The organism is Rhizobacter koreensis (assembly GCF_013366375.1).
GTDB lineage: Bacteria > Pseudomonadota > Gammaproteobacteria > Burkholderiales > Burkholderiaceae_C > Schlegelella_A > Schlegelella_A koreensis.
The window spans coordinates 1-56,836 of the sequence record NZ_JABWMJ010000017.1; the positions used below are offsets into that span (position 1 = coordinate 1).

Consider the following 56,836-nt stretch of genomic DNA (forward strand, 5'->3'; position numbering starts at 1 on the left):
CGCCGAGTGGTTGCGCCGTGGTCTTCTGCTCATGTTCTCTGCTCCTGAATCTCGGGCTCTATCCTCGCCCATCGGAGCAGCCAGTCCACTTTACGCCGTGTTCAGATTTGCGCGGCCGGCTCTTCCGTAGGCGTCGACTCCAGCGTCTTGGCAATGAGTGCGTCCACGCGCGCGTCGTCGATGCTGCGTGGCGCTCCCACACGTGGGGCGTCCAGAAGACCGTCGAGTCGCTGATCGACGAAGCGAGCTCGCCACTTGGACACCGTCTGCTTGGTCACCCGCTGCCGCGCGGCGACATCCTGGTTGTCTGCCCCATCGGCACAAGCCAGCACGATGCGCGCTCGCAGCGCCAATGCTTGCGCCGTCTTGCGGCGCAGCGTCAGCGCCACAAGCTGCTCTCGCTCGACTTCACTCAACACCAGTTGTGCCTTCGGTCTTCCTGCCATCGCCGCCTCGTCGCGTCTGAACACTACACGACTGACTTCGACGGGCATCCATAGTTCAATGAACTTCTAACTCACGACACTAGAGTTGTGTCAGCGGCACGACCCGTAGCTCTATCGGCGTGCATGCGGTGTCCGTTCGAGCTGCTGCGATTGCTGCAACGGAACGTTGAATGCCAAGAATGGGCGGCAATTCGACAGGCACTGCTGCATCGCTTCGCGCAGTGGCCAAGCCGCCCGGTCGGTCTCAGTCCAATGCCGGGCGGCGGCGGACCAGGAGCTTCCAGGTCCCTTCGACGACCACTTCGTCGCGCTGGTTGATGACCTGGCGGTGGAAGGCCACCACCCCGCGGTCGGGCCTGGATGTCCCGCTCTTCGTGGCCACCTCCGCCCGCACGCGCAGCGTGTCGCCGATGAACGTAGGCCGAGGAAAGCGGCACTGGATGTCCAACAACCCCAGCAGGCTGGGTTCGAGGTGCTGATTGAGCTGCATGCGCGTGACGAGCCCCGACATCACCGCCAGCACCAGCAGCCCGTGCGCGATGCGCTGGCCGTGGGGCGTGCCCTTGGCGTACTCGGCATCGACGTGCAGGCGATTGAAGTCGGCCGACAGGCAGGCGAAGTTGACGACATCGGCCTCGGTCACGGTTCGCGTCGGGCTGTCGAATGCTGTGCCGATCTCCAGGTCCTCGAAGTAGCAAGGCTCGGGGCTCAGGGTCGAAAGCTGCATGCTCCTACTCCGGACGTGGCTCGGGCAAGGCCAGTACCTGCTCGACGAGCTGCGTTTTCAGCACACGCCCGGTCAGGTTCTTCGGAACCTCGCTCATCAGAACGACGCGGCGCGGCTTCTTGTAGGCCGCCAGCCGGGCAGCGGCGAAGGCGGACAACTCGTCGGGCGACGGCGACGCGTCCGCATGCGGCACGATCACGGCACAGATCAGTTCGGTCAGGCGCTCGTCCGGCAGGCCGATGCAGTGCGCCTCGGCCACGGCCGGGTGCTGCTGCAGCACCTGCTCGATCTCCGACGCATAGACGTTGATGCCGCCGCTCTTGATGATGTCGCGCTTGCGGCCGACGAAATGCAGCAGCCCGTCGTCATCGACGCGGCCCAGGTCGCCGACGGTGAGGAAGTCGCCGCGGCGCGTGCTTTCGGTGAGCTCGTCGTCCTCGAAGTAGCCGTCGTATTGCGAATTGCTTCGGCAGCAGATTTCGCCCACCTCGCCGGTTGCCACCTCGTGCCCTTCGTCGTCCAGCAGTTTCAGCTCGACGCCGAAGAAGGGCCTGCCGACGCAGTTGCCGTCCAGGTGCCGGGCGACCTCTGCGCCATCCAGGTTGGCATACGGCCCGACCTCGGTAGAGGCGGCATAGATGTTGAGGACGCCTTCCCCCAGGCGATCGAGCAGTCTGCGCTTGAGCGCACCCGACAGCGTGCCGGCCCCCGACTGCACGACGCGCAGGCTCGACAGATCGGCACCGCTCCAGCGGGGATGATCGACCATCGCTTGGAGCATTGCCGGCAGCAGCATCGTGGAAGTGATGTGCGCACATTCGATCGTCTCGATGGCCGTGCCGGCGTCGAAGTGATCGAGCAGCGTGACGCTGGCGCCCAGGTACAGCGGCAGCAGCGTATAGACACAGCCGGCGCTCAGGCACAGGGGCAAGGCGGCCAGGGTGCGGTCATCCATGCCGAAGCGCTGCGCGATGGCGCGCTCCTCGAAGCCGAAGCGCGATCGCAGCGCGCCCTTCGGGCGGCCGGTGGTGCCCGAGGTGTGCAGCATGATCGTGCTGCCCTCGCGGCCGAGGGGCGGTGCGCGATGCGGGTCGGACTGCAGCAACTCGTCCCAGTGCAGGGCACCCTTGGGCGCGTCGTGCGCGGCGTCGGCGAACACGATAGGGCGCCATGCAGGATCGGCCATCGCCGCGGCGCGCCCGCCGAAACCCGAACCAAAGAGGACGAAGCGCGCATGCGCGGCCGAGATCCCATGGTGCAGATCGCTGTCGGTCAGGCGGTAGTTCAGGGGCGCCGGCACGGCCCCGATGCCGGTAAGGGCGAAATAGGCCACCAGCATGTCGGGATGGTTGATCGAGAGCATCGGCACCTTCTCGCCCGGCGCGATGCCCAGCGCCGCCAGCGCCGCCGCGGCGCTCTCGGCACGCGAGAGCAGCTCAACATAGCTCCATGTCTGATCCCGGAAGCGAAGCGCTGGCCGGTGTGGCAGGCGCCGCGCATTCAGGCGCAGTGCAGACAGCAGTGGCATGCCCATCGTTGTCGACTCCTCAGTGGAACGCCGAGACGCCGAGCACCTCGCGCCCGATGATGAGCGTCTGGATCTCGGTGGTGCCCTCGGGAATGAGGCCGCCGCGGGTGTCGCGGAAGATGCGCTCGATCGGCAGCTCCTCGCTGTAGCCGCAACCACCGTGCACCTGCAGCGCCATGCTCGCGACCTCGTGCGCCGCTTCGGCGGCGTAGAGCTTGGCGATCGAGCACTCGGTGCGCGCGCTGCCGCCCTGGTCGAGCGTCCAGGCGGCCCGATAGCCGAGTGCACGCGCGGCCTCGCAGCGCACCATCATGTCGACGATGAGCTTTTGCACGAGCTGGAAGCCGGCGATCGACCGCCCGAACTGCTTGCGCTGCCGCGCGTAGTCGATCGACAGGTCCAGCGCCGCGCGCGCCGCGCCAACCGCCCCCATCGCCACATTGAGGCGCCCGAAGTTCAGCCCCGTGAGGATGGCCTTGAGGCCCTCGCCCTCCTGGCCCAACAGATTGGCCTTGGGCACGATCGCGTCGCGAAAGGCGAGCTGCGAGGTGCCGGTGGCGCGGATGAACATCACGTCGGCCCGCTGCGCCTCGTAAGCGGTCTCCTCGCGGTCGACGATGAACAGGCTGATGCCGCCATCGCAGCGCGCGCTGTAGGTGCGCGCGACCACGACGCCGAAGTTGCCGTGCACGCCGTTGGTGATCCACAGCTTGTTGCCGTTGACGAGCCAGTGGTCCCCCTTGTCCTCGGCCCGGGTCTCGATGCCGGCGACATTGGAGCCGTGGTTCGGCTCGGTGATGGCCATCCAGTGCCGGAGTTGGCCCGCGAGCAGCGGCTGCAGCCAGCGGCCCTTCTGTTCGACCGTACCGTGGCGGTGCAGCAGCTGGGCCAGGATGTTCAGCGAGTTCATCATCACCCGCAGTGACAGCCAACCATAGCCGGCTTCCTCCATCAGGATGGCCCAGGCGACGTGGCTCATGCCGAAGCCGCCGGCCTCTTCGGGCAGCAGCCCGCCCAGGTAGCCGAAGGGTTGGAGCTGGGGCAGAAGGTCCCAGGCGAACTCGCGCTCGCGCTCGCACACGGCAATGCGTGGTGCGACCCGCTCGCGCATGAAGCGCCGGACGCTCGCGCGCAGCGTGTCCTGATCGGGAGTGAAGCCGAAGTCCATGGCTGCTGGCCGCTCAGGTCGCGTAGCGCCCACCGGTGACGTGCAGCGTGGCGCCGGTGATGTAGCCCGCGGCCTCGCTGGCGAGGAAGCACACCGCGCTGGCGATGTCTCGGGGAACGCCGAGGCGCCCGATGGGCGTACGCGCCAGCGCGTTGTCGCGGATCTTCTGGTAGTGCGGCAGTTTGCGCACGCCGTCGGTTTCGATGAACCCCGGCGCGATGGTGTTGACGGTGATGCCATCGCGGCCTAGTTCGAGCGCCAGTGCGGCCGAGAAACCCAGGATGCCGGCCTTGGCAGCCGAGTAGTTGGCCTGGCCCGGATTACCCAGGTGCGCGCGCGAGGAGATGTTGACGACCCGTCCCCACTTGGCGGCGGCCATCAGCGGCGCCACGGCCTGGGTGCAGAGGAACGCGCCTTTGAGCACGGTGTCGACAACCGCATCCCAATCCGCTTCGCTGAGTCGGGTGATGCGGGCATCGCGCGCGAAGCCGGCGTTGTTGACCAGCACGTGCACGCCGCCGAAGGCGTCGACCGCGGCCTGCGCCAGGCGCTCGACATCGGCCCTGCGTGTCACGTCGGCGGGCACGGCGATGGCTCGATGGCCCGCGCCCTGCAGCGCCGCGCAGTGCGCCGCGGCGGTGTCGCCGTCGATGTCAGTGACGACGATGCGGGCGCCTTCCTCTGCCAGCGCGAGCGCCGTCTCGGCGCCGATGCCGCGGGCCGAGCCGGTGACTATCGCGACCCTGTCCTTCAGCCCCAGTTGCATGGCCACCTCCGCTGTCGCCTCGTACGGCGATTCAGCCCAGCAGTTCGTCGTCGTGTTCGCCGATGTAAGGTGCCGGCTTCGGCCGCGCCGCCGGGGTGCGGCTGAAGCGCGGCGCAGGCGAGGGCTGCACGACGCCCTCGCTTTCGAAGAACGTGGCTCGCGCCACGTTGTGCGGGTGCGCGGCGGCTTCGGCGGTGGCGAGCACCGGGGCAAAGCACACGTCGGTATTCTCCAGCAGCGCACACCAGTGCGCGGCGGGTTGGGCGCGGAAGATGGCGGCAATCCGCGCCTTCAGCGCCGGCCAGGCCTTGGGATCGCGCTGGCGCGCGAACTCGCGATCGTTGTCCAGGCCGAGCTTCTCGAGCAGCAGCGCGTAGAACTGCGGCTCCAGAGAACCGATGGAGATCCACTGGCCATCGGCACACTCGTAGGTGTCGTAGAAGTGCGAGCCACCGTCCAGCAGATTGCCCTGGCGTTGGTCTCGCCACAGCCCCAGTGCGCGCAGTTCGCAAACGATCGACGTAAGGAGCGCTGCGCCGTCGAGCACGGCTGCGTCGACCACTTGGCCCCTGCCCGAGACACGGGCCTCGAGCACGGCGCAGACGATGCCGAACGCGAGCATCATGCCGCCGCCGCCCAGATCGCCAACCATCGCCGGCGGTGCGGCCGGCCCGCCCTCCTTGCGGCCGATGGCCGCCAATGCCCCGGACAGTGCGATGTAGTTGATGTCGTGGCCGGCCGCTTGCGCGAGCGGGCCATCCTGCCCCCAACCCGTCATTCGCCCGATCACCAGCCGCGGATTGCGGGCGAGCAGCACATCGGGCCCGAGCCCGAGCCGCTCCAGCACGCCGGGGCGGTAGCCCTCGATCACCGCGTCGGCGCCGTCGATCATTGCCAGCACCTTGTCGCGGTGGGCAGGGTCCTTCAGGTCCACCGCCACCGAGCGGCGGCCGCGATGCAACACGCTGTGTCGACCGGAGACAAGGAAGCCGGGCGAGCCGCGGTCCTTGCCCTTGTCGGCCTTGCGGTCGAGGCGGATCACGTCGGCTCCCATGTCCGAGAGCATCATCGCGCAGAAGGGCCCGGGGCCGATGCCGCCGAACTCGATGACCTTCAAGCCCTGCAGTGGACCCGGCATGCCTTGCCTTTCATGGTGTTTCGTTTCAACCCAGCCAGCGCTTGCGCCGTCGGTAGTGCTTGACCTCGCGGAAGCTCTTGCGTCCGCCTTCGCGGTCGAGGCCGAGGTAGAACTCGCGCACGTCCTCGTTGGCGCGCAACTCGTCGGCACGGCCTTCGAGCACAATGCGCCCGCTTTCCATCACGTAGCCGTAGTCGGCGATCTCGAGGGCCACGCGTGTGTTTTGCTCGACGATCAGCAGTGCCAGGCCCTGGGCCCGCAACCGATGCAGTACGGCAAAGACCTCTTCGGTCATGCGCGGCGCTAGACCCAGCGACGGTTCGTCGATCAGCATCAGCTTGGGCTCGGCCATGATGGCGCGGCCGATCACCAGCATCTGCTGCTCCCCGCCGGAGAGATAGCCGGCCGTGCGTGTGCGCAGATCGGCCAGGCGAGGAATGGCCTGGTACACGCCGTCGAGCGCGAGTCGCATCTGCGCGGTGCTGCCGAACATGTGGCCACCGATGATCAGGTTCTGCTCCACCGTCATGTGCGGCAGCACGCGCCGGCCCTCCATCACATGCACGAGACCGCTGCGCACGATGCTGGCGGTGTCGTGGCCGCGGATCGCGCGGCCCCCAAAGGCGATGCTGCCGCCCGAGACGCGACCGTCGTCGGAATCGATGACCCCGGAGATGGCCTTGAGCGTGGTGCTCTTGCCCGCGCCGTTGGCGCCGAGCAGCGCCACGCAACCGCCTGGCGCGACCTGCATCGACACGCCCTTGAGGGCCAGGATCACGTCGGCATAAAGCACCTCGACATTGAGCAGCGACAGCAGCGTGGCGTCGCTCCCATCCACCTTGGCAGGGCCCGACAGGGGTTCCCGGCGCCGCGTTTCGGACACGGCGGACTCGCTCACGGCGACCACGTTTTCACCACTTCGGGATCGCCGGCACCGGGGCGTCGGCCGCCACGCGCACGACCTTGCCGTCCTTCATCGTGGCGATGTTCACCTTGGCCGTGCCGGTCGGGAACGGATTCTCGGGGTTGAAGTCGACACCCGGCAGCAGGCCCATGAGCTGTGCCGACGTGAAGTTGGCCGACAGCAGAGCCGCGTGGACGTTTTCGCCGGTCGCACCAGCAGCGCCCTTGGCCTTGACGGCTTCCTCGACGGCCCGGGCCCCGACGACGGCCTGCCCCAGGCCGAGCATCGTCATCGCGTTCCAGCCGGACTTGAGGCCGTACTTGGTTTGCAGCATCGTGTAGAACTTGCGTGCCGGCGTGTCGTCTTCGCTGGCATCGGCGATAGCGCCGACTTCGTAGTCGCCGGCAAAGCCGTTGGGGTTGCCCAGCGCCTTGGACGAGCCCAGCACGCCGTTGTGCAGCGACAGCATGATCGGGATGTTCTTGCCCAGCGCCTGCAGCGCGCGCTTGGTGGCTACGGCCTGCGCGGTGTTGGTCTGGATCACGATCACGTCCGTGCCTGCGTTGGCCAGGCGGCGCACCTGCAGCGTCAGGTCGGCGGGCTGCACCTCGGTCCAGATGGCTTCGACGAAAGTGGCCTTGTCGGGATGGGCCTTGGCATAGGCCTGCAGGCCCTTTGCCATGTCGGCATAGGCGGGCGACGCTTCCGAGGTGATGATCGCAACCTTCACCGCCCGCTTGCCTTCCAGCTTGGTCGCGCGGAACCACTCGAGGAAGCCGGCGGCCTCGTGCGTATAGGTCGGGCGCACGTTCAACGCCCACTGCCCGGGCTTCCAGCCGAAGCCGTAGGCGGCGGTGCCGAGCAGCATCGGCACCTTGTCTTCGGGCAGGCGCTGCTGCAGCGCCGCAGCGTCGGGGCCGCCCAGGCCGAACACCATCGCCGGCTTCAGCTCGGCCTTGATGCCGGGCCACAGACTCGCGGTCTGGGCCACGTCGTAGCGCGTATCGTAGGTCTTTACGTTGATGCGCACATTGAGCTTCTCGCCGACTTCCTTGTTCCACCAGTCGATGACCGCCAGACGCCCACCCTGCATGTCGTTCATGACGTTGGCGTAGGGGCCGGCGAAATCCGCCATGGCGGCAATGTTGACCGACGTCTGCGCCGAGACCTGAGCGCCGAGCGTGAGGCCGGCGGCCAGGAACAGTCCGCGTGAGACGAGATGGCGTCGATGCATGAAGATCTCCTCGTGGGAAGAGCGCCGGGATCGGCGCGATGGTGTGGACGGATTCAGTGAGGGAAGGGCCACAGGCGATACGTGGCCTTGAAGATGTTCCAGCGGTGCATGAGGCCCTTGGGTTCGAGCAGCAGGAAGCCCGTGATGACCAGACCCAGAAACACGTTCATGCTCGCGAAGACGACATCGCTGCCCAGCGCGGGGAAGCGCTCGATCAGGTCCGGGCCGACGCTGGTGATCGTTTCCTGGACGGCTCGGATCACGACGGTGCCGATCAATGCGCCGACGATCGAGCCGATCCCGCCAACGATCATCATGGCGATGAACCAGATCGAGTTGAACAGCGTGAACTGGTCGACCGAGACGAAGCGGATCTGGTAGGCCCACAAGCCGCCGCCGATGCCGGCGTAGAAGGCACCCAGCACGAAGGCGCGTGCCTTGGTACCGGCGACGTCGATGCCCATCATGCCGGCAGCGACGTCATCGTCCCGCACTGCCTCGAAGGCGCGTCCGTGCCGGCTTCGCAAGATGCCGAAGGCGCCCGCGACCATCACCGCCGCTGCGACCAGAAAAAGTAAGTACAGCGCGCGGTCGGTGTCGAACACGATGCCGCCCATTCTTGCCGGCTGCAGGCTGAAGCCGTTGACCCCCCCGAGCCATGAAGACGGTAGGTTGAGCACCACGAACACGAACAGGAATTGGGCCGCGATGGTCGTGAGTGCAAGGTAGAAGCCTTTGATGCGCGAAGCCGTCAACCCGAAAGCCCAGCCCACCGAGGCCGCTATCAGCCCGCCCATGGGCACCGCCACCCAAAACGGCAGACCGAACTTGACCTCCATCACGCTGGTGCCGTAGGCGCCCACGCCCATGAAGGCCGCCTGGCCAAGGTTGATCTGCCCGGCGTAGCCTGTGGTGATCTGCAGTCCGACGACGACGATGGCCGTGATGAACATCAGGTTGGCCACCGCCACCAGGCGCGGCGAGGCGAACCAGGGGAAAGCGATCAGCGCGGCGGCGAACGCCGCCAGCGCCAACCATTGGGCGCGCGTGCGCACGATCGCGCTGTCCTGCTCGTAGCGTGTGAAGAAGATGCCGGAAGGATCCATCGAGGTCGAACTCTCAGACGCGCTCGATGCGCTTCCAGCCGAACATCCCGTTGGGACGCACCGCCAGCACGACGAGCATGAAGATGTAGGGAACCACCGAGGCTGCGTTGCCGCCGATCAGGGGATCGATGTAGGCCGATGTCAGCCCCTGCACGACGCCGACGATCAGCCCGGCCAGCAGCAGGCCCCGGATCGACTCCAGTCCGGCAAGCAGTGCGACCGGAAGCGCCGCGAAGCCGATCTCCGACGACAGGAAGGTCAGCGACTTGCCGCTGAGGTAGACGATGGAGGAGATCACTGACAGGATGCCGCCCAGCGCCCAAGCGAAAGCGATGGACCGTCGGACGCTGATCCCCATCGACAGCGCGATCTGGTGGTCTTCGGCCACCGCCGACATCGCCAGCCCCGTGCGGCTGCGGTTGAAAAACCAGTGCAGACCGAGCGCGAACACGACCGCCACCGCGCCGGCCACGGCGAGGGAACGGGGCACGATCATCTCGCCGATGATGAGTGGTTCGAGCGGGATCAGCGCCGGGAAGGCCCGTTCCTGCGGTCCCCAGATCACCAGAACCAGGCCCCGGGTGAGGATCAGGAGGCCAATCGTGACCATGATCATCGAGAACACCGACTCGCCGATCAAGCGGCGGAAGAACAGGCGCTCGATCGCCAGCCCCACCAGCACCGCGATGGCCAGCGCCGCGGCGATGCCGACAGCCGGATGCATGCCGCGTGAGGCCACCGCCCACCAAACGAGAAAGGCGCCGAGCACCAGCATCTCGCCGGTGGCCATGTTGAACACCTTGCTGGCGCGGTAGATGACGACGAAACCCATGGCCACCAGCGCGTAGAGCAGGCCGAGCAGCGCGCCATTGAGTGTGTAATTGAAGAACTCGAGGATCATCGCGAACTCGCGGAGTTGACGTCGGTGCCGACGACCTTGGCGCGCAGAACGCCCTGGCGGCCGTCCTGGTAGGTCACGGCGATCTGGCAGTCGATGTCGGTTTCACCAGCGTAAAGGCCGTCGATGAGAACGCGGTAGCGCTGTTCCAGGAACTCCCGGCGCAGCTTGCGCGTGCGCGTAAGTTCGCCTTCGTCGGCATCCAGTTCCTTGGGGAAGTTGGCGAATCGCACGACGCGCGAACCTTCGGGCAGGAAGGCGTTGATGCGCGCGATCTCGTCGCGCACCAGCGCGCGGATCTCCGGGCGCTGCGAGAGGTCGGTGAAGGTCGAGAACGCGATGCGTCGTTCCTCGGCCCAGCGCGAGGCCACGCCCATGTCGATGTTGACCAACGCGGCCACCCAAGGCCGCGTCGCGTCGCCGAGCACCATCACGTCCTTGATGAAGGGCGAGAAGCGCAGTCGCGTCTCGATGAACTGCGGCGGATACGCGTGTCCGCTGGACAGCTTGACGAGGTGCTCCACGCGGTCGAGGAAGACGATTTCGCCGCGTTCGCTGAAGCGCACCGCGTCGCCGCTGGCAAACCAGCCATCGCGGTCGAGCGCGGCGGTCTTCTCGGGCTTGTTCCAGTAGCCGAGGAAGCCAGTGCCGCCCCGCAGCAGCAACTCTCCGCTGTCGTCGACCTTGGACTCCAGCGGTGCTCCGAACTCCGGTGCCACCGTCAGCAGCGGCCCCACGGTCTCCAGGTCGTAGCGCTCGCCGCGGTGGCCGGCGATGAGGCCGAATTCCGAGCAGCCGTAGATGTTGCGCAAGGGCACGCCCAAGGCGTGGAAGAGGCGGAACACGTCGGGCGCCATCGCGGTGCCGCCGGAGACGGCGATGCGCGAACGCAGGAAGCCGAACTGGTCGCGCACCGCGTGCAAGGTCAACAGCTCGGCCAGGGGCAGCAGCAACCGTGCCGTCAGCGGCGCCTCACGGCCTTCGAGCCGCGCCACGCGCACCGCGTGGCCGATGCGCACGCTCCAGCGGTACAGCGCGCGTGGCAGCCGTCCGGCGTGCAGCATGCGCGCCTCGATCGTCGCGGCGATGCTCTCCCACTGGCGCGGCCCGAACAGCACCAGGTGCGGCGACAGTTCGCGGATGTTGGGCAGCACCTGGTCGGGGCCTTCGGGGAAGTTGACCACCAGCGGGAGCATCAGCCCGAGCGTGACACCCAGCAGTTGCTCGGTGATCCAGGCCAACGGGGTGTACGACAGGTACTCCATCCCGGGTTCGAGCGGCAGCGCGCTTAGCATGCGGCTGGCGTTGTCCACGAGCCATTGGTGGCTGACCATCACGCCCTTGGGCTTGCTGGTGGTGCCCGAGGTGTAGGTCAGCAGCGCCAGGTCGTCGGCGCGGCCGGCCTCGACGATCTCCGCGAAGCGGGCGGGGTGCCGCTCATGTTCCTTGCGACCCGCGGCACACAGCGGCTCGAAGGCATGCAGCAGATCGTGCCGGTACGACCACATGCCCGAATCGTCCCAGTAGGCGATGCCGCACAGCCCGGGGAGTCTGTCGGCAATGGCCAGAGCCTTGTCGACCTGCTCCTGGTCCTGCGCGAAGATGAACCGTGCCTGAGAGTCTTCGCACAGGTAGAGCAACTCGTCCGTGGTCGCATCGGGATACACGGAGACGGTCTTCGCGCCCAGTGACTGGGCGGCGAACATCGACCAGAAATGCTCGGGCTCGTTCTCGCCGATGACCACCGCCGTGTCGCCGCGCTGCAGGCCGAGCGCTGCCGCGCCGAGCGCGAGCGGGCGCACCGTTTCGAGCACGTCGGCCCAGGTGTGACAGCGCCAGACGCCTTTGCGCTTGACTCGCTGGGCGAGCTGCTGAGGCCGGCTGCTGGCATGGCCCAGCAGCATCTGCGGCAGCGTCTGTGTCCGGGCGATGGCCGGGGTGGATGCACCTTTGTAAGGCTTGGCCTTCAGCGGCGTTGCCTGCGGCGCTTGTTTCAGGATGGCTTGCGGCTTGTTCACGCGGCGGCCCCGAGATAGGCCTGGATCACTGCCGGGTCCGCCTGCACCTGCGCGGGAGTGCCATCGGCGATCTTGCGCCCGAAATCGAGTACGGCCACGCGGTCGGCCAGGTCCATCACCACCCCCATGTCGTGCTCGACCAGCACCACGGGGATGCGGCGCGCCTCGCGCACGTCGATGACGAAGCGGGCCAGGTCTTCCTTCTCCTCGGTGTTCATGCCGGCCATCGGCTCGTCCATCAGCAGCACTTTCGGCTCCATGGCCAGCGCACGACCGAGGTCCACACGCTTGCGCAGGCCGTAGCCGAGCGAACCCACCGGCTGGTGGCGGATGTTCTCGATCTCGAGGAATTCGACGATGTCCTCGGCCACTTCGCGGTGCCGCGCCTCTTCGCGCTGCGTCCAGGGAAAGTAGACGAAGGCCTGCGCGAGGCTGGATCGCATGCGCGAGTGCCGTCCGATCAGGATGTTGTCGAGCACGGTCATGTGCGGAAACAGGTGCGTGCCCTGGAACGTGCGTACGACACCGTCGCGGGCGATCGCGTGCACCGCGCAGCCGAGGATGTCGCGGCCTTCATAGGTGAGTTGCCCCTGCTGCGGACGGTAGAAGCCGCTGAGCACGTTCAGCAGCGAGCTCTTGCCGGCCCCGTTCGGGCCAATCACGGCGAGCATCTCGTCGGCACGCACTTCGATGCTCACGTCCGACAGCGCCGTGACACCGCCGAAGCGCAAGGTCACACTGTCGGCTTTCAGCACCACGGAAGCGGTGGTCGTGGGCGCTTGGACTGGAGACGTCACGTCAGGAGAACGCGTTGAGACCGGTCAGCGCCCGGCCGATGATCAGCTTCTGGATCTCGGTCGTGCCGTCGGGGATGGTCATCATGCGCGCATTGCGGAACAGCAGTTCGACGCCGAAGTCCTTGGTGATGCCGTTGCCGCCGTGGATCTGCACGGCCTTGGAGGCCACGTCCACCGCGATCTCGGTGGCATAACACTTGGCCATTGCGCTCTCGACTTCGCTGCGCACGCCATGGTCGATCAAATTGAAGGCGCGGTAGATCAGCAGCCGCGCCGCGTCGAGCTGGATGGCCGCGTCGGCGAGCATGCCCTGGATGAGCTGGTGCTGGCCGATCGGCTTGCCGTGCTGGCGGCGCTCCTTTGCGTAGGCGACGGCCTTGTTCAGGGCCGCCTGCGCGATGCCCACCGAGGTCAGGCCGACCATCGGCCGCGCCTTCTCGAACAGCACGAGCGTGTTCTTCAGTCCGGTGCCGGCCTGGATCATCATGTTGCCGGCCGGCACGCGCACGTTGTCGAAGAACAACTGCGCGGTGGAGGTGCTGTTCAAGCCCAGCTTGTCGATGTTGCGGCTTTCGTAGCCGTGCTCTTGCCGGTCGACCAGGATCATCGACAGGCCGCGTGCGCCGTCGTCCGAGGTCCGCACGATGACCATGCAGAAGTCGGAGTAGTGACCGTTGGAGATCCAGGTCTTCTCTCCGTTGACGATGTAGTGATCGCCGTCGGCCTTGGCGCGGCAAGTGACCTCGGCCACGTTGGAGCCCACGCCCGGCTCGCTGATGCCGCTGCAGGCGATGATCTCGGCGCGCACCATGCGCGGCAGGTACTTCTGCCGCATCGCGTCGTTGGTGCAGACCTCCAGCGAGTAGGCACCGAGCTGCTGGATCAGCAACGAGATCGCCACGTCACCCGATACGCGGGCGAGGTTGTCGTACATCATCGCGTAGGTCAGCCAGGGCATGCCCATGCCGCCGTGGGCCTCCGAGATCAGGCCGTTGCCACCCATGCCGTAGGGCAGCATCATCTGGAAGATCTCCAGCATGCGCTCTTTCTCGATCAGCTTGTCCGGCTGGTAGCGGCGCACGATGGGCTCGAGCTTGGTCTCGAGAAAGCGGTTGAAGCCCTCGACAGCGAGGCGTTGTTCGTCGGTCGGCAGGAAGTTCATCGTTGGCTCGGTATGTCGGTGCGTTTGGCTCGGGGGCGCTCAGCGCGCGCTCATGCGTGCGCCGGCATCGATGTGCAGGCAGGTGGCGTTGATGTAGGCGTTCTCGACCACGCTGCGAACCAGCAGCGCCAACTCTGCGGGACTGCCCATGCGGCGAGGAAACAGGATCATGCGGTCGACGATCGCCTGGGCGACCTTCTGGGGCAGACCGGCGACCATCGGCGTGTCGAACAGCCCAGGCGCCACGGCCACGCAGCGAATGCCGTGGTCGGCCAGGTCGCGCGCCACGGGCAAGGTCAGGCCGATGACGCCAGCCTTGCTGGCGGCATACGCCGCCTGCCCCATCTGCCCGTCCTGCGCGGCGCCCGATGAGAGGTTGACGATCACGCCGCGCTCCCCGTCCTCGGGTTCGTTGCGCGTCATCGCCACTGCGGCCAGGCGCAGCACGTTGAAGGTGCCTGTCAAGTTGACGGCGATGACCTTGTCCCAGATCGCCAACGGGAAGGGCTTGCCATCGCTCACGGTCTTGGCGGCGTCCGGCACGCCGGCGCAGTTCACGCAGACGTGGACGGCGCGGAACCGGCCGAGTGCCTGGTCAATGCCGGCCTGGACCTGGGCCTCGCTGGTTACATCCACCGGGACGAACAACGCAGCGTCGCCGGCGCCAGCGGCCACCTCGGTGCCGCGCTCGGCATCGCGGTCGAAGAGCACCACGCGGGCGCCGGCAGCCAGAAGTGTCTCGGCGACGGCGCGGCCGAGTCCGGAGGCGGCTCCGGTGACGACAGCGACCTTGCCCGACGGATTCATGCCCGGCGCTCCGTCAGCGGCCGAGGATGGTGATCGCGCAGACGGCCTCCTCGATGCCGTACAGGCCGCCGCCGTTCTCGGCCATGGCCAGCCGGGCGCCCTGCACCTGGCGAGCGCCGGCCTCGCCGCGCAGCTGCGTCACCAGCTCGTGCAACTGGCCGATGCCGGTGGCGCCGATCGGGTGGCCCTTGGATTCCAACCCGCCGGAGGTGTTGATCGGGATGCGTCCGCCAATCGTGGTGGCACCACTCTCGGCCAGCGCGCCGCCGGCGCCGAATTCGCAGAAGCCCAGGTTCTCCGACTGCACGATCTCCCCGATGGCGGTGGCGTCGTGCACCTCGGCCACAGAGATCTCCTGCGGCCCCACGCCGGCGCGCTCGTAGGCCAGTTTGGACGCCTTGACGGTGATGTGCTGGCCGACATCCTCCGGTTTGCGCGTGGTGCCGGTGGCCACCACCGAGGCGAGCACGCGGACCGCGCGGCGCCGGTCGGCCAGGCGGGCCAGCGCTGCCTCCGAGCAGACGACGGCGGCCGCGGCCCCGTCGCTGATCGGCGCGCACATCGGCAGCGTCAGCGGGTAGGTGATCGGTGGCGCGTCGAGCACCTGCTCGATCGTGTAGGTGTTGCGGTACTGTGCCAGCGGGTTGTGCGCCGAGTGGCCGTGGTTCTTGGCCGCCACCGCGGCGAACTGTCGCTGCGTGGTGCCGAACTCGCGCATGTGGAAGCGCCCGAACGCGGCATAGATGTCCATGAACAGGCTGTACGGCGCCTTCGAGGTGCTCCCCTCGGGCGGCTCGATGCCGCTGCCCATGGCCAGGAGTGTCGTCTTGTTGCCCTCGATGTTCTGCAGATCCCAGGCGCCATCGAAGACGCTGAACATCTTGGCCTTGTCAGCGCAGAACATCTTCTCGGCGCCGATCGCGAGGGCCACCTCCACTTCGCCCGAGCGCACGGCCTGCACCGCCAGGTTGAAGGCAGAGCTGGCGCTGGCACAGGCGTTCTCGAGGTTGTAGACCGGAATGCCCTCGATGCCCAACGGGCGCAGCGCGATCTGCCCGCGCACCATGGTCTGGCCCTCCAGCACACCCTGGGTGGCGTTGGAGAAGTAGGCGGCCTGGATGTCGGCGGTCGCGAGCCCGGCGTCGGCGAGCGCGGCGTTCACCGCATCGGCCGTAAGCTGCTTGATGCTGCGGTCAAGGAACTTGCCGGTCGGGGTCATGCCGACGCCGGCGACGTAGACGGAAGGAAGGACGACGGTGCTCATCGGACGCTCCATGGCGTGTGTCAGTAGCCCTTGAACTCGGGCTTGCGCTTGCCGACGAAGGCGGCGAGCCCTTCGCGGATGTCGTGCGAGTGGCGGTGGGCGTCGAGCACCAGCCGTTCCAGCCGCAGGGCGGTGGCCTGGGGCTGCTCCAACCCATCAGCCACGGCCTGCTTCATGCGGCGCAGTACGAGCGGGCTCTTGGCGGCGATGCCGGCGGCCAGCCTGTCGACCTCGGTCGTGAGCTCGGTGTCGGGCACGACCCGGTTCACGAGCCCGAGAGGCACCAACTCGGCCGCGGGCATCGTGTCGCCGGTGAACAGCAGGTACTTGGCCGCCGTCGGCCCGATGCGCCGCGGCAGCACGGCGGCACCGCCGGCTCCCGGGAAGACACCGAAGTTGGCGTGGGCGTCGCCGATGCGTGCGCTCCCGGCGGCGACGATCAGGTCGCAGGCCATCGCGAGTTCGAGGCCACCGGCCATCGTCAGACCGTTGAGCGCGGCGATCGTCGGTTTGGGCAAGGCGCGCAGTCGATCGATCATGCCTGCGACGCGATCGAGGAAAGCGTTCAGCGGATCCTCGGCTTCCGGCGTGGCGGTGCCGCCCTCGAACACACCTTTGAGGTCTGCACCGGCGCAGAAGGCCTTGCCCGCGCCGGTGAGCACGACGACCCGCACGCCGCGATCACGCTCGATGCGACCGACCGCGTCGGCGAGTTCGTCGCACAGCACGTCCGACAGCGCGTTCATCGCCTCGGGCCGGTTCAGCGTGAGCCAAACCGTCTGCGCGCGCTGTTCGTAACGCAGTGCGGAATATGGATCCAAGACTGTCTCCGTGCTGGATTCTTATGGGTGGCTCCCGAGGGCGGGAGCGCGGATCACATCGGAAAGGATAAAGGGGCATTGTGAAACTGTCAAGCGTTAGGTAGACTTCTGGCTCCGACCAAGCGCCGGCGTGGCCAGCGCAAGTCGGTCATCCGAAACCAAGAGATGCGAAGTGAGGCATTGCCCCTGACCGTGGCCGATCTGTTGCGCAAGCAGGTGGCCGTGCGGCCCGATGCGCCCGCGCTGCAGGACTCACAGGGCGCGTTGAACTACGCAGGGCTCGACCGGTGGGTCAGCCGTATCGCGCAGGCCCTGCTCGCCAGCGGTGTCCGGGCCGGCGAACGCATCGCCGTGCTCGCGGAGAACCGGCGCGAATACATCGGGCTGCAGCTGGCAGTCGCCAAGATCGGCGCGATCGTCGCCTGCCTGAACTGGCGGCTGGCCGACGCCGAAGCCTCGCACTGCCTGAGGCTCGTGTCCCCGCACCTGGTGTTCGTGTCGCGGCGTCATGCCGACGTGCTCGTGCGCATCGGCTGGACGGAGTGCCCGGTGGTCGGGCTCGACGCCGAGTTCGACGGTTTCGTGGCCGCCGGCATCGAGACCGACCCCTTGATCGAGGTCGACGCCGAACAGGGCTTGGTGATCCTCTACACCAGCGGGACCACCGGCCTGCCCAAGGGGGCCGTGATCAGCCAGCGCGCGATGGTGGCGCGCGCGATGTGCTTCGCTGCCGAGTACGGCATCACCGCCGAACACGCCTATGTGGCCTGGAGTCCGCTGTTCCACATGGCCGCGACCGACTTCAGCCTGGCCACGCTGATGCTTGGGGGCAAGGTCATCGTGCAGGACGGCCTGGACGTCGATCGCCTCTGCGCGACGATCGAGGGCGAGACGATCGGCTGGTTGGTCGCGATGCCCGGCATGATCGCCCCCCTCATTGATGGCCTACGGCGCAATCGCACGCGGCCACGCGGCGTGCGGCTGGTGGGCGCGATGGCCGATCTGGTGCCGCTGCAGCAAATCGCCGAGTTGACCGGGCTGCTCGGCGCGCCCTACATCAACAGCTTCGGCGCCACCGAGACCGGCCTCGCGCCGGCCTCTGGTGCGCTGCTGGCGCCGGGCGTGGTGCCCGCGACCCTGGCCAAGCGCGAGTCGGGCTTCTGCCGCCTGCGCCTGGTGGACGCCGAGGAGCGCGACGTGCCGGTGGGAACGCCCGGCGAGGCGGCGCTGCGCGGTCCGACGCTGTTTTCCGGCTACTGGAATGCGCCGGAAGCGAACACGCACGACTTCCGCGGCGGCTGGTTCCACATGGGCGACCTGTTCGTGCGCCGTGCCGACGGTTTGCTGGACTTTGTCGACCGCGCCAAATACCTGATCAAGTCCGGCGGCGAGAACATCTATCCCGCCGAGGTGGAGCGCGTGCTGCTGGCCCAGCCCGGCGTGGCGGACGCCGTGGTGGTGCGCCGGCGCGACGAGCGATGGGGCGAGGTGCCGGTGGCCTTCGTTGCCCTGCAGCCGGACGCGAGCGTCGACCGCGAGGCCTTGCTCTCGGGCTGCCGCGGGCAACTCGCCGGGTTCAAGGTCCCCAAGGAGATCCGTTTCGTCGAGCCGGCGTCGTTCCCGCGCAGCAGCACCGGCAAGATCCAGCGCCACGAGGTGGAGCGCCAATGGCTCGCCGCCTGAAATCCGCCGAGGCTGCGCGCCGTCCCGGCGGGCCCCTTCCGTATCCGCACAACCGTCACGGCATTACCGCCTTGTCCAACCCCAGGAGCCCCATATGAGCCACACAGTCATCGTTGCCGGCGTCGGCATGATTCCCTTTGCCAAACCCGGCGCCAGCGAACCCTACAACGTGATGGGCGAGAAGGCGGCGCGCCTGGCGCTGCGGGATGCTGGCGTGGACTACAAGGCCATCGAGCAGGCCTTCGTCGGCTATGTCTACGGCGACTCCACCTGCGGCCAGCGTGCGCTGTACCCGCTGGGCATGACCGGCATCCCGGTGCTGAACGTCAACAACAACTGCTCCACCGGCTCGTCGGCGCTGTTCCTGGCGCGTCAGGCGGTGCAGTCGGGCGCGGCCGAGTGCGTGCTGGCGCTCGGCTTCGAGCAGATGCAGCCCGGAGCGATCAAGGCCGCTTTCGCCGATCGCCCGACACCCTTCGAGCAGTTCGACAGCGTCACCGACGAGTTGGTCGGGCATCCGGAGATCCCGCTGGCGCTGCGCTACTTCGGCGGCGCCGGCAAGGCGCACATGGACAAGTACGGCACCCGGCTTGAGACCTTCGCCGCCATTCGCGCCAAGGCCAGCCGCCATGCGGTGAACAACCCGCTGGCACTGTTCCGCAAGGAGGTATCGGTCGACGACGTGATGGCCGCACCGATGGTCTGGGAAGGCGTGATGACGCGCCTGATGGCCTGCCCGCCCACCTGCGGCGCCGCCGCGGCGGTGATCTGCTCCGAGGCCTACGCCAAGAAGCACGGCCTGAACCGCCAGGTGCGCATTGCCGCGCAGGCGATGACCACCGACTTCCCCAGCACCTTCGAGTCGCACGACATGATGCGCGTCGTCGGCTACGACATGGCGCGCGAGGCCAGCCGCAAGGTCTACGAATCGGCCGGCATCGGTCCGAAGGACGTCGATGTCGTCGAGCTGCACGACTGCTTCGCGCAGAACGAGCTCATCACCTACGAGGGCCTGGGCCTGTGCCCCGAGGGCGGTGCCGAGAAGTTCGTGCGCGACGGCGACAACACCTACGGCGGCAAGGTCGTCACCAACCCTTCCGGCGGCCTGCTCTCCAAGGGTCACCCACTGGGCGCCACCGGTCTGGCGCAGTGCTACGAGCTGACGCACCAGCTGCGCGGCACCGCCGAGCAGCGGCAGGTCAAGGGCGCGCGCACCGCGCTGCAGCACAACCTGGGTCTCGGTGGCGCCTGCGTCGTGACCCTGTACCAAGCGGCTTGAGAAAGGGCCCACCCATGATCGACAAGAAGCACATCGGCTACGCGCCACCGCCCACGGTGTGGACGGTGGAGAAGGGGCGCATCGCCTTCTTCGCCAAGGTGATCGGCCTGACCGACCCGATCCACACCAAGGAGGCGGCGGCCAAGGCCGCGGGCTATCGCGGCATCGTCGCGCCGCCCACCTTCTTCTTCGGCGCCGAGAGCGATGCCGGCGTGTCGATGAAGATGATCCAGGAGTTCGACATCGACCTGGGCAAGGTGCTGCACGGCGAGCAGCGATTCGAGTACCACGCCCCCGTGTGCGCCGGCGACACCCTGCGCATCGACACCAAGGTCACCGACATCTACGACAAGAAGGGCGGCCTGCTCGAGTTCGTGGTGCGTGAGTCCAAGGTCACCAACCAGCTCGGCGAGCACGTGGCGGACATGCGCGGCGTCATCGTCGTGCGCCACGGCTGAGACGCCAGAGGAGACGCACGATGAATTTCGATCCCAAGACCGTGAAGGTGGGCGATGCCATGCCCGCGCTCGAGCTGCCGCCGATCACGCGCACGACGCTGGCCCTGTTCGCCGGCGCGTCGGGTGACCACAACCCGATCCACATCGACCTCGACTTTGCGCGCAAGGCCGGCATGAAGGACGTGTTTGCGCACGGCATGCTGTCGATGGCCTACCTGGCGCGCGCGCTCACGCAGTGGGTGCCGCAAAGCCGCCTGCTGAGCTACGGCGTGCGATTCGCCGCCATCACCCAGGTCGCCGATCGCGTGCAGTGCAGCGGCAAGGTGGTCGAGAAGCTCGAGTACCGCGGGCGCCCCTGCGCGCGCATCGAACTGACGGCCTCGCGCAACGGCGAGCAGGTCACGCTCAGCGGCGACGCCATCGTTGCGCTGGACTGATTTCGTACCCACACCGAACCATACTCATTCTCTTGGAGAGACCCATGAAGAAGCTCGAAGGCAAAGTAGCCATCGTTTCCGGCTCCGGCCGCGGCATCGGCCGCGCCATCGCGATGAAGCTGGCCAGTGAAGGCGCCAAGGTCGTCGTCAACGACCTCGACGCCGGCCCGGCCGAGGAGACCGTGGCCGCCATCAAGGCCGCGGGTGGGCAGGCCCTGGCCTGCGCCGGCAGCGTCACCGCCGACGGCTTTGCCGAGAAGTTCGTCAAGACCGCCATCGACGGCTTCGGCGGCCTGGACATTATCGTCAACAACGCCGGCTACACCTGGGACAACGTGGTCCAGAAGATGACCGACGAACAGTGGCACGCGATCCTCGACGTGCACCTGACGGCGCCGTTCAAGATCCTGCGCGCGGCGGCGGACTTCATCCGCCACCAGTCCAAGGTCGAGGCCGATGCCGGCAAGGAGGTGTTCCGCAAGGTGGTCAACATCTCGTCGGTGGCCGGCACCGGCGGCAACGCCGGCCAGGCCAACTACTCGGCCGGCAAGGCCGGCATCATCGGCCTGACCAAGGCGCTGTCGAAGGAATGGGGCCGCTACAAGGTCAACGTCAACGCGGTGGCCTTCGGCCTGATCAAGACCAGGCTCACCGAGGCCACCGCCGGCGGCAACGCGTCGATCGACGTCGAAGGCCGGCAGATCAAGGTGGGCGTCAACCCGGACCTGATGGCGATGATGGAGCGCGGCATCCCGCTGGGCCGTGGCGGCACGCCCGAGGAGGCCGCGGGCTCGGTGTACCTGCTGTGCACGCCGGAGTCCAACTACATCAGCGGGCAGGTGCTGATCTGCGGCGGCGGGGTCTCGATCTGATCGACCCCCCGGCCGGCTCCGCCGGTCCGTTCCAGCCCGACCGGCGCATGAAAGGTTGTTCAGTTCATGAATCTGACGTTCAGTGACGAGGACCGCGTCTTCCAGCGCGGCGTGCGCGACTGGTTCGCGGCCAACACGCCGGAGGTCTTGCGGCGCAAGGTCGAAAGCGGCCAGATGCTGACCCGCGACGAGATCGTGCATTGGCAGCGCCGCCTGGACGAGCAGGGCTTTCTCGTCGTCGGCTGGCCGAAGGAACACGGCGGCCCGGGTTGGACGCCGACCCAGCGCTACCTGTACGACCTGGAACGCGCCGCCGCCAACGCGCCGGTGGGCCTGTCGATGGGCGTGATCATGCTGGGGCCGGTGCTGATGGCCTTCGGCAGCGACGCGCAGAAGGCGCGCTACCTGCCGCGCATCCGTCGCTGCGAGGACTGGTGGTGCCAGGGCTATTCCGAGCCCGGCGCGGGATCGGACCTGGCCAGCCTGGCGACGACCGCCGTGTCGGACGGCGACGACTACGTGATCAATGGCTCCAAGATCTGGACCACCTATGCGCACTGGGCCACCCACATGTTCTGCCTGGTGCGCACCGCCAACACCGGCAAGAAGCAGGAGGGCATCTCGTTCCTGCTGATCGAAATGGACCGTCCGGGCATCGAGGTGCGCCCGATCGTCTCGATCGATGGCGAGCACCATCTGAACCAGGTCTTCTTCACCGACCTGCGCGTGCCGCGCAGCAACCTGGTCGGCCAAGAAGGGCAGGGCTGGGAGATCGCCAAGTACCTGCTCACGCACGAACGCACCAGCATCGCCGGCGTGGCCGAGTCGAAGGCGGCGATGGCCAACCTGCTGCGTTCGGCCGCCGAGCGCCGCTGGGCCGGCACTCGCCTGATCGACCAGCCGGGGATGGCGGCACGGCTGGCGCGCGCCGAGATCGACCTGACGGCACTCGAGTACACCAACCTGCGTGTGCTGTCGTCCACCGCGGCGGGCAAGGCGCCGGGCCCGGAGTCGTCGCTGCTCAAGCTGATGGGCACGGCCGTGCAGCAGACGCTGTCCGAGCTGGCGCTCGACATCGGCGCCGAGCAGGCCTGGCCCTGGCATCCCGAAGGCGCCTTGGCCGAGGCCGCGCATGTCCACTCGATGGAGCGTTATGCCTTCTTGCGCGCCTGCACCATCTACGGCGGCAGCGACGAGGTGCAGAAGACGGTGCTGGCCAAGTCCATGCTGGCCGGCGCCGCACGCTGAACGGAGTACATGCGCATGGACCTGAACCCCACCCCCGAACAGAAGATGCTGCGCGAGGCGGCGCACAAATACTTTCGTGCCGAGTGTGGCTTCGACGCGCGCGCGCGGTCGCTGGCGTCCGACGGCGGCTGGGGCGCGGCGCACTGGGCGCGCTTCGCCGAGTTCGGCTGGCTCGGCCTGGCCCTGCCGGAAGCCGTGGGCGGCTTCGGCGGCATGCCCGAGCTGATCCAGGTGTGCGAAGCGATGGGCGCGGCGCTGTGCGTCGAGCCCTACCTCGCATCCACCGTGCTGGCGGCGCAGGCGGTGGCCGCTGCGGCCGACGGCGCGCAACAGCGGGCGCTGCTGGTGCCGCTGGTGGAAGGCCGCAGCAAGCTGGCGCTGGCGTACACCGAGGCCGAGTCCGGCCCCGCGCTCGAATGGGTCGAGACACGTGCAAGGCGACAGGGCAGCGGCTGGGTGCTCGACGGCCGCAAGACCGGCGTCGTCGGGCTGCCTTGGGCCGGCACGGTGATCGTCAGCGCCCGCATCGACGGCCAGCCGGGGGATCGCGACGGCATCGCGCTGTTCGCCGTGCCGGCCACGACCGGGGGTGTGGAGATCGTGGCCTATGCGCGCTACGACGGCCTGCGCAGCGGCGAGTTGCGGTTGACCGGGGCGCAGCTCGACGCGGGCGCGCTGCTGGGCGAGCCGGCGCGCGCCCTCGACGCGCTGGAGCGCGCGGTCGATCTCGCGACCATCGCCGCCTGTGCCGATGCGCTGGGCGCGATGTCGGCGGTGCTGCACAAGACCGGCGCCTACCTGGCCACGCGCAAGCAGTTCGGTGCGCCTTTGGCGAGCTTCCAGGTGCTGCAGCACCGCATGGTGGACATGTTCGCGGCGCTCGAGGCGTCGCGCTCGATGGTCGTGATGGCGGCGCTGCATGCCGATGCGGCACCCGACGAGCGTGCCCGCGCGGCGTCGGCGGCGAAGGTGGCCGTGGGCGAGCGCGCGCGCTTCGTCGCCCAGCAGGGCGTGCAGCTGCACGGAGGCGTGGGCATGACCGAGGAGCTGGACATCGGCCATTACTTCCGCCGCCTGACGCTGCTCGAGAAGGCCGATGGCGGCATCGACCACCACCTGCAGCGGTTCGGACGACTGCAGCGCAGGAACTTCGGGCCGTCGGCATGACGGTGATGCCTTCCTCCATATCGACGACCGACGAGGCCTTCGCGCGCAACCGCGACGCCTACCTCGCACGGATTGCCGATCTGCACGCCCGCCGCGCGCGGGCGCTGGTCGGCGGGCCGGAGAAGGCGCGCCGCCTGCACAAGCAGCGCGGTCAGCTGCTGCCGCGCGAGCGGCTGGCGGCGGTGCTGGACCCCGGCTCGCCCTTCCTCGAATTCGGCCAGCTCGCCGGCGACGGCCTTTACGAGGGCGTGCCGCCCGGCGGCAGCATCATCACCGGCGTGGGCCTGGTCAGCGACCGGCCCTGCATGCTGATGATCCACGACGCCACCGTGAAGGGCGCCACCTACTACGGCATCACCGCCAAGAAGCACGTGCGGGCGCAGATGTTCGCCTGGCAGCACCGTCTGCCGTGCATCACGATGGTCCAGTCCGGCGGCGCCAACCTGCCCGAGCAGGCGCACATCTTCCCGGATGACGGCCAGTTCGGCTCGATCTTCTACAACCAGATCCGCATGTCGGCCGAGGGCATCACGCAGATCGCCACCGTGCATGGGCCTTCGACCGCGGGCGGCGCCTACCTGCCGGCGCTGTGCGACATGGCGGTGATCGTGCGCAAGCAAGGCGCGATGTTCCTCGGCGGGCCTGAGCTGGTGTACGCGGCCACCAAGGAAGAGGTCGACGCCGAGACGCTAGGCGGTGGCGAGATGCACAGCCGTGTCAGCGGCGTCACCGACCACCTGGCCGAGAACGACGGCCACGCCATCGCGATCGTGCGCGACCTCGTCGCCCACCTCGGCACGCCGCCCAGGCAGCGCTGGGACGTGGCCCCGGCGCGGCCGCCGCTGCACGACCCGCGCGAGATCTACGGCATCGTCAGCGCCGACACGCGCCACCCCACCGACAACCGCGAGGTCATCGCCCGCCTGATCGACGGCAGCGAACTGCAGGAGTTCAAGCCGCTGTACGGCGACACGCTGATTTGCGGCTTCGCGCGCATCAAGGGCTTCCAGGTGGGCATCCTGGCCAACAACGGTGTCATCTTCTCCGAGGCCGCCGTCAAGGGCGCGCACTTCATCGAACTGGCCTGCCAGCGCGACATCCCATTGCTGTTCGTGGCCGACGTCTCCGGCTTCATGGTCGGCCAGGCGGTCGAGCGCGAGGGCATCGCCAAGCACGGCGCCAAGTTCATCACCGCGATGGCCTCGGCCAACGTGCCGCGCTACACGCTCATCACCGGCGGGTCGTACGCCGCGGCCTATCTGGCGATGTGCGGGCGCCCGTTCAAGCCGCATGCCATGCTGATGTGGCCCAGCGGCCGTGCTGCGCTGATGGGCCCGGAGCAGGCGGCCACCACGCTGACGATGGTGCGCGACCGCATCCACGAGCGCGAGGGCACGCGCTGGACAGACGAAGAGCGCGAGCGCTTCAAGCAGCCGATCCGCGAGCAGTTCGAGGCCTTCGCGAGCCCCTACAACTTCGCCTCCAACCTGTGGTGCGACATGGTGATCGACCCGCTGGAGACGCGCGACACGTTGGCCCTGTTGTTCGAACTGGCCGGCCGCCAGCCGCAACGCGAGACGCGCTTCGGCGTGTTCAGGATGTGATGACGATGCTCGGTTCCGTGCTCCAAGGCCTGCGCGTCGTCGACCTGACGCAGAACGTGGCCGGACCCTACTGCACGCAGATCCTCGCCGACCTTGGCGCGGAAGTGATCAAGATCGAACGGCCGGGCAGCGGCGACGACGCGCGCGCCTGGCGGCCACCCGAGATCGGCGGCATGTCCACCGGCTTTGCCGCGCTGAACCGCAGCAAGAAGAGCGTCGCGCTCGATCTGGACCGGCCCGAGGGCCAGCGCATCGTGGCGCAGCTGGCCGCCGGTGCCGACGTGCTGGTGCACTCGCTCAAGCCCGGCAGTGCCGAAGCGCGCGGGCTGGGGGACGAGCCTCTGCGGGCCGTCAATCCGCGGCTCGTCTACTGCGCCATCAGCGCCTTTGGCGAGGTCGGGCCGATGCGCGGCCTGCCCGGCTACGACCCGCTGATGCAGGCCTTCACCGGCATCATGAGCGTCACCGGCCACGAGGGCGACGAGCCGGCGCGGGTGGGCGTCTCGCTGATCGACCTGGGCACCGGCATGTGGGCGGCGATGGCGGTGCTCTCGGCGCTGCTGCAGCGCGCCGGCACCGGACAGGGCATGCGCGTGGGCGCCAGCCTGCTCGAGACCGGCCTGGCGTGGATGGCGGTGCCGATCGCGAACTACCTGGCCACCGGCCGGCTGCCGCGCAAGATGGGCTCGGGCATGGCGATGATGGTGCCCTACGAGCTGTACGACACCGCCGATGGCCAGGTGTTCATCGCAGCGGCCAACGACCGGCTGTTCGCCCGCATCTGCGACGCGCTCGGGTGCCCCGAGCTGGCGCGCGACCCGCGCTTTGCCGACAATCCCTCGCGCGTGGGCCACCGCGACGCGCTGCACGAGTCGCTGGAAGCGCATACACGGTCGCGCAGCACCGCCGATTGCATAGAGCGGCTGCGCGCCGCCGGTGCGCCGTGCAGCGAGCTGAACAACGTGGCCCAGGTGCTGGAGCAGGAGCAGGTGCACGCCTTGAAGCTGTTGGCCGACGTGCCGCTGCCCCAAGCGAGCGGGCACCGCGCGATCGGCCTGCCCTTCAACAGCGGCGGCCAGCGCGGCCGTGCGCCCGCCGCTCCGCCGGTGCTCGGGGCCGACACCGCGGACGTGCTCGCCGCGCTGGGGCTGGACACGGCGGCGCAGGCGGCGCTCAAGCGCCAGGGCGTGACCGGCTGAACCTCATCGGAAGGACCCGTTCCCACATGGCCATGAACTTCGACTACACCGAGACCCAGGCCCAGATCCGGGCGGCCGTGAAGGACCTGTGCGGGCGCTTCGGCCCAGAGTACTGGCGGCAGCTGGCGCAGGACGGCAAGTACCCCGAGACCTTCGTCGATGAGATGGCAAAGGCCGGCTGGCTGGCCGCGCTGATCCCCGAGGAGTACGGCGGTGCCGGGTTGCCGTTGCTCGACGCCTGCCTGATCCTGCAGGAGATCAACCAGAACGGCGCCAGCGCGGTGCACTGCCACGCGCAGATGTACACGATGGCGTCGATCATGCGCCACGGCAGCGAGGCGCAGAAGCGCCGCACCTTGCCTCGCATCGCCGACGGCAGCCTGCGCCTGCAGGCCTTCGGCGTGACCGAGCCCGACGCCGGCTCCAACACGCTGGCGATCAAGACCTTCGCGCGCCGCGTGCCGGGCGGCTACGTGCTCAACGGCCAGAAGATCTGGACCTCGCGCTACAGCCACTCGCACCTGTACCTGCTGATCGCGCGCACCACGCCGATCGAGGAGGTGAAGAAGAAGACCGACGGGCTGAGCCTTTTCCTGATCGACATCGCCAAGGCCGGCAAGTCGCTCCAGGCGCGACCGATCCGCACGATGATCAACCACCACACCTTCCAGGTCTTCATCGACAACCTCGAGCTGAGCGACGACGACCGCATCGGCGAGGAAGGCAAGGGCTTCCACTACCTGCTCGACTCGCTGCACTCCGAGCGCCTGCTCGTGGCCAGCGAGGCCATCGGCGACGGTCACTGGTTCGTCGGCAAGGCCGCAGCCTACGGGGGTGAGCGCATCGTCTTCGACCGCCCGATCGGTTCCAACCAGGGCGTGCAGTTCCCGATCGCGCGCGCGCACATGAACGTCGAGGCCGCCGAACTGATGCGCAACAAGGCGGCCACGCTGTTCGATGCCGGCCAGTCCTGCGGCCGCGAGGCCACGATGGTGAAGTACCTGGCCAGTGAGGCCGCCTGGGAGGCCGCCGAGGCCGCGATGACCACCTTCGGCGGCTACGGCGTGGCTTGCGACTTCGACATCGAGCGCAAGTGGAAGGAAAGCCGACTGTTCCGCACCGCGCCGATCTCCAACAACCTGGTGCTCGCCCAGGTGGCCGAACACCTGCTGGGCATGCCGCGCTCTTACTGAACCGCGCACGATGGCCACCTACGAAACCCTGCGCATCGAGCCCGCCCCCGGCACCGCCCCCGACGAGGGCGTGCGCTGCCTGATGCTGAACCGGCCCGAGGTGATGAACGCGATGAACACGCAGATGTTCGTCGAGCTGCGCGCGGGGCTGCACGAGTTGGCCTTCGAAGACGGGCTGCGCGTGCTCGTCGTCACCGGCGCGGGCGAGCGTGCGTTCAGCACCGGCGGCGACTTGAAGCAGCGCGATGGCATGACCGACCACCAGTGGCGGCGCCAGCACCAGCTGGCCGAGGAGGTGCTGCTGGCGGTGAAGGACTTCCCGGCGCCGGTGATCGCCGCCGTCGAGGGCCACGCGCACGGCGGTGGCTGCGAGTTGGCGCTGATGTGCGACTGGATCGTCGCCGCGCGCTCGGCGGTGTTCTCCCTGCCCGAGGTGCGCCGCGGCATCATGCCCGGCGGCGGCGGCATCCAGAACCTGGTGCGAGCCGCCGGCGCACGCCGCGCCAAGCAGCTGCTGCTGACGGCGCGGCGCTTTTCCGCCGAGCAGGCGGCGCAGTGGAACATCGTGACCACGCTCGTCGAGCCCGGCCAGGCGCTGGCCGCCGCGGTGGCCGAGGCGCGCGAGGTGGCGCTGGCGGCGCCGATGGCCGTGCACTACGCCAAGGTGGCGGCCTCGCGCGGCGGTGAGGTCGATTTCCACAGCGGCTACACGCTCGACATCGCCGCCTACAACGTGCTCGTGTCGTCGCAGGACCGGCTGGAGGGTGTGCGCGCCTTCAACGAGAAGCGGCCGCCGCGGTGGAGCGGGCGCTGATGTTCCGAAGAATCCTGATCGCCAACCGCGGTGAAATCGCCTGCCGCATCGTGCGCACCTGCAGGCGGCTGGGCATTGCACCGATCGGCGTGCATTCCAGTGCCGACCGCGATGCGCTGCACACCGCATCGATGGACTCGTCGATCGGCGTCGGTGGCGCCAGCGCTGCCGACAGCTACCTGCGCATCGACGCCATCCTCGATGCTGCGCGCCGCGCCGGGGCCGATGCTATCCACCCCGGCTACGGTTTCCTGGCCGAGAACCCGGCCTTCGCCGAGGCGGTGGAGGCGGCGGGGCTGGTGTTCATCGGCCCCACGCCCGACACGCTGCGCCGCTTCGGCCACAAGGGCGAGGCCAAGGCCGAGGCGCGCGCGGCCGGCGTGCCGGTGCTCGGCGGCGGCGAAGAGGCCAGCGCCGACGCCGATGTGGTGGCCGCGCGCGCGCGGGCGCTGCCGCTGCCGGTGCTGCTCAAGCCGGCGGCCGGCGGCGGCGGCAAGGGCATGCACGTGGTGCGCCACGCGGGCGAGCTGCAGGCCGCCATCGGCACCGCGATGCGCGAGGCGAGCAGCGCCTTCGGCGATGCGGCGCTGATCGTCGAACCCTATGTCGAACGCGGGCGCCACGTCGAGGTGCAGATCGCCGGTGATGGCCGCGGCGAGGTGATCCACCTGTACGAGCGCGAGTGCACGCTGCAGCGCCGCCATCAGAAGCTGATCGAGGAGGCGCCCGCGGCGCCGCTGCCCGCCGGGCTGCGCGAGCGTCTACTCGACGATGCGCTGCGTCTGGCGCGCCGGCTGGATTACCGTGGCGTGGGCACGGTCGAGTTCCTCGTCGCGGGAGACCGGCATTGGTTCCTCGAGGTCAATCCGCGGCTTCAGGTGGAACACCCGGTGACCGAGGAGGTGACCGGCATCGACATCGTCGAGCTGATGCTGCGCGTGGCCTGCGGCGAGCGCTTGCCGGTGCGCCAGGCCGACGTGCGCGTGAGCGGCCATGCGGTCGAGGCCCGGCTGTGTGCCGAGGACGCCGAGCACGACTTCCTGCCTGCCACCGGCAGCATCGAGCAGATCGCCTTCCCCAGCGGCGGCGTGCGCGTCGAAACCGGCGTGCGCGCCGGCTCGGTGGTGACGCCGCACTACGACTCGCTGCTGGCCAAGCTCGTCGTGCACGCGCCCAGCCGCGACGAGGCGATCGACCGCGCGCAGGCGGCACTCGCGGCGACGCGGGTGCTGGGCGTGACCACCAACGCCGATTTCCTGCGCCGGCTGTTGGCACGACCCGAGGTGCGCGACGCGGGCTTCCACACCCGCAGCATCGACGAATGGCTGGCGCGGCCAGAGCGGGCCACGCAGGCGGTGCCGCTGGACATCGTGGCCGCGGCCGGACTGTGGTGGATGCTCGATGAACGCGCGCGCGCGTTGGACTGCGGGGCCTGGTCGGGCGCCGACGTCACCGGCTGGCAGTTGCAGGCCGGCGATGACGCGCTGAGCGCGGTGCCCGCGGTGCTGCTGCGCGACGGTGCGAGCGTGCACGAGGTCTACCTGGGCATTCCCGGGCCCGATGGTTTCACCACCGTGCTGGTGGGCGCGCAGCGCCTCCGCTTGGCGTTGCGCGCCCAGGCCGATGGGGGCTGGCAATGCGAACACGGCGTCGAGTTGCAGACGCTGGCCCTGGCCCGTCGCGGCACGAGCCTCTTCGTGCAGGGGGGCGGCGCCAGCCACCAACTGGAAGTGGTGCCCTACCTGGCCCGTGCGACCGCAGGCAGCGCCGGCTCCGGAGAACTGCGCGCGCCTATGATGGGCACCATTCTCGCGACGCACGCCGAGGTGGGGCGGCCGGTGCGCGCCGGCGACGTCGTGGTGACGATGGAGTCGATGAAGATGGAACTGAAGATCTGCGCCGAGCACGATGGCGTGCTTGCCAGCCTGTCGGTGAGCCCCGGTCAGACGGTGGAGCGCGGCCTCGTGGTGGCGGTGGTGGGTGCCGAGACCGATCCTGGGGTGCCCGGCCCTCGAACAGAACGTGAACCAGGAGCACAAACCTCATGAACTACCAGTCCATTCGCCTGACTCGTGACAGCGCGCAGGTGGCGCGCCTGACGCTGGCGCGGCCCGAGATCCAGAACGCGCTGAGCCTGGAGGTCACGCGGGAACTGCGCCACGCGCTGGCCGAGGTGGCCGCCGATGACCAGGTGCGCGCCCTGGTGCTCACCGGCGAGGGCAAGTCGTTCTGTGCCGGCGGCGACCTGAAGTGGATGCAGACCGTGCTGAGCCAGAGTCGCGACCAGCGCATTGCCGACTCGCGCCCGCTGGCCGACCTGTTCTACGAGTTCGACCACCTGCCCAAGGTGGTGATCGGGCGCATCAACGGTCCGGCCACCGGCGGCGGCTTCGGGTTGACCTGCATCTGCGACGTGGTGGTGGCCTCCAGCACCGCGCGCTTCTCGCTCACCGAGGCACGGCTCGGATTGGTGCCGGCCAACATCGGGCCCTATGTCGCGCGCCGGCTCGGGCTGGCGCGCGCGCGGCGCTATGGGCTGACGACGCAGTTCATCGACGCGGCGCAGGCCGAGCGCATCGGCCTGGCGGACCGCGTGGTTGCGCCCGAGGAACTGGACCGCGCGGTGGCCGAGGAACTCGATCTCGTGCTGTCGCTGCCGGTGAGCTCGATCGCCGCCACCAAGAAGCTCTTCAACGACGTGATCGGCCGCCCGCCGCGCGAGTGCATGGACTACACCGCCGCGCTGCTCGCCGATGCCTGGGAGCGGCCCGACGCGGCCGAGGGCATCGCCGCCTTCCTGGGCAAGAGAGCGCCCTCGTGGAAGGTCACCACCGGTTGAAGCCCGACGCAATGCCTGTCCGGAGGACATCGAAATGAACGACGCAGAGACCGTGGTCTACGAGGTGCGCGACGGCATCGCCACCGTGAAGATCAACCGCCCCGAGATCCGCAATGCGCTCTCGCCGGCCGCCGCCAACCGCCTGTACGACTGCTGGGGCGAGGTCGATGCCGACCCCAGCGTGCGCGTGGCCATCCTCACCTCGGCCGACTGCGGCACCTTCTGCGCCGGCCTGGACCTGCGGGAGGCGGCGCGGGTGAAGAAGGAGGAGGGCGTGGACATCCTGACGAAGATGAAGGACCCGTTCCATGCCCGCCAGCGCCGCGTGGCCAAGCCGATCATCGCGGCGATGACAGGGCACCTGATCGCCGGCGGCATGATGCTGTCGCTGAACTCCGACCTGCGCGTAGGCCTGAAGGGCACGCAGGTGGGCATCACCGAGACGCGCATCGCCGGCCGCGGCAGCCCGTGGGCGATCCCGCTGCTGTGGATGCTGCCGCAGCCGCTGCTGATGGAGATGGTGCTCACGGGCGAACTGCAGCCGATCGAGGTCTTCCACGAGCTGCGCTTCATCAACTACCTGGAGGACACGCCCGATGCGGTGCGTGCCCGCGCGCAGGCGCTGGCCGAGCGCATCCGTGACAACGCGCCTCTGTCGGTGATGGCGGGCAAGGAGTCCATCCTCACCGCGATGAGCGCAGGCTGCGAAGCCGGCATGGCGCTGGCGCACAACATCTACCGCGCCGCCTACGCGAGCGAGGACGCGCAGGAAGGCCCCCGCGCCTTCGCCGAGAAGCGCAAGCCGGTGTGGAAGGGCCGCTGAAGCGGCGGCGAGTCGGCGCAGGAGCGGCAGCATGTGCAGCATTGACCCCCTGATTCGCAACAACCGTGCATGGTCGGCCCGCTGCCGTGCGGAGGACCCGCAGTTCTTCACCCGGCTCGCGGGGCAGCAGACGCCGCGCTACCTGTGGATCGGCTGCTCCGACAGCCGCGTGCCGGCCAACGAGATCGTCGGCCTGCGACCTGGCGAAATCTTCGTCCACCGCAACGTCGGCAACCTGGTGGTGCACTCGGACCTGAACTGCCTGACGGTGCTGCAGTATGCCGTGGAGGTGCTGAAGGTAGAGCACGTGCTGGTGGTCGGCCACTACGGCTGCGGCGGGGTGCAGGCGGTGATCGAGCAGCGCCGCACAGGCCTGGCGGACAACTGGCTGCGCCACATCGAGGACGTCGCGCGCAAGCACGAAGCCCGGCTCGAAGTGGCCTCTTCCCCTGCCGAGCGTGCGGTACGCTTGTGCGAGCTCAACGTGATCGAGCAGGTCAGCAACGTCTGCCGCACCACGGTGCTGCGGCGCGCGTGGGAGCGCGGCCAGCAGGTCGAGGTGCACGGTTTCGTCTACGGCCTCGAAGACGGGCTGCTGTACCGGGTCAGCGAAGCGGTGGGCTGCGAATCGAGGGACTCCGGCTATGCCGCTGCGCTCGCGGCGCTAGGCGTGCCCTGAGCCGCGACCGTCCGCCACAACATCAAGCGGACATCAGCCGGATAGGCGTGCCTGCAACTCCGCTACCGCCTCGGGATTGACCAGCGACGACAAGTCCCCCGGGCTGTCTCCACGGTAGACCGCGCGCACCACGCGCCGCATGATCTTCATGTTGCGCGTCTTGGGCAGGTCGCCCACCAGCATCACCTGCCGCGGGCGGTACGAGGTGCCCATGCCCTTGACCACGGCTTCGGACAGTTCGCGTTCCAGCGCCGCGTCGGCGGCGACGCCCGGCATCGGCACGCACACGCAGACGATGGCCGACCCCTTGACCTCGTCGGGCACGCCGATCACAGCCGCTTCCGAAACTTTGCCCGTGCTGGTGAGCAGGGTCTCGATCTCCGAAGGGCCGGTGCGCTTTCCCGAGACCTTGATCGTGTCGTCGCTGCGGCCGAGGATGTAGACGAGTCCGTCTTCGTCGCGCATCGCGAAGTCGCCGTGAACCCACAGGCCGGGCAGGGTGCGCCAGTAGCTGTCGAGGTAGCGCTCGTCGTCGCGCCACAGGCTCTTGGTGAAGCCGATGTTGGGATTGCGCAGCACGAGTTCGCCCACCTGTCCCGGGCCCACGGGCTTCCCGGCGTCATCGACGATGTCCACGCCCACGCCCAGGCCGCCCATGCCGAACGAACCCGGGCGCAGCGGGTGGTGTACGGTGCCGGTGAAGTTGCAGCCTCCGACCTCGGTGCCGCCGACGATGTTCAGGAACGGCAGTTGGCCCTTGCAGACATGCTCGAAGAACCAGCGCCAAGGCGCTTCGGTCCAAGCCTCGCCGCCGGAGACGGTGATGCGCAGCGACGAGAGGTCGTAACGTCCGACCTCCTGGTCGCCGTGGCGCATCAGACCGCGGATCAGCGTGGGTGCCACGCCGAGGTAGGTGACCTTGTGGTACTGCAGCAGCCGCCAGAAGCGGCCGGTGTCGGGATAGTCGGGCGTGCCTTCGGCCACCAGCAGGCTGCCGCCGAAGTAGCTGGGGATGCAGGCGCACATCGCGCCCACCATCCAGCCCATGTCGCTCATGAAGAAGAAGCGGTCGCTCGAACGGAAGTCGCCGCAGATGTGCATGTCGCGCGTGACCATCGAGCCGAGGAAGCCCACGTGCGTCCACACGCAGCCCTTGGGCTTGCCGGTGGTGCCCGAGGTGTACAGCAGCACCGCCGGATCGTCGGCGGCCATCTCGGTCGTGGCGCGCTCGGCGGACTGCTCCGCCACGGCCGCAGCCCAGTCGACATCGCGTCCCGGGGTCATGGGGCAGGGCAGGGCTGTGCCCAGGTGCCGCAGCACCAACACGTTCCGGACACTGGGCACCGCTGCCAGCGCCTCGTCGAGCACCGACTTCATCGCGCCCGGGGTGCCGCGGCGCCAGGTGCCGTCGACGGTGAGCACGACCTTGGCCTCGCCGTCGTTCAGACGCGCCACCAGCGGCTGCGGCCCGAAGCCGGAGAACAGCGGCATGACGACGGCGCCGATCTTCAGCACGGCAAAGAACGCGATGAAGGTCTCGGGCAGGTTGGGCATGTACAGGCCCACCCGGTCGCCGCGCTGCACGCCCAGCGCCTCGAGCGCACCGGCTAGCCGGCAGACCTCGGCGTCGAACTCGCGGTAGCTCAGTTCGCGCCGGGCGTTGGGTGCCGTCGGATCCTCGCTCTCCCAGGCGATGAAGGTGCGATCCCAGGTGGGGGTGCCACGGTGCCGGTCGATGCAGTTGAGCACGATGTTGGTCGTGCCGCCGACGCACCAGCGCGCCCACTCGATGCCGCGCGAGGTGTCGAGCATGCGCTCGTACGGCTTGTAGAAGCGGAAATCGCAGAACCCGAACACCTGCTCCATCAGCCAGGCTGGGTCCGCGTCGGCGCGGCTCTGCAGGCTTTGCAGGTCGGGCTGGCCGGTGTACCGGATGAATGCCGTGAGGTTGGAGCCGGCAATCGTCTCCGGCGACGGTATCCAAGCAAACGGTCGTTTGGTAGACTGCATTCTCGCAAGGTTAACGCAAGGGGCGTGCGCCGTCCAGCGTGTACACGCCGGTCCCGCGCTGCCCGCCAGGAGAGATCCCGATGCATGTCGACGACGCCATCCGCAGCCGCAAGTCCGTGCGGCGCTTTCTGCCCACGCCGGTGCCAGTCCCGGTGGTGCGCCACATCCTGGAGGTATCGGCGCGCGCGCCCAGCGGCAACAATGTGCAGCCTTGGCGCGTCTACGCAGTTGCCGGAGAACCGAAGAATCGGCTGTGCAATGCCATCGTGCAGGCCGCCACGACCGACCCCGACCGCCATCAGCCCGAGTACGCGTACTATCCAACGCAGTGGGTCGAACCCTATCTCGATCGCCGCCGCCGCTGCGGCTTCGGCCTGTATGCCTCGCTGGGGATCGCACGCGACGACGCCCAGGCGCGTGAACTGCAGATGCTCCGCAACTACATCTTCTTCGATGCCCCGGTGGGACTGCTCGTCACGCTGGACCGGCGCCTGAACACCGGCAGCTTCATGGACCTGGGCATGTTCATTCAGAACATCATGGTCGCGGCCCGCGCCCAGGGCCTGCACACCTGTGCGCAAGCCGCGTTCGCCTGGTTCCACAAGATCGTGCGCGAGCAACTGCCGCTGTCTGAACACGAGATCCTCGCCTGCGGCATCGCGCTTGGCCACGAGGATCCGGCGGCCCCCGAGAACGCCTTCATCACCGAGCGCGCACAGCCCGATGAGTTCGCACACTTTGCCGGTTTCGGGGCCGCACGGTGAGGCAGCCGGGGGACGGCTGAAGACGGGCATACTTCGGCGCAACTGCGATGAAGACGCTGCTGGTCGTCCACCACTCCATGACGGGCGGCACCACCCAGATGGTCGAGGCCGCGATGCACGCGGCGCGCCACGAAGACGGGATCGAGGTCGTCGCCCGGCGCGCGTTCGATGCCGGTGCGACGGACGTGCTGAGCGCCGATGGCTACCTCTTCGCCACGCCGGAGAATCTGGCCGCCATGTCCGGTGCACTCAAGGACTTCTTCGACCGAGCCTACTATGCCGCGCTCGGCCGCATCAACGGGCGGCCTTACGCCGCCATGGTCTGTGCCGGCACCGACGGCAGCATGGCGGTGCGGCAGATCGAGCGTGTTGCCACCGGTTGGCGGCTGCGCTCGGTCGCCGAGCCGCTGATCGTGCGCACCGGCGCACAGACTCCCCAGGCCATCCTCGCGCCCAAGCACATCGCCCCTGCCTCCCTGCGGCAATGTGCCGATCTGGGCCAGGCGCTTGCGGCGGGTCTGGCGTGCGGCGTGTTCTGAAGGGGTGTCGGCCGGCGCGTCGGCGGCTGCGATCGCGGCGACCGAGCCGCGTCGCTCAGACCGGACGCACCAATGACCGCGCATAGACCCTGTAGGTGCCGAGCCCGCGCGCGATCAGCGGGCCATAGAGGTCGTTGTGCCGCAACTGCACCGACACGTAGGCCACGGTCTTGCCGATGTGGTCGGGCGAGCCGGTGGCGAACAGCACGCCGTCACGTACGCCCAGCAGGAAGTCGGTCGTCAGCGTGACGGTCACCGACGACATGATGATCTGGCCGCTGGCAGGGACCCGTTGGTCGATCAGCGAGCGGCCGCCGATAGCGTCCAGCAGCGTGAGGCTCACGCCGCCGTGCAGCACGCCGTGCGGGTTGAGCAGCTCGCGCCGCACCGGCAACCGGAGGTGTGGGCGACCATCGGCAACGATGGTCTCGTACCCGACCAGTTCCTGGAACGGGCCGTGAACATGTGTCGGTGTCGACACGGCCGAACGTTCAATCGGTGACCGGGATCGGATCGGACACGCGATCGAACTTGCCGCCCTTGGCATCGGAGCGCAGCACGAGCACGCTGCTGGGCGACTGCCTCTGCGTGGCGCTGAAGCTGATCGGCGAGGTGAGCCCGTCGGTGCGGAAATCTTTCGTCGATTCGAGCTTGTCGACCACGCAGGCGCGCGTCAGCGCTTTGCCGCAGCGGCGAACGGCGTCTTCCATCAGCAGCGCGCCGACATAGGCGGTGATGGAGTAGCGGTTGAGCTGCTTCTGTTCGTCGGCGCTGAGGTACTTCTGCGTCAACGCGATGAACTTGGCCATGCCGGGGACCGTCAGGTCGGTCAGTGGCGGCACGTAGTCGGCCACGTAGTAGCCGTCTCCGGCCGGACCCGCGAGTGCCTGCACCGGCGTGAGGTGTGCGGAGTGGATGGTCAGGAAGGTCACGGGCATCTGGTTCTTCGCCGCCTCCTTCATGAGCATCGAATGCTCGGCCACCACGCCGCCCGATGCGATGAAGGAGGCCCCGGCCCGCTTCAGGCTCAGCATCTCGGCAGAGAAGTCCTTGGTGCCGCGCTTGAACGAGATCTCGGCCACGCTGTTCAGGCCCAGTGCCTTGACAGCCTTCTGGTAGCCGCAGCGCACATCCGCGCCGAACTCGTCGTCCTGGTAGACGAGCGAGAACTTCTCCTTCTGCAGGTTCTTGCTCTTGACCAGGTGCGTCATTCCGGCGGCCAGCTCCTGGCAATAGGTCGGACCGAGGATGAACACCGTCTTGCGCGGTGGCGTGAAGTGCGAGGCCGACACCGCCATGCCGTTGATGGTGGGGATCTTCTGCTCCTCGATATAGGGCAGCATGGCCTGCATCATCGCGGCGCCCGAGGTGCCCAGCAGCGCGAAGATGTTCTCCACCTCGTTGAGCCGCTTGATGCCCTGCAGCGCACGCTGCGGCACATAGCCATCGTCGTCCTGGCGGATCTCGACCTTCCGGCCGTGGATGCCGCCGCGTGCATTGACGTCCTGCTCCCACACCTTCAGGGCCAGCATGTGGGCCTTGCCGAGCAGGCTGGGCGGCCCGCTAACCGGCGTGACCGATCCCAGGATGAGCTGTGTGTCGGTGACGCCGGGTTCCGCGGCCGCAGCGGTGAGGGAATGGGCCGACAGGCCAATGGCCGCGGCAGCGAGCAGGGGACGCAGCGGAAGCGAGGTTTGCATGTGTGTGCGACGATGGGTCGATGAAGGGGTGAATCGGGCAATCACTTGTCCGTCAGCCAGTCCGAGGCGCGCTCGAACTTGCCGGCGGCGACGTTGGCTTTGAGCAGGATCGGACGGGTGCCGCTCTGCCGGATGCCAGGGCCGAAGCTCAGCGGGGCCATGATGCCGTCGCTGGCGAAATTCTTGGTCTGCTCCAGCTTCTGCACGACGCAGGCGCGCGTGAGATTCCGTCCGCAGGCCTGCAGGGCCGACTCCAGGAGCATCGCCGCCACGTAGCCGGTCAGCGAGTAGCGGTTCATGGCCTTGACGTCGTCGGCAGTGAGGTACCTGTAGGCCAAGGCGTTGAGCCGGCCGATGCCCTGGGTCTCGGTGTCGGTGATCGGCGGCACGTAGTCGGCGATCAGCAGGCCTTCCGCGGCGCTGCCGGCCAGTTGCAGCACCGCACCCAGGTGCGAGGGGTGTGCCGCCAGTCGAACGACGTCCATGCCGTTCTTCTGGATCTCCTTGAGCATGGTGGCCGTCTCGCTGATGATGCCGCCCACGAGCACGAAGTTCGCGCCGGACTTCTGCACCGCCAGCACCTCGGCGGAGAAGTCCTTCTGGGCGCGCTTGTAGGGCACGTCGATCGCGCTGCTCAGCCCGGCGGCCTTGAGCGCCGCGTCGTAACCGCACTTGACGTCGGCGCCGAAGTCGTCGTCCTGGTAGATCAGCGCGAACTTCCCCTTCTGCAGCTTGCGCGTGGCGATCAGGTGTTTCATCGCACCCGTGATTTCCTGGCAGTAGGTGGCGCCGACGTTGAAGACGGTCTTGCGCGGGGGGGTGAAGTGCGGGCCGGCGACGGCGGCGAAGTTGATCGCCGGGATCTGGTTCTCCTCGATCGTCGGCATCATCGCCATCAGGTGCGAGGAACCCGATGTGCCGACGACGGCGAAGACCTTGTCGACGTCGACGAGCTTCTTGATCGCCTGCACCGAGCGCTGCGGCACGTAGCCGTCTTCCTCGACGCGCAGCTCGATCTTGCGGCCATGGATGCCACCGCGCGCGTTGACGTCCTTCTCCCACACGCGCAGCGCGATGACGCCGGCCTTGCCGATCAGGCTGGGCGGCCCGGTCTGCGGCAGTACGCTGCCGATGACGAGGCGGTCGTCGAACACGCCGGGATCCGTGGCATGCGCAGCGGCGGCCAAGGCACACAGCGCGGCGGCCAGGAGAGGGCGCAGGCTAGGAACGATTCTGCTCATGTCGGTCTCCTCATGGTGAGCGGGGCCGCTGCCCCCGTGGGTGATGGCTCTAGTAGCGGAACGGCCAATGCGTCCAGTAGTGCTTCAGGTCGCGCCAACGGCCGATCAGGCCATCGGGCTCGAAGCGCAGGAACAAGACGATGGCCAACCCGTAGACGATGCCCTTGATCTCGAATGCGGCGGTGGAGAGTGCCCCCGACCCCAGCGCGCTGAAGAGCAAGCCGAGGCCTTCGTTGAGCACGAAGATGAACACGGCGCCGAGCAGCGCGCCTGACACCGTGCCCAGGCCGCCGACGATCAGCATCGACAGCGCCTCGATCGACACCAGCAGGCTGAAGCTGTCGACGTTGAGGTAGCGCGTATAAAAGGCCAGTAACGCGCCGGCCACGCCCGTGTAGAAGGCACTCACCGTGAAGGCGAGCAGGCGCCAGCGCACCAGGTTCACGCCCATCGCGCGCGCGGCGATGTCGTGCTCGCGGATCGCCATCAGCGCCCTCCCGACGCGGCTGCGTTGCAGGTTCAGCGTGGCAAACACCGCCAGCAGCAGCACCGCCAGAACCACGTAGTAGTAGCCGCCCTCGGCCGCGAGCGGCCGGCCGAACAGCGCCGGCTGCGGCACTGTCAAGCCTTCGGAGCCGCCGGTCAGTGCGCCGCCGTTGAGGATGAGGTGGTTGATGATCACCGCGAAGGCCATCGTCGTGATCGCCAGGTACAGGCCCTTCAAGCGCAGCGAGGGCACGCCGACCACCAGGCCCGCGACGGCGGCGCCAATGCCGCCGGCCAGGATCGACAGCGGCATCGGCCAGCCGTAGCGGCCGGCAACGATCCCGGCCGCGTAGGCACCCACGGCGAGGAAGCCGGCGTGGCCGAGCGAGATGAGCCCGGTGGTGCCGGTGAGGATGTTGAGCCCCAACACGCCGACGGCAGTGATCATCATCAGCAGCAGCAGCGAGACGAAGTACTTGCCGATGAGCAGCGGCGCGAGCGCGATCGCCGCCACCAGCACGATCGACCAGACAATGACCGGCACCGAGTCGGTCAGCACCAGCAACTGGCGGTAGTCTTGTTTGAAGTTTCCGCTGCGCATCACACTCGCTCGATCTCGGCTTTGCCGAAGAGGCCGTAAGGGCGGACCATGAGAACCACGAGGATCAGCACGAAGCCGGCGATCTCCTTCATGCCGCGGCCGATGTAGCCTTCGGAGAGGTTCTCGACCACACCGATCAGCACCCCGCCCAGCGCGGCACCGAACACCGAATCCAGCCCGCCAAGGATCACCGCCGGGAAGCTGCGCAGCCCGGTGAGCCACATGCCTGGATTGAGGTCGTAGATCACCCCGACGAGCACGCCTGCGATGGCTGCAAGTCCGGCTGAGAGCGCCCATGACAGCGCAAAGATGCGCTTGACGTTGATGCCCATGAGCAACGCCGTCGTTTGCAGGTTGGCGGTGGCACGCATCGCGATGCCCGTGCGCGAGTAGCGGAAGAACACCCAGAGCGCACCCACGACGCAGACCATGATGCCCAGCGCGTACAGCTGCGCCGGAAACACACCGGCCGGGCCGATCCGGATGGGCTCGGTCGACAGCCCGGTGGCCAGCGGCATCGGATCGGCGCCCCAGACGAGCACGACCACCGAGCGGATGATCACGGCCAGGCCAATGGTCACCATGACGGTGGAGAACACCGGCTGGCCCAGCATCGGGCGGATCAGGAGCACTTCGATCAGCATGCCGATCAGCACCGACACCACGACCGAGGCCAGCAGAAGCGCAAAGAACCCCAGCTTGAACGTGCCCACGAGCGTGAAGCCGATGTAGGCCACCAGCATCATCAGCTCGCCCTGGGCGAAGTTCACCACGCCGGTGGCGCGGAAGATCATCGCGAATCCCATGCCGATGAAGCCGTAGATCAATCCCACCGCCACGCCGGAGACCAGTAATTGAAAGAAGTAGTCCATCAGGCCGTGCCTCCGCCATAGATCAGTTCGATCTCGCGCGCGAACTTCTTGCCGATGATGTTGCGGCGAACCTTCTGCGTGGCGGTCAGCTCGCCGTCGTCGTGATCGAGTTCCTTCTCGAGGATCAGGAACTTGCGGATGTTTTCCACCCGCGCGAACAGCTTGTTCACGCGCCTGACTTCCGCATCGACCAGTTCGCGCACCTCGGGCAGCTGCGACAGGCTGCGGTAGGTGGTGAACGCCAGTCGTTTCTCCTGCGCCCACTTTCCCACGGTGTCGTAGTCGATCTGGACCAAGGCAGAGAGGAAGTGGCGGCCGTCGCCCAGCACGATGGCTTCGCGGATGTACAAGCTGTCCTTGAGTGCATTCTCGATCTCCGAGGGCGAGATGTTCTTGCCGCCGCTGGTGATGATGATGGCCTTCTTGCGATCGACGATCATCAGTTCGCCGTTGGGGGCCTGTGCCACGATGTCGCCGGTGTGCAGCCAGCCGTCTTGTACCGTCAGCGCGGTGGCGTTGTTGTCGTGGATGTAGCCCTTGAAGACGGCGGGGTGCTTGACGACGAGTTCGCCGTCCTCGGCGATCTTCCAGTTCAGCCCTTCGATCGGTGTCCCGGTGGCGCCCAGGCGCACGGCCTGGGGATGCTGGTGGAAGATCACCCCGCCGGACTCGGTCATTCCGTAGACCTGATAGACGGGGAGGCCCAGGATTCGGAAGAACTTCAGCACCTCGGGCGAGACGCTGGCGCCGCCGCAGAAGCCGCAGCGCATGCGATCGAGACCGACGAACTTCTGCAGGTTCCGGAACATCAGCAGCCACAGCAAGCCGAACTGCAAGCGGTCGCCGAGCGTGCGCTGCCCGCCGTGCTGCTCGACGCGCTCGAAGAGCGCCTTGCCCGAATCGAAACAGCGCTGGAAGGCCCAGCGCTGCAGGCGCGTCGCGTCCTGCATTCGCATCAGGATGCCCTGCTGCAGCTTCTCCCAGATGCGCGGCACGCCGAGGAACACCTTGGGTGCGATCTCGCGCAGGTTGGCTGCCACCGTGTCGATGGACTCGGCGTAGTTCACCACGCCGCCGGTCATCATGTGCATGACGGTCGAGAAGGCGCGCTCGGCCACATGGCACAGCGGCAGGTAGCACAGCACCTCCATGTTCTGCTGGTCCAGCCCGAAGCAGCGGCGTAGCTTGTCGGTGGTCACGAGCAGATTGCGGTGCGACAGCATCGCGCCCTTGGGCGGCCCGGTGGTGCCCGAGGTGTAGACCAGCATGCAGGTGTCGTCGGGCTGCGTTGCAGCGACGCCGTCGTCGAATGCGCGCGCCTGATCGGGTGACTCGGCGGCATACTGGTCACCGAGTTCGAGCACTTCGTCGAACGACAGCAGATTGTCGCGCGGATACTGGCGCATGCCCTTCATGTCCACCGCGATGATCTTCACCACGTCGGGCAGGCCGACCTCGTGCTTGCTCATTGCGTCGAGCACCTTGTCGACCTGCTCCTGGTCGCCGCAGACCACGAATCGACTGTTGGAGTGGTGGACGATGTACTGTAGTTCGGGCCAGGGGTTCGTCGGATAGATGCCTACCACCACGCCGCCGATGGCCTGCGTGCCCAGATCGGCGAACATCCACTGCGGCGTGTCCTCGCTGGCAATGGCCAGGCGCTCGCCGCGCCGGAATCCCAGCTTCAGCAGGCCGAGCGCGAAGCGCCGCGCGGTGTCTTGATACTCGCGCCAGGTCATCCGGTTCCAGATGCCCAGGTCCTTCTCGCGCAGTGCCAGGGCATCGGGTGTCGTGCTCGCCCAGTGCTGCAACAGCCTGGGCAGGGTGTGTTCGCCGTTGTTCAGAGCGGCGTCCAGGCTGCTTTCGCCGATGGTCTTCATGCCGCCTTCGCTCCGCCCAGATAGGCTTCGATGACCGCCGGGTCGGCCGAGACCTGCGCCGGCGTGCCTTCGGCGATCTTGCGGCCGAAGTTCAGCACGCAGATGCGGTCGGAGATGTCCATCACGATGCCCATGTCGTGCTCGACCATCAGCACGGTGATGCCGAGTTCGTCGCGGATGTCGAGCACGAAGCGCGCGATGTCCTCGGTCTCCTCGGTGTTCATGCCCGAGACCATCTCATCGAGCAGCAGCAGCTTGGGCTCGGTTGCGAGCGCTCGACCCAGCTCGACGCGCTTTTGCATGCCATAGGACAGCGCGCCGACCGGCATGTCGCGGATGTCCTCGATCTCCAGGAAGTCGATGATCTCCTCGACCTTGCGGCGATGCTCCAGTTCCTCGCGCCGCGCCCGGCCGAGGAACCAGGCGGCGTCGAAGACGTTGGTGCGCATGTGGCAGTGGCGTCCCACCAGCAGGTTCTGCACCACCGTGGCGTGCTTGAACACGGCCAGGTTCTGGAAGGTGCGCCCGATGCCCATCAGTGGCATGCGGTGCGACGGCATGCCGCTGGTGTCGCGGCCGTCGAAGTGCACGGTGCCGCTCGAAGGGGGCACGATGCCGCTGATCATGTTGAACGTGGTCGTCTTGCCGGCGCCGTTGGGCCCGATCAGCGAGTAGATCTCGCCGCGGCCGACGTGAAAGCTCACGCCCGAAACCGCTTCGACGCCGCCGAAGCGCTTGGAGAGGCCTTCGACCCTGAGCAGACTGTCGTGGTGCATGGTGTGGGTACTCAGGACAACCAGCGCTTGCGGCGCTTGTAATGCTTGACCTCGCGCATGCTCTTGCGGGTGCCGCCTTCGCTGAAGCCGAGGTAGAACTCACGCACGTCTTCGTTACGCAGCAGCTTGTCGGCCGGGCCATCGAGCACGATGCGGCCGTTCTCCATGATGTAACCCTCGTCGGCCACGGCCAGCGCGGCCTGGGCGTTCTGCTCCACCAGCAGGATGCTCACCCCACTGTCGTGCCGCAGGCGCGTGATGATCCCGAAGATCTCCTCGCAAATCTGCGGTGCCAGGCCGAGCGTGGGTTCGTCGAGCATCAGCACCTTGGGCTCGGACATCAGCGCGCGGCCGATCGCTACCATCTGCTGTTCGCCGCCGGAGAGATAGCCCGAGACCGTGGTGCGCTTTTGCGTCAGGCGCGGAAACAGCGCATACGCGCGCTCGAGGCCGCGACGCGAATCGGCCGCGCTGCGCGTGTACCCTCCCATCAGCAGGTTCTCCTCGACCGTGAGCTGGTCGAACAGCCGTCGCCCCTCGGGCACCATCACGATGCCCTGCTTGACGATGCGGTCGGGGGCCATGCCGGCCAGCGGCCGACCCTCGAAGCTGATCTGCCCGGCCTTGATCTCGCCGTCCTCCGGATAGAGCACGCCGGAGATGGCCTTCAAGGTCGTGGACTTGCCGGCGCCGTTGGCACCCAGCAGCGCGACGATGCGGCCCTTGCCGAGGGTGAGCGACACCTCGCGCACCGCCTCGATGGTGTTGTCGTAGACGATCTGGACGTTGGTCAACGCGAGCATGTCGTTCCGTGCGTGCTGGGCTTCAACCGCCGGCGAACTTGCGGAAGTCGGGTTTACGCTTCTCGAGGAAGGCGCGAACGCCTTCCTTCGACTCGTCGGTGTTGTAGTACAGGCTCAGTGCCTGCATGCCCAAACTGCCGATGCCGCGGATGTGCTCGGTGGACGCGTTGAACGAGCGCTTGGCGATCGCGATCGCGGTCGGGCTCTTCTCGACCAGCTCGCGGCCCCATTTGGCGACCTCGGCGTCGAGTTGGTCGTGCGGCACGACCACATTGCACAGTCCCATCGCAAGCGCTTCCTGGGCGCTGTAGCGGCGGCACATGTACCAGATCTCGCGCGCCTTCTTCTCGCCGACGACCGCTGCCAGGTAGGCGGTTCCCCAGCCCGGGTCGACCGATCCGACCTTGGGTCCGACCTGTCCGAACACCGCCTTTTCGGAGGCGATGGTCAGGTCGCACAGCGTGGCGATGACGTTGCCGCCGCCGATGGCGTAGCCCTGCACGCGGGCGATCACCGGCTTGGGCACGTCGCGGATGGCGCTGTGCAGCTCTTCAATCGGCAGCCCGGCCGTTCCGCGGCCGTCGTACTGGCCGGAGTGCGCCGACTGATCGCCGCCCGTGCAGAACGCGCGGTCGCCGGTGCCGGTCAGCACAATGGCAGCGATCCTCTTGTCCCAGCCCGCCTTCATCATGGCGTGCAGCATTTCCTCGATCGTCTGGCCTCGGAAGGCATTCATGACGCCGGGCCGGTTGATCGCGATGGTCGCGATCTGATCGCGCTCTTCGTAAACGATATCGGTGTAGTCCATCGTCGCAGTCTCCGTCAGCCGATCATGCTGTAGCCGCCCGAGACGCTCAGCACCTGGCCAGTCACATGCCCGGCCTTGCCGGAGGCGAGGAATACCACCGCATTGGCCACGTCCTGCGGCCGCCCCACCTTGCGCAGCGGCATCGCCTTGGCGGCCTTCTCGATCTGCTCGGGCGTGAACATGCTGTCGGCATTGGTCCACATGCTGCTGCCGCCCACCTCATCGGCACTCGATGGAATCGTCACACCCGGGCAGACCACATTGCAGCGGATGCCGAAGCGGCCGTTCTCCTTCGCGATCGTCTTCATGAAGCTGTTGACTGCCGCCTTCACGCCGCCATAGACCGCTTCGCGCGGCTCGCCCTGGCGGCTGGCATCCGAGCTGATGGAGACGATGGCACCGCTGTTTTGCTTGACCATATAGTCCAGCGCGGTCTTGGTGCAGTTGAGCACGCCGACGTAGTTGATGTCGATCACCTTGCGCCAGAACTCGGGCGTGGTCTGGGTGAAGAACATCAGGTTGTCCCAGCCGACGTTGTTGACCAGGACGTCGACGCAGCCATGCTTGTCGGCAGCGGCCTTGAACATGGCCTGCACCTGGTCGAGCTGCGTCACGTCCGTCTTGACCACCTGTGCCGAAGCGGCGCCGAGCTTGCGCGCGAATTCGGCTGTCTTCTCGGCCTGCGCGGTGTCGATGTCGCCGATGGTCAGGTGCGCGCCTTCGGCGGCGAAAGCAAGCACGATCGCCCGCCCGATGTTCGATCCGCCGCCGGTCACGATGACCGACTTGTCCTTGAGTTCGAGATCCATGTCGTCAACCTTTCGTCGTTGTGTCAGGCGCGCCCGCTGCGCGCGGCGGCCGAAGTATATCGGCCAAACGCTTGTTAGGACATCAGATGAATACCAAGGCGGGTGTCGCTCCTCGCTACTCGATCTTGATGCCCGCCGACTTGATCAGCTTGCCGAATCGCTCGTGATCGGATCGGATCAGCGAATCGAACTCGGCTGGCGTCCGGTACACCGTCTCCAGGCCTTGGTCGGCGAGCTGCTGCTTCACGTCGGGCAGGGCCAGGATCCGCGCGATCTCGGTCGAGAGCTTCTCGACGATGGGGCGCGGCGTGCCGGCGGGCGCCAGGACGCCGAACCAGAGCTGGAAGTCGTACGCAGGCAGTCCGGCCTCGGCAAAGGTGGGCACATCGGGCAGCGTGGGCAGTCGCTTGGTGCCGGTGATCGCGAGGGGCCGCAGGCGCCCTGACTTGATGTGGGGAATCGAAGTGACCGGGGTGTCGAAGTTGAGCTGGATCTGGCCGCCGATCAGATCGGTCAGCGCCGGTGCGGTCCCCTTGTAGGGCACATGCTGCATCTTCACGCCCGCCACGCTCTTGAAGTACTCGCCGGCGAGATGAGTGGAACTGCCGGTGCCTACCGCCGCGAAGTTCAGTTCGTTCGGCTTGGCCTTGGCCAGCGCGATGAACTCCGAAAGATTGGCCGCGGGGACCGAAGGATGCACCACCAGCACGAGTTGCGTCGTCACGAGGCCCGCCACCGGATGGAAGTCGCGCAGCACGTCGAAGGGCAAGGTGGCCACCAGGTGAGGCACCGTCACGTGCGTCGAGGCCGCCAGCGAGATCGTGTAGCCGTCCGGCGCCGACTTTGCGAGTGCATCGGACCCGATGGCCGTGTTTGCGCCCGGCTTGTTGTCGATCAGCACCTGCTGCCCCCAGGCCTCGGTCAGCTTCGCGCCCACCAGCCGCGCCACGTAGCTGGTGCTGCCGCCCGGGGCGTAGGGCACGATGAAGCGGATCGGCTTGTTGGGGTAGGAGCCGGCGGCGGTCTGGCCCAGCGACGGACCCGCCAGCGTCATGGCGGTGACAAGGGCAAGCAAGGTCTTGAACATGGCGGAGCGGCTCCCGGAGTCGGTCGTTGCGGCTGCTTGCCGAAGTCGCCTGCAATCTATAGAGGGTCAGTGCGAAACGCCATGGGGACATGCCCTAACGGACGTTAGGTTTGATTAGAATGTCCAGCACGCAAATGCATGCGGGCCCGATCGAAGGGTCTGGGGTCACAGTGAACGAATCGAGCGTCGACCGCCATCAGCTCGAGTCCGCCGTTCAGGCTGCGGACCTGCGCGTGCTGCTGATGGTGATGGTTCACCTGAGCGGCGATCTCGGCTGGCTCGACCCGCCGCACTGCCCTCGGCGCGACGTCAATCTGGTGGCGGACCCCGCCGCAGGTCTGCCGCCCGAGGTGCAAGGGCGGATCCGCCATGCTGCGGTGGAAATGCTAGCAACCGGCGCTCGGGCCGTGATCCACGACCCCGGTGACGCGCTGATGCAGCGCATGATGTCCGTCTGCCTGGGCGAGAGCGTACCGCTCGAGTACGCGCGATTGACGCGCGAAGAGATGGCGCTGGTGCCGCGGCGCCTGCGGTGGCCCGAGAGCGTGCCGCGCCCGTCGGGGAGCGACGAGCATGTGTTGATCGTCGGCGCCGGCGTCAGCGGGATCGCGCTGGGTGCCAGCCTGATCGAGCTGGGGGTGCCGTTCACCATCGTCGAGAAGGCCGGCGACATAGGGGGCGCGTGGTTCGTCAATCGTTATCCGGGCTGCGGTGTCGACACGCCCAACCACGCCTACTCGTTCTCGTTCGGCCCGCGCTTCCTGTGGCCGCGCTACTTCTCACGCCGCGAGGAGGTTCTGGCCTATCTGCGGCAAGTGATCGACGCGGCCGGCCTGCGCAAGCACATCCGCTTCTCGACGCAGCTGATGGGCGCGACGTGGAACGAAGAGGCCCGGCAATGGGTCGCGCAGTTGCGCGGGGCCGACGGCGACAGCATCGTGCGCTCGCGCTTTCTCGTCAGCGCCATCGGCCAGCTGAGCGATCCGCAACTGCCGCGCATTGACGGCGCCGGCAGCTTCGAGGGCGTTAGCTTCCATTCGGCGAACTGGCCCGAGGGCCTGAAGGTCGGGGGCCGGCGCGTGGCCGTGATCGGCACCGGCGCCACCGTGATGCAGCTGGTGCCGGAGATCGCCGACAGCGTACGTTCGCTGACGATCTACCAGCGCTCGCCGCAGTGGGCGCGCCCCATCCCCGGCTACCGCGAACCGATCGGGCAGCAGGCGCAATGGCTGCTGGCGCACGTGCCGTACTACGCCGAGTGGTTCCGCTTCACGATGTTCTGGCGCTACGGCGACGGACTGCTCAAGACGCTGAAGAAGGACCCGGACTGGCCGCATCCGCAGCGTGCGGTCAATGCGGTCAACGACCGTCACCGTCGCGAGCTGACCGACTTCATCCGCGCGGAGCTGGAGGGACGGCCTGATCTGCTGTCCAAGTGCATCCCGGACTACCCGCCCTACGGCAAGCGCATTCTGCTCGACAACGACTGGTACCGGACGTTGAAGAAGCCCCGGGTCGAACTTGTGGTCGATCCCATCCGGCGCATCGTCGGCGCTGGCATCGAGACGGCCGACGGCAGGCTGCGCGAGGCCGATGTGATCGTGTACGCCACCGGCTTCAAGCTCACGGAGATGGCGGCGCGGCTGGGCCTGGTCGGGCGCCGCGGGCGCAGCCTGTCCGAGGTCTGGGCCGACGGCGACCTGCGTGCGTACCTCGGCCTGACGGTGCCCGGGTTTCCCAACTTCTTCTGCATGGTCGGGCCGGGCACATCGTCGGGCCACGGCGGCAGCATCACCTTCATCGCCGAGGCCCAGACGCGCTACATCACCTCGTGCCTGGTGCGCATGGCCGAGCAGGGCGTTTCGGCGATCGACCTGCGGCCCGAGGTGCTCGACGACTACCAGCGGCGCTTCGACGCCGAGCACGAGACACTGATCTGGTCGCACCCCGGCATGTCCACCTACTACCGCAACCGCCACGGCCGGGTGTTCACGGTGCTGCCCTGGCGGCTGGCGGATTACTGGCGGTTCGCGCACGACGCCAATCTCGGCGACTACCGCTGCTCGGGACAGGCCGCGGACAGCGCGTGAACGTGGCCGGCCGAGCGAGGAGCAGGCCGCAGACCAGGGCGGGCGGACCCATGACGACGCCAGCCGCGTCGTAGGCGAGGCCGGGCTGGACCATTGGGCCGAACCGACGGTCCAGCCAGCACGCCGCCGAAGGTGGCCAACGCCGCCACCGGGGGCCCCTGACCCAGGCCCAGCAGCACGGCACAGGCGCACGGAAGGATCGCCTTTGCCATCCGCGCCGTGCCCCAGCACCGCAGCAGCGAGCCCGCTGCCAGACCGCGGCGGCGCGTCACACCGGATTGCGCTGCACCAGCTGGCGCGCGATGATGATGCGCTGCATCTCGTTCGTGCCCTCGCCGATCAGCAGCAGCGGCGCGTCGCGGAAGTAGCGCTCGACATCGAACTCGGGCGAATAGCCGTAGGCGCCGTGGATGCGCATGCACTCGAGAGCGTTCTCCATAGCGGCCTCGGTGGCGAAGTACTTCGCCATGCCGGCCTCCATGTCGCAGCGCTCGCCGCGGTCGTAGGCGCGCGCCGCGGACTGCACCAGCAGCTTCGCGGCCTCCACGCGCGTGCCCATCTCGCCGAGCTTGAGCTGGATCGCCTGGTGCTCGCAGATCGGCTTGCCGAAGGTCTTGCGCTGCTGGGCGTAGGCGACGGCGTCGTTCAGCGCCGCGGTGGCCACGCCCAGACCCCGCGCGGCGACGTTGATGCGTCCGAGTTCAAGCCCCGACAGCACCTGCTGCAACCCCCGGCCCTCGACGCCGCCGATCAACCGCGCTGCCGGCACGCGGTAATCGTCGAAACGCAGCTCGCAAGTGTCGATGCCGCGGTAGCCCAGCTTCTTCAGCTTGCGCGAGACGACGAAGCCTGGGCCCTTCTCGGCGATGAACAGGCTCATACCCTTGTGGCGCGGTTCGGCCTCGGGGTCGGTCTTGACCAGCAGCGCGATGCAGCCTCCCTGGCCGCTGTTGGTGATCCAGGTCTTGCCGCCATTGACGACGTAGTGGTCGCCGTCTTTGACCGCGCGCGTACGGATCGCCTGCAGATCGGTGCCGGCGTCGGGCTCGGTCAGGCCGATACCGCCGCGCAGCTCGCCGCTGGCGAAACGTGGCAGCAGCTCGCGCTTCTGCGCCTCGGTGCCGCTGCGCATGACGGCGGCGGCCATGATCAGGTGCGAGTTGATGATGCCCGACAGCGACATCCACACCGCCGCAATGCGCGCGACCACCGCCGCGTAGGTGACGGTGCTCAGGCCCAGCCCGCCGTACTCGGCCGGGATGATGCAGCCGAACAGGCCCATCTCCTTCATGCGCTCGACGATCGCCGTCGGGTACTCGTCGGCCTGTTCGAGCCGCTTGACGTGCGGCCGGACCTCGACCCGCAGGAAGCGGTCGATCGCGTCGAGGATCGCCTCGTCCTGTTGCGGCTCATGATTCATCAAGGAGCCTTTCCGTGTCAGCCGCGAGCGGCCAGTCCGGCCTGCAGGTCGGCCGCCGCAACGTCGCGCCCGATCGCCAGCACCAGCTCGCGCACCTGCGCGGCGCGCGCCGGCGAGGCGACCAGCGCCATGTTCTCGTCGTACTTGCGCACGACCTCGGCGTCGGAGATCGGGCGTTCCTCGCCGCCGCGGTTGACGTGCTCGCGGTGGCGAAGCTCCCGGCCGTCGTCCAGCGTGACGATGACCTCGCCCGAGTAGTACTTCGGAAACGGTGAGTCCGGGTCGACCTCGTGTTCGACCTTGGAGGCGAGCGCGAGCGTGCGCTGGTCCCTCAGCGCCTCGTCGTCGAGTTCGGCGAGGCCGAAGCGGCCGCGGATCAGCGCCGTGGCGACGATGTACGGGATGCTGAACTGCGCGTCGTAGCTGTTCTGCGGGCGCGTCTTCGTGGCCACGGGTTCGCACACCGTCTTCACCACCTCGGCCGGCACGCGTGCGCGCACGCTGCGGATCTGCTCGGGCCGCAAACCGTGCCGTTCGCGAAGCGTCACCGCCGCATCCGCGCAGGCGTGCGTGAAGTGGCAGGCCGGCAGCGGCTTGACGTTGACCTTGGCGAGTTCCCACACATCGCCCAGGCCGGCGGTCGCAAGCGCCAGGTCGCCTTCGCGCGCGAGCGGTCCGAGGTGGCTGTTGAACAGGCCGAAGCGGCCCTCGTACACCTGCCGGGGGCCGACGAAGCCGTGGCGCGCCATCGTCGCGGCGGTGAGACCGGCGCCGGCCGCCCAACCCGGGTGCATGCGCTTGGTCCAGGCGCCGTCCTGCAGGAACTCCATGCTGCCCGAGCCCATCGACAGCGCGATGCCCTGTGCCGACGCCAGCTGCGCCGCGTTCAGCCCCAACAGCCGTCCGGCCACCAGCGTGCAGGCGAAGGCACCGATCAGACCGGTGGGGTGAAAGCCAACCTGATGGAAGCCGCCCTTGGCCACCGAAGCCAGCCGCGCGCCGACCTCCATTCCGCAGACGTAGGCGGCAAGCATCGCTTCGCCGTCGAGCCTTGCCTGGGCCGCGGTGCCCAGCGCGCAGGGGAAGGTGCTTGCAGTGGCGTGGATCACGCCGGCGGCATGCGTGTCGTCATAGTCCAGCCCGTGGATCAGGATGCCGTTCATCAGCATCGCGTCACGCAGCGCCAGGCGCGCCGGTGACGCAATCACCGGTGTGTTGCCGCCCTGGGACGACAAGTCCCGCATGGCCGACAGCGAGCGGTGCGCGAAGTCGTAGGGCGTGGATGCATGGGCAATGCCCACGGCATCGAGGATCAGGTGGCGGGCCCGATCCAGCACTGCCGCGGGAATGTCCGCCGTCCGCAGCGTCGCGGCGAAGTCGGCGAGCGTGTCGGCGATGGTCGGGTCGGTCTGGTTGCTCATGGCCTGCTTGCGGTTCTCATGACCGTCGGGCGATGGAGAGTCGGGAGGCACCCCGAACGATGCTTTGCGGCGGCTTCTTGGCCAGCAGTATAGCGGGCAAACCAAACAACTGTTAGGTATGATGAGCCGTTCATCCGAGGAGCAGCCATGAACGACACTCCGAGCACCCCGGCCGTGGGCGTGCATAAGCAGGGCCACGTCGCGATCGTCGAGATCCGCCGTCCGCCGCACAACTACTTCGACGCAGCCATGATCCAGGGTATCGCCGATGCTTTCGAAGCACTGGAGGGCGACGCCGCTTGCCGTGCCATCGTGCTGTGCTCTCAGGGAACGGCCTTCTGCGCCGGCGCCAACTTTGCCACCCGGGATGCGGCGCCGCCGCAAAGGAGCCCTCGCGCGGTCAACCCGCTGTACTTCGAGGCCATACGACTGGTGGCCTGCACAAAGCCCGTGATCGCTGCCGTGCACGGCCCGGCCATCGGCGGAGGCTTGGGCCTGGCGCTGGCCGCCGACTTCCGCGTCACCTGCGCCGAGGCGCGCTTCTCGGCCAACTTCAACCGGCTGGGCATCCATCCCGGCTTCGGCTTGTCCTACATGCTGCCGCGGCTCGTCGGGCAGCAGCAGGCGTCGCTGCTGTTCTACACCGGCCGCCGCATCGCGGGCGAGGAGGCAGTGCGCATCGGCCTGGCCGATCAACTCGTGCCGCAGCCGGAGGTGCGCTCCAAGGCGATCGAACTGGCCGAGGAGATCGCCGCTTCTTCACCCGTCGCGGTGCAGTCCACGCGATCCACCTTGCGCGCGGGCCTGGTCGAGCAGTTCCGGCTCGCTGTCGCGCGCGAAAGCATCGAGCAGAACATTCATTTCGAGACCGAGGACTTCCAGGAGGGTGTCAGGGCCATGTCCGAGCGGCGTATGCCGCGGTTTAAGGGACATTGACAGCGAAGTGGGTGAGAGCGTCGGGCCTGCCTCGAGCGTGGAGGCCGCGACAGACCCGATGAGTCTCCCGCACGCAGCGCAATCAACACGCGGCGAATCCCGGCGGCCAGGCCATTGACCTTTTCGTTGGCGACGATCACGTTGCCACTACCCAAAAACCCCCCGTTTCCCCACAACGGTGCAATGCCCAGGGCCTTGTTGTCGTCAAATCCAGTCGGAACGTACAAGGCCGTGCGCTTGGACAGCCGGTAGCCGGCGCTGAGGACGAACAGCTCACTCGTGGTCGACGCGCCGATTTCCTCCTTGACGGTCCAGCACTGGGCGGCCACGGACAGCACGTCGGTGGCCTCAGGGCCCGCGCCCACGGTGCGCAGCTCGGTGACTCTGGCGAGCGAGTTGCTGCCCTCTCGAACCCGACGTGAGCATTCAGCGTCCACTCACCGGGTCGCCGAAGGGTGCTACTGCACCGTCAGATTGAGTGATCTGATGAGCGGGCCCCACAACGCCAACTCGGCGGCGATCACCCGCGCCAGTTCGTGGGGCTCGCCGAATGCTACGTCGAGTCCCAGCGCCGCGAGACGCTCAGCGGTGTCCGGTGCGGCGGCAGCCAGCTCCAGCTCGCGGGTCAGGCGCTGCTGCAGGGCCGGCGGCAGCCCAGATGGTGCGACCACGCCCATCCAGCCGCGGAACTCATAGTCAGGCACGGTCTCGGCAATCGAAGGCAGGTCTGGGTACAGCTTGTGCCGCGTGCGCCCCGTCGTTGCCAGCAGGCGAATCTTGCCGGCGGCCGCCAGCGGCCCGGCGCTGTTGGGCGCGTCGAAGACGAACTGCAGGGCGCCGCCCATCAGGTCGTTGACCGCCAGTGCGGTGCCGCGGTAGGGCACGTGCGTGAGCTTCACGCCGGCCTTTGCCGCGAGCAGCTCGCCGCTCAGGTGGTTCGTCGATCCGATGCCGGCCGAACCGTAGCTCAGCGCCCCGGGCTGCGCGCGCGCGGCCGCCAGCAGGTCGGAAAGGCTGCGCCACTGGCTGTCGGCGCGCACCGCCAGCACGTTGACGTACTCGCACAGCCTGGCCACGGGCGTGAGACTCTTCAGCGGGTCGTATCCCACGTTCTTGTAGAGGCTCGGCCCGATGCTCAGAGACGCCGTGTGGGCAAACCCGATCGTGTAGCCGTCCGCTGTCATCTTCGACAGGCGCGCGATGCCCAACGTGCTGCCGGCACCGGGCACGTTCTCGACGTTCACGGTCTGGCCGAGCTGCGCCTGCAGCCGGCTGGCGAACAGGCGTGTCACGCCGTCGGCCGGCCCGCCGGGGGCGAAGCCGACAACGAAGCGCAAGGGGCGCGACGGATAGGCCGTATCCTGCGCGCCAGCGCGCCAGGGCAGCAGCGCGGCGGCCACGCCACCGAGCAGACAATGGCGACGAGAGTGGTTCATCAACTTCATCCAACCTCTGGAGGGGCACGCCAGACGGGGGGAGCACTCAGTACGAGCGCGGCAGCCCCATCACGTGCTCGGCGATGTAGTTCAGCACCATCTCGCGGTTCAGCGGCGCGGTGCGCAGCAGCCGCACCAGGCCGTACAGGTCGTAGATGCCGTACTCCTTGGTGAAGCCGTTGCCACCGTGCGTCTGGATCGCTGCGTCCACTGCATGGATGCCGGCCTCGGCGCCGGCGTACTTGGCGATGTTGGAGAACTCGCCCGCCGGCAGGCCCTGGTCGAACGCCCAGGCCGCCTTGAGCGCCATCAGCGAGGCCATCTCGATCTCGCTGCGCGCGATGGCCAGCGGATGCTGCACGCCCTGGTAGGCGCCTATCGGTGTGTTGTTGAAAAGCTTGCGGTCGTTGGCGTAGGCCACCGCCTTCTTCAGCGCGAAGCGGCCGACGCCGGTGCACAGGCCCGACAGGATGATGCGCTCCGGATTGAGGGTGTCGAACAGGATCGAGAAGCCCCTGCCAACTTCGCCGAGCACGTCGTCCTCGGTCAGCGACACGTCGTCGAAGAACACCTGCCACTGCGTCTCGGGCACCGGGAAGGCCACCGGGATCAGCGTCTTGCTGATGCCCTTCTTCTTCATGTCGACCATGAAGATGGTGAAGCCGTCGGTCTTCTTCTTGACCTCAGCGCGCGGCGTTGTGCGCGTCACCACCATCGCGTAGTCGGCGTGGTTGGCGTCGGTGATGAAGACCTTCTGGCCGCTCAGGCGGAAGCCGCCCTTGCCGTCGGGCTTGGCGATGGAGGTGATCTCCATCGAGTTCGAGCCCGCGTTTGGCTCAGTGATGGCGAAGCAGAAGCGGATCTCGCCGGCGCAGCCGCCCGGAAGCAGCCGGCGCTTCATCGCCTCGCTGGCGTGCTTTGCCATCAGGCCCATCGTCATCGTCGGGCCGACCACCAGGTTCAGCAGCGGGATGCCGTTGTTCGCCAGTCCCTCCATGAACAGCAGCATCTCGGTCATTCCCTGGCCGGCGCCGCCGTAGGCCTCGGGCACCATGATGCCGAGAAAGCCGTCGTCGGTGATTTGCTTGTACAGCTCGGCCGGCGGCTCGCTCTTCTCGGCGTACTTCTTCCAGTAGGCATGGTCGAAGCGCTGCGACACGCGGTCGCCGTACTCGTAGACCATGCGCTGTTCCTGGGTGAGGGCGAAATCCATGGGGGCTCCTGCGATGACGAAGGGAACGTGCCGTTCAGCGCTTGGCCGACGGGAACTGGGGCGCGCGCTTCTCCTTCACCGCGGCGACGCCTTCCTTGGCGTCCTCTCCGAGGAAGCACAGCATCTCCATCGCCAGCGAGCTCTCGAAGATCGGCCGCGCCATGTTCATCCAGCCGTTGAGCGAACGCTTGGTGAAGCGGATGGCCTGCTGGCTGCCGGCGGCCAGCTTGTCTGCGACTTCCATCGCCTTGTCCATCAGCTGCGCGCGGGGCACACACAGGCTCACCAGGCCGATGCGCTCGGCCTCCTTGCCCGACACGAACTCGGCCGTCATCAGGTAGTACTTGGCCTTGGCCATGCCGCACAGCAGCGGCCAGCAGATCGCCGCATGGTCGCCCGCGGCCACACCGAGCTTGACGTGGCCGTCGGTGATCTTCGCCTCTTCGGCCATGATGCTGATGTCGGCCATCATCGCGACCGCCAGCCCGGCGCCGACCGCCACACCGTTGATCGCCGAGATCACCGGCTTGTCGCAGGCCATGACGTTGTAGACGATGTCGGAGGCCTCGTTCATCACCATGTTGATCGTCTCGGCATTGCCGACCATGTTGGTGATCCAGTTCAGGTCGCCGCCGGCCGAGAAGGCCTTGTCGCCGGCGCCGGTGATCACCGCCACCTTGGTCTTGGGGTCGTCGTTGACCACGCCCCAGACCTTGGTCAGTTCCCAGTGCAGGCGGCCGTTGGTGGCGTTCATCACCTCGGGGCGGTTGATCGTGATCAGCAGCACGCCGTTGGGCTTGTGGTCGAACTTCAGAAATTGGAAGTCGGAGTAGTTCATCGGAAGGGTCCTCGATGGTCGATGGTG

General features: G+C 67.8%; 51 protein-coding genes and 1 pseudogene. 19 read left to right on the forward strand and 33 right to left on the reverse strand.

The genetic code is table 11. The annotated features are described in order from the left end of the window. Positions 1 to 128: 128 nt before the first annotated feature. From HQN59_RS23810 to HQN59_RS23885, 16 genes and pseudogenes are all read right to left on the reverse strand, one after another. Positions 129 to 446, reverse strand: a pseudogene (locus HQN59_RS23810) (helix-turn-helix domain-containing protein); the annotation flags it as partial. A 244-nt stretch (positions 447 to 690) separates the two neighbouring features. Further along, positions 691 to 1,173, reverse strand: a complete 483-nt coding sequence (locus HQN59_RS23815) for a MaoC/PaaZ C-terminal domain-containing protein (RefSeq protein ID WP_176071643.1) — start codon at positions 1,171 to 1,173, stop codon at positions 691 to 693. Positions 1,174 to 1,177: 4 nt separating this feature from the next. Further along, positions 1,178 to 2,707 (reverse strand): class I adenylate-forming enzyme family protein, encoded by a 1,530-nt coding sequence (locus HQN59_RS23820; protein ID WP_176071644.1) that lies wholly within the window; start codon positions 2,705 to 2,707, stop codon positions 1,178 to 1,180. A 13-nt stretch (positions 2,708 to 2,720) separates the two neighbouring features. Then, entirely contained in the window at positions 2,721 to 3,869 is a 1,149-nt protein-coding gene (locus HQN59_RS23825; protein WP_176071645.1) for an acyl-CoA dehydrogenase family protein, read from the reverse strand. 13 nt (positions 3,870 to 3,882) lie between these two features. Beyond that, entirely contained in the window at positions 3,883 to 4,635 is a 753-nt protein-coding gene (gene fabG, locus HQN59_RS23830; protein ID WP_176071646.1) for a 3-oxoacyl-ACP reductase FabG, read from the reverse strand. A gap of 31 nt (positions 4,636 to 4,666) precedes the next feature. Beyond that, positions 4,667 to 5,773 carry a CaiB/BaiF CoA transferase family protein gene (locus HQN59_RS23835; protein ID WP_176071696.1) on the reverse strand — a complete coding sequence of 369 codons (1,107 nt, stop codon included), beginning with the start codon at positions 5,771 to 5,773 and terminating at the stop codon, positions 4,667 to 4,669. Between the two features lie 25 nt (positions 5,774 to 5,798). After that, complete coding sequence (locus HQN59_RS23840; protein WP_342451296.1) at positions 5,799 to 6,680, reverse strand: ABC transporter ATP-binding protein; 882 nt, start codon at positions 6,678 to 6,680, stop codon at positions 5,799 to 5,801. Positions 6,681 to 6,684: 4 nt separating this feature from the next. Next, positions 6,685 to 7,911, reverse strand: a complete 1,227-nt coding sequence (locus HQN59_RS23845; RefSeq protein WP_176071647.1) for an ABC transporter substrate-binding protein — start codon at positions 7,909 to 7,911, stop codon at positions 6,685 to 6,687. A gap of 53 nt (positions 7,912 to 7,964) precedes the next feature. Beyond that, entirely contained in the window at positions 7,965 to 8,966 is a 1,002-nt protein-coding gene (locus HQN59_RS23850) for a branched-chain amino acid ABC transporter permease (RefSeq protein WP_342451297.1), read from the reverse strand. Positions 8,967 to 9,030: 64 nt separating this feature from the next. Next, the gene (locus HQN59_RS23855; RefSeq protein ID WP_176071649.1) at positions 9,031 to 9,918 is read right to left on the reverse strand and encodes a branched-chain amino acid ABC transporter permease; all 888 of its coding nucleotides are present in this window, start codon (positions 9,916 to 9,918) and stop codon (positions 9,031 to 9,033) included. Further along, positions 9,915 to 11,933, reverse strand: coding sequence for an AMP-dependent synthetase/ligase (locus HQN59_RS23860; RefSeq protein ID WP_342451298.1), 2,019 nt, complete (start codon positions 11,931 to 11,933; stop codon positions 9,915 to 9,917). Before HQN59_RS23860 ends, HQN59_RS23855 begins: the two co-directional genes overlap by 4 nt. Continuing rightward, entirely contained in the window at positions 11,930 to 12,691 is a 762-nt protein-coding gene (locus HQN59_RS23865) for an ABC transporter ATP-binding protein (RefSeq protein WP_425342770.1), read from the reverse strand. The genes HQN59_RS23860 and HQN59_RS23865 overlap by 4 nt, the downstream gene beginning before the upstream one ends. 40 nt (positions 12,692 to 12,731) lie before the next feature. Next, complete coding sequence (locus tag HQN59_RS23870) at positions 12,732 to 13,892, reverse strand: acyl-CoA dehydrogenase family protein (protein WP_176071651.1); 1,161 nt, start codon at positions 13,890 to 13,892, stop codon at positions 12,732 to 12,734. A gap of 39 nt (positions 13,893 to 13,931) precedes the next feature. Beyond that, positions 13,932 to 14,699, reverse strand: coding sequence for an SDR family NAD(P)-dependent oxidoreductase (locus tag HQN59_RS23875; protein ID WP_176071652.1), 768 nt, complete (start codon positions 14,697 to 14,699; stop codon positions 13,932 to 13,934). 13 nt (positions 14,700 to 14,712) lie between these two features. After that, positions 14,713 to 15,963, reverse strand: coding sequence for a thiolase family protein (locus HQN59_RS23880; protein WP_176071653.1), 1,251 nt, complete (start codon positions 15,961 to 15,963; stop codon positions 14,713 to 14,715). Positions 15,964 to 15,983: 20 nt separating this feature from the next. Continuing rightward, positions 15,984 to 16,784, reverse strand: coding sequence for an enoyl-CoA hydratase/isomerase family protein (locus HQN59_RS23885; RefSeq protein ID WP_246295128.1), 801 nt, complete (start codon positions 16,782 to 16,784; stop codon positions 15,984 to 15,986). A gap of 192 nt (positions 16,785 to 16,976) precedes the next feature. On the opposite strand from HQN59_RS23885, the gene HQN59_RS23890 reads away from it, so the two are divergent. The 15 genes from HQN59_RS23890 (at position 16,977) to can (ending at position 33,079) form a co-directional block, all read left to right on the forward strand. Then, positions 16,977 to 18,467, forward strand: a complete 1,491-nt coding sequence (locus tag HQN59_RS23890; protein ID WP_342451299.1) for a class I adenylate-forming enzyme family protein — start codon at positions 16,977 to 16,979, stop codon at positions 18,465 to 18,467. A 94-nt stretch (positions 18,468 to 18,561) separates the two neighbouring features. Further along, positions 18,562 to 19,746 carry a lipid-transfer protein gene (locus tag HQN59_RS23895; RefSeq protein WP_176071655.1) on the forward strand — a complete coding sequence of 395 codons (1,185 nt, stop codon included), beginning with the start codon at positions 18,562 to 18,564 and terminating at the stop codon, positions 19,744 to 19,746. A 14-nt stretch (positions 19,747 to 19,760) separates the two neighbouring features. Next, positions 19,761 to 20,204 carry a MaoC family dehydratase N-terminal domain-containing protein gene (locus HQN59_RS23900; protein WP_176071656.1) on the forward strand — a complete coding sequence of 148 codons (444 nt, stop codon included), beginning with the start codon at positions 19,761 to 19,763 and terminating at the stop codon, positions 20,202 to 20,204. A gap of 20 nt (positions 20,205 to 20,224) precedes the next feature. Beyond that, the gene (locus HQN59_RS23905) at positions 20,225 to 20,641 is read left to right on the forward strand and encodes a MaoC family dehydratase (RefSeq protein WP_176071657.1); all 417 of its coding nucleotides are present in this window, start codon (positions 20,225 to 20,227) and stop codon (positions 20,639 to 20,641) included. A 44-nt stretch (positions 20,642 to 20,685) separates the two neighbouring features. Then, a complete protein-coding gene (locus HQN59_RS23910) occupies positions 20,686 to 21,513 on the forward strand; it encodes an SDR family NAD(P)-dependent oxidoreductase (RefSeq protein WP_176071658.1) in 828 nt (275 codons plus the stop codon). Positions 21,514 to 21,579: 66 nt separating this feature from the next. Continuing rightward, positions 21,580 to 22,761, forward strand: coding sequence for an acyl-CoA dehydrogenase family protein (locus HQN59_RS23915; RefSeq protein ID WP_176071659.1), 1,182 nt, complete (start codon positions 21,580 to 21,582; stop codon positions 22,759 to 22,761). Between the two features lie 15 nt (positions 22,762 to 22,776). Next, complete coding sequence (locus HQN59_RS23920; protein ID WP_176071660.1) at positions 22,777 to 23,928, forward strand: acyl-CoA dehydrogenase family protein; 1,152 nt, start codon at positions 22,777 to 22,779, stop codon at positions 23,926 to 23,928. Next, positions 23,925 to 25,532 carry an acyl-CoA carboxylase subunit beta gene (locus HQN59_RS23925; RefSeq protein ID WP_176071661.1) on the forward strand — a complete coding sequence of 536 codons (1,608 nt, stop codon included), beginning with the start codon at positions 23,925 to 23,927 and terminating at the stop codon, positions 25,530 to 25,532. The genes HQN59_RS23920 and HQN59_RS23925 overlap by 4 nt, the downstream gene beginning before the upstream one ends. Positions 25,533 to 25,537: 5 nt before the next feature. Then, a complete protein-coding gene (locus HQN59_RS23930) occupies positions 25,538 to 26,731 on the forward strand; it encodes a CaiB/BaiF CoA transferase family protein (protein WP_176071662.1) in 1,194 nt (397 codons plus the stop codon). Positions 26,732 to 26,763: 32 nt separating this feature from the next. Continuing rightward, positions 26,764 to 27,924, forward strand: a complete 1,161-nt coding sequence (locus tag HQN59_RS23935; RefSeq protein WP_176071700.1) for an acyl-CoA dehydrogenase family protein — start codon at positions 26,764 to 26,766, stop codon at positions 27,922 to 27,924. A gap of 10 nt (positions 27,925 to 27,934) precedes the next feature. Continuing rightward, a complete protein-coding gene (locus HQN59_RS23940; protein ID WP_176071663.1) occupies positions 27,935 to 28,738 on the forward strand; it encodes an enoyl-CoA hydratase/isomerase family protein in 804 nt (267 codons plus the stop codon). Next, a complete protein-coding gene (locus tag HQN59_RS23945; RefSeq protein ID WP_176071664.1) occupies positions 28,738 to 30,786 on the forward strand; it encodes an acetyl/propionyl/methylcrotonyl-CoA carboxylase subunit alpha in 2,049 nt (682 codons plus the stop codon). Before HQN59_RS23940 ends, HQN59_RS23945 begins: the two co-directional genes overlap by 1 nt. Beyond that, positions 30,783 to 31,577 carry an enoyl-CoA hydratase-related protein gene (locus HQN59_RS23950; protein ID WP_176071665.1) on the forward strand — a complete coding sequence of 265 codons (795 nt, stop codon included), beginning with the start codon at positions 30,783 to 30,785 and terminating at the stop codon, positions 31,575 to 31,577. The genes HQN59_RS23945 and HQN59_RS23950 overlap by 4 nt, the downstream gene beginning before the upstream one ends. A 34-nt stretch (positions 31,578 to 31,611) precedes the next feature. Then, on the forward strand, positions 31,612 to 32,400 hold the full coding sequence (locus HQN59_RS23955; RefSeq protein ID WP_176071666.1) for an enoyl-CoA hydratase/isomerase family protein: 789 nt from the start codon (positions 31,612 to 31,614) through the stop codon (positions 32,398 to 32,400). 31 nt (positions 32,401 to 32,431) lie between these two features. Beyond that, complete coding sequence (gene can / locus HQN59_RS23960) at positions 32,432 to 33,079, forward strand: carbonate dehydratase (RefSeq protein WP_176071667.1); 648 nt, start codon at positions 32,432 to 32,434, stop codon at positions 33,077 to 33,079. A gap of 33 nt (positions 33,080 to 33,112) precedes the next feature. On the opposite strand, the gene HQN59_RS23965 is transcribed toward can, so the two are convergent. Continuing rightward, the gene (locus tag HQN59_RS23965) at positions 33,113 to 35,089 is read right to left on the reverse strand and encodes an AMP-binding protein (protein WP_176071668.1); all 1,977 of its coding nucleotides are present in this window, start codon (positions 35,087 to 35,089) and stop codon (positions 33,113 to 33,115) included. A gap of 80 nt (positions 35,090 to 35,169) precedes the next feature. Here HQN59_RS23965 and HQN59_RS23970 point away from each other — a divergent pair, with 80 nt between their 5' ends. Both HQN59_RS23970 and HQN59_RS23975 read left to right on the forward strand, forming a co-directional pair. Then, positions 35,170 to 35,853 carry a nitroreductase gene (locus HQN59_RS23970; RefSeq protein ID WP_176071669.1) on the forward strand — a complete coding sequence of 228 codons (684 nt, stop codon included), beginning with the start codon at positions 35,170 to 35,172 and terminating at the stop codon, positions 35,851 to 35,853. 47 nt (positions 35,854 to 35,900) lie between these two features. After that, on the forward strand, positions 35,901 to 36,392 hold the full coding sequence (locus HQN59_RS23975; protein ID WP_176071670.1) for a flavodoxin family protein: 492 nt from the start codon (positions 35,901 to 35,903) through the stop codon (positions 36,390 to 36,392). 55 nt (positions 36,393 to 36,447) lie between these two features. Here the strand turns inward: HQN59_RS23975 and HQN59_RS23980 are convergent, their stop codons facing one another. From HQN59_RS23980 to HQN59_RS24030, 11 genes are all read right to left on the reverse strand, one after another. Next, positions 36,448 to 36,873, reverse strand: coding sequence for a PaaI family thioesterase (locus HQN59_RS23980; RefSeq protein WP_342451300.1), 426 nt, complete (start codon positions 36,871 to 36,873; stop codon positions 36,448 to 36,450). Between the two features lie 10 nt (positions 36,874 to 36,883). Continuing rightward, positions 36,884 to 38,137, reverse strand: a complete 1,254-nt coding sequence (locus HQN59_RS23985; protein WP_342451301.1) for an ABC transporter substrate-binding protein — start codon at positions 38,135 to 38,137, stop codon at positions 36,884 to 36,886. Further along, positions 38,134 to 39,333: an ABC transporter substrate-binding protein gene (locus HQN59_RS23990; RefSeq protein WP_176071672.1), complete on the reverse strand. Its 1,200-nt coding sequence runs from the start codon at positions 39,331 to 39,333 to the stop codon at positions 38,134 to 38,136. Before HQN59_RS23990 ends, HQN59_RS23985 begins: the two co-directional genes overlap by 4 nt. Before the next feature lie 49 nt (positions 39,334 to 39,382). Then, positions 39,383 to 40,420, reverse strand: coding sequence for a branched-chain amino acid ABC transporter permease (locus HQN59_RS23995; RefSeq protein ID WP_176071673.1), 1,038 nt, complete (start codon positions 40,418 to 40,420; stop codon positions 39,383 to 39,385). Beyond that, positions 40,420 to 41,292, reverse strand: a complete 873-nt coding sequence (locus HQN59_RS24000; RefSeq protein ID WP_176071674.1) for a branched-chain amino acid ABC transporter permease — start codon at positions 41,290 to 41,292, stop codon at positions 40,420 to 40,422. The genes HQN59_RS23995 and HQN59_RS24000 overlap by 1 nt, the downstream gene beginning before the upstream one ends. Next, the gene (locus HQN59_RS24005; RefSeq protein WP_176071675.1) at positions 41,292 to 43,172 is read right to left on the reverse strand and encodes an AMP-dependent synthetase/ligase; all 1,881 of its coding nucleotides are present in this window, start codon (positions 43,170 to 43,172) and stop codon (positions 41,292 to 41,294) included. Before HQN59_RS24005 ends, HQN59_RS24000 begins: the two co-directional genes overlap by 1 nt. Further along, a complete protein-coding gene (locus HQN59_RS24010; protein WP_176071676.1) occupies positions 43,169 to 43,948 on the reverse strand; it encodes an ABC transporter ATP-binding protein in 780 nt (259 codons plus the stop codon). Before HQN59_RS24010 ends, HQN59_RS24005 begins: the two co-directional genes overlap by 4 nt. Before the next feature lie 11 nt (positions 43,949 to 43,959). After that, a complete protein-coding gene (locus HQN59_RS24015) occupies positions 43,960 to 44,751 on the reverse strand; it encodes an ABC transporter ATP-binding protein (RefSeq protein ID WP_176071677.1) in 792 nt (263 codons plus the stop codon). 22 nt (positions 44,752 to 44,773) lie between these two features. Beyond that, positions 44,774 to 45,559 (reverse strand): 2-ketocyclohexanecarboxyl-CoA hydrolase, encoded by a 786-nt coding sequence (gene badI / locus HQN59_RS24020; protein WP_176071678.1) that lies wholly within the window; start codon positions 45,557 to 45,559, stop codon positions 44,774 to 44,776. 14 nt (positions 45,560 to 45,573) lie between these two features. Further along, positions 45,574 to 46,368, reverse strand: a complete 795-nt coding sequence (locus HQN59_RS24025) for an SDR family NAD(P)-dependent oxidoreductase (protein WP_176071679.1) — start codon at positions 46,366 to 46,368, stop codon at positions 45,574 to 45,576. Between the two features lie 115 nt (positions 46,369 to 46,483). Further along, positions 46,484 to 47,455: a Bug family tripartite tricarboxylate transporter substrate binding protein gene (locus HQN59_RS24030; RefSeq protein ID WP_176071680.1), complete on the reverse strand. Its 972-nt coding sequence runs from the start codon at positions 47,453 to 47,455 to the stop codon at positions 46,484 to 46,486. Between the two features lie 170 nt (positions 47,456 to 47,625). On the opposite strand from HQN59_RS24030, the gene HQN59_RS24035 reads away from it, so the two are divergent. After that, positions 47,626 to 49,545, forward strand: a complete 1,920-nt coding sequence (locus HQN59_RS24035; RefSeq protein WP_217704294.1) for an NAD(P)/FAD-dependent oxidoreductase — start codon at positions 47,626 to 47,628, stop codon at positions 49,543 to 49,545. A gap of 268 nt (positions 49,546 to 49,813) precedes the next feature. On the opposite strand, the gene HQN59_RS24040 is transcribed toward HQN59_RS24035, so the two are convergent. After that, positions 49,814 to 50,965, reverse strand: coding sequence for an acyl-CoA dehydrogenase family protein (locus tag HQN59_RS24040; RefSeq protein WP_176071681.1), 1,152 nt, complete (start codon positions 50,963 to 50,965; stop codon positions 49,814 to 49,816). Positions 50,966 to 50,982: 17 nt separating this feature from the next. Then, positions 50,983 to 52,572, reverse strand: coding sequence for an MmgE/PrpD family protein (locus HQN59_RS24045; RefSeq protein WP_246295129.1), 1,590 nt, complete (start codon positions 52,570 to 52,572; stop codon positions 50,983 to 50,985). Here HQN59_RS24045 and HQN59_RS24050 point away from each other — a divergent pair. After that, on the forward strand, positions 52,534 to 53,322 hold the full coding sequence (locus HQN59_RS24050) for an enoyl-CoA hydratase/isomerase family protein (RefSeq protein WP_176071682.1): 789 nt from the start codon (positions 52,534 to 52,536) through the stop codon (positions 53,320 to 53,322). The two genes, HQN59_RS24045 and HQN59_RS24050, sit on opposite strands and share 39 nt — an antisense overlap. 458 nt (positions 53,323 to 53,780) lie before the next feature. On the opposite strand, the gene HQN59_RS24055 is transcribed toward HQN59_RS24050, so the two are convergent. From HQN59_RS24055 to HQN59_RS24065, 3 genes are read right to left on the reverse strand one after another with little or no spacing between them, the layout of a single operon-like run. Next, positions 53,781 to 54,767: a Bug family tripartite tricarboxylate transporter substrate binding protein gene (locus HQN59_RS24055; protein ID WP_176071683.1), complete on the reverse strand. Its 987-nt coding sequence runs from the start codon at positions 54,765 to 54,767 to the stop codon at positions 53,781 to 53,783. 37 nt (positions 54,768 to 54,804) lie between these two features. Continuing rightward, positions 54,805 to 55,971, reverse strand: a complete 1,167-nt coding sequence (locus tag HQN59_RS24060) for an acyl-CoA dehydrogenase family protein (protein WP_176071684.1) — start codon at positions 55,969 to 55,971, stop codon at positions 54,805 to 54,807. A gap of 34 nt (positions 55,972 to 56,005) precedes the next feature. Beyond that, positions 56,006 to 56,809, reverse strand: a complete 804-nt coding sequence (locus tag HQN59_RS24065; RefSeq protein WP_176071685.1) for an enoyl-CoA hydratase/isomerase family protein — start codon at positions 56,807 to 56,809, stop codon at positions 56,006 to 56,008. Positions 56,810 to 56,836: the final 27 nt, after the last annotated feature.

Excerpts from the sequence above, each read along its gene's own strand:
- HQN59_RS23815 (WP_176071643.1), bottom strand. The coding sequence starts at position 1,173 with ATGCAGCTTTCGACCCTGAGCCCCGAGCCTTGCTACTTCGAGGACCTG.
- HQN59_RS23820 (WP_176071644.1), bottom strand. The coding sequence starts at position 2,707 with ATGGGCATGCCACTGCTGTCTGCACTGCGCCTGAATGCGCGGCGCCTG.
- HQN59_RS23825 (WP_176071645.1), bottom strand. The coding sequence starts at position 3,869 with ATGGACTTCGGCTTCACTCCCGATCAGGACACGCTGCGCGCGAGCGTC.
- fabG (WP_176071646.1), bottom strand. The coding sequence starts at position 4,635 with ATGCAACTGGGGCTGAAGGACAGGGTCGCGATAGTCACCGGCTCGGCC.
- HQN59_RS23835 (WP_176071696.1), bottom strand. The coding sequence starts at position 5,773 with ATGCCGGGTCCACTGCAGGGCTTGAAGGTCATCGAGTTCGGCGGCATC.
- HQN59_RS23845 (WP_176071647.1), bottom strand. The coding sequence starts at position 7,911 with ATGCATCGACGCCATCTCGTCTCACGCGGACTGTTCCTGGCCGCCGGC.
- HQN59_RS23855 (WP_176071649.1), bottom strand. The coding sequence starts at position 9,918 with ATGATCCTCGAGTTCTTCAATTACACACTCAATGGCGCGCTGCTCGGC.
- HQN59_RS23870 (WP_176071651.1), bottom strand. The coding sequence starts at position 13,892 with ATGAACTTCCTGCCGACCGACGAACAACGCCTCGCTGTCGAGGGCTTC.
- HQN59_RS23875 (WP_176071652.1), bottom strand. The coding sequence starts at position 14,699 with ATGAATCCGTCGGGCAAGGTCGCTGTCGTCACCGGAGCCGCCTCCGGA.
- HQN59_RS23880 (WP_176071653.1), bottom strand. The coding sequence starts at position 15,963 with ATGAGCACCGTCGTCCTTCCTTCCGTCTACGTCGCCGGCGTCGGCATG.
- HQN59_RS23895 (WP_176071655.1), top strand. The coding sequence starts at position 18,562 with ATGAGCCACACAGTCATCGTTGCCGGCGTCGGCATGATTCCCTTTGCC.
- HQN59_RS23900 (WP_176071656.1), top strand. The coding sequence starts at position 19,761 with ATGATCGACAAGAAGCACATCGGCTACGCGCCACCGCCCACGGTGTGG.
- HQN59_RS23905 (WP_176071657.1), top strand. The coding sequence starts at position 20,225 with ATGAATTTCGATCCCAAGACCGTGAAGGTGGGCGATGCCATGCCCGCG.
- HQN59_RS23910 (WP_176071658.1), top strand. The coding sequence starts at position 20,686 with ATGAAGAAGCTCGAAGGCAAAGTAGCCATCGTTTCCGGCTCCGGCCGC.
- HQN59_RS23915 (WP_176071659.1), top strand. The coding sequence starts at position 21,580 with ATGAATCTGACGTTCAGTGACGAGGACCGCGTCTTCCAGCGCGGCGTG.
- HQN59_RS23920 (WP_176071660.1), top strand. The coding sequence starts at position 22,777 with ATGGACCTGAACCCCACCCCCGAACAGAAGATGCTGCGCGAGGCGGCG.
- HQN59_RS23925 (WP_176071661.1), top strand. The coding sequence starts at position 23,925 with ATGACGGTGATGCCTTCCTCCATATCGACGACCGACGAGGCCTTCGCG.
- HQN59_RS23930 (WP_176071662.1), top strand. The coding sequence starts at position 25,538 with ATGCTCGGTTCCGTGCTCCAAGGCCTGCGCGTCGTCGACCTGACGCAG.
- HQN59_RS23935 (WP_176071700.1), top strand. The coding sequence starts at position 26,764 with ATGAACTTCGACTACACCGAGACCCAGGCCCAGATCCGGGCGGCCGTG.
- HQN59_RS23940 (WP_176071663.1), top strand. The coding sequence starts at position 27,935 with ATGGCCACCTACGAAACCCTGCGCATCGAGCCCGCCCCCGGCACCGCC.
- HQN59_RS23945 (WP_176071664.1), top strand. The coding sequence starts at position 28,738 with ATGTTCCGAAGAATCCTGATCGCCAACCGCGGTGAAATCGCCTGCCGC.
- HQN59_RS23950 (WP_176071665.1), top strand. The coding sequence starts at position 30,783 with ATGAACTACCAGTCCATTCGCCTGACTCGTGACAGCGCGCAGGTGGCG.
- HQN59_RS23955 (WP_176071666.1), top strand. The coding sequence starts at position 31,612 with ATGAACGACGCAGAGACCGTGGTCTACGAGGTGCGCGACGGCATCGCC.
- can (WP_176071667.1), top strand. The coding sequence starts at position 32,432 with ATGTGCAGCATTGACCCCCTGATTCGCAACAACCGTGCATGGTCGGCC.
- HQN59_RS23965 (WP_176071668.1), bottom strand. The coding sequence starts at position 35,089 with ATGCAGTCTACCAAACGACCGTTTGCTTGGATACCGTCGCCGGAGACG.
- HQN59_RS23970 (WP_176071669.1), top strand. The coding sequence starts at position 35,170 with ATGCATGTCGACGACGCCATCCGCAGCCGCAAGTCCGTGCGGCGCTTT.
- HQN59_RS23975 (WP_176071670.1), top strand. The coding sequence starts at position 35,901 with ATGAAGACGCTGCTGGTCGTCCACCACTCCATGACGGGCGGCACCACC.
- HQN59_RS23990 (WP_176071672.1), bottom strand. The coding sequence starts at position 39,333 with ATGAGCAGAATCGTTCCTAGCCTGCGCCCTCTCCTGGCCGCCGCGCTG.
- HQN59_RS23995 (WP_176071673.1), bottom strand. The coding sequence starts at position 40,420 with ATGCGCAGCGGAAACTTCAAACAAGACTACCGCCAGTTGCTGGTGCTG.
- HQN59_RS24000 (WP_176071674.1), bottom strand. The coding sequence starts at position 41,292 with ATGGACTACTTCTTTCAATTACTGGTCTCCGGCGTGGCGGTGGGATTG.
- HQN59_RS24005 (WP_176071675.1), bottom strand. The coding sequence starts at position 43,172 with ATGAAGACCATCGGCGAAAGCAGCCTGGACGCCGCTCTGAACAACGGC.
- HQN59_RS24010 (WP_176071676.1), bottom strand. The coding sequence starts at position 43,948 with ATGCACCACGACAGTCTGCTCAGGGTCGAAGGCCTCTCCAAGCGCTTC.
- HQN59_RS24015 (WP_176071677.1), bottom strand. The coding sequence starts at position 44,751 with ATGCTCGCGTTGACCAACGTCCAGATCGTCTACGACAACACCATCGAG.
- badI (WP_176071678.1), bottom strand. The coding sequence starts at position 45,559 with ATGGACTACACCGATATCGTTTACGAAGAGCGCGATCAGATCGCGACC.
- HQN59_RS24025 (WP_176071679.1), bottom strand. The coding sequence starts at position 46,368 with ATGGATCTCGAACTCAAGGACAAGTCGGTCATCGTGACCGGCGGCGGA.
- HQN59_RS24030 (WP_176071680.1), bottom strand. The coding sequence starts at position 47,455 with ATGTTCAAGACCTTGCTTGCCCTTGTCACCGCCATGACGCTGGCGGGT.
- HQN59_RS24040 (WP_176071681.1), bottom strand. The coding sequence starts at position 50,965 with ATGAATCATGAGCCGCAACAGGACGAGGCGATCCTCGACGCGATCGAC.
- HQN59_RS24050 (WP_176071682.1), top strand. The coding sequence starts at position 52,534 with ATGAACGACACTCCGAGCACCCCGGCCGTGGGCGTGCATAAGCAGGGC.
- HQN59_RS24045 (WP_246295129.1), bottom strand. The coding sequence starts at position 52,572 with ATGCACGCCCACGGCCGGGGTGCTCGGAGTGTCGTTCATGGCTGCTCC.
- HQN59_RS24055 (WP_176071683.1), bottom strand. The coding sequence starts at position 54,767 with ATGAAGTTGATGAACCACTCTCGTCGCCATTGTCTGCTCGGTGGCGTG.
- HQN59_RS24060 (WP_176071684.1), bottom strand. The coding sequence starts at position 55,971 with ATGGATTTCGCCCTCACCCAGGAACAGCGCATGGTCTACGAGTACGGC.
- HQN59_RS24065 (WP_176071685.1), bottom strand. The coding sequence starts at position 56,809 with ATGAACTACTCCGACTTCCAATTTCTGAAGTTCGACCACAAGCCCAAC.